Source organism: Roseobacter sp. N2S, assembly GCF_031454055.1.
Taxonomy (GTDB): domain Bacteria; phylum Pseudomonadota; class Alphaproteobacteria; order Rhodobacterales; family Rhodobacteraceae; genus Amylibacter.
This window is the reverse complement of record NZ_JAVDQB010000006.1, coordinates 1-57,090: the sequence shown is the minus strand read 5'-3', so window position 1 is coordinate 57,090 and position 57,090 is coordinate 1. Positions and strand designations below refer to the sequence as shown.

Below are 57,090 nucleotides of genomic sequence, written 5' to 3'. Positions count from 1 at the left end.
GGTTTAGCGGTGAAAACCGATCGGAATTCCCTTGGTTTTATACGGAAAACGGAAGTTCTGCATGAGTTATGCAGCTTAGGGTTGTGGGGTCACTTTCGATCCGCGTGCTGCTTAGAACTATGATTAAAATCAATTATATTACGATTTTGCCGTTTATTGGCCACTTTCTCAGCTTATATAGACGTAAGTCTAAGACTCATCTGGAGGGGGCTTTTGGCCACTAATTCTAAACAAGACGAAATTTTGGCGTTTAGAAAAATATTTGATGAAGCATTCCGCGTTAAGGGCTCTCAGCCGGGGCCTGATGACTGGTCGACGTGCTATTCTATCGTAGAAATACGCTGGACCAGCCTCGCACTCGCAGAACAATACCGCAAAGACGGGGACCGCCTGAAAGTGCAAAAGCTTGAGGAAAAGGCCGAAGAATGCCAGCAGGTGTTTTCCGATCTGGCGGTGTATCTTGCAGAAGAACGCCTGCAATAATCACCGCCAGAGGGCAAAAGAAATTAGGAGAATACGGTCTTAACGCGGGGCCATACGGATGGCGCCGTCCAGACGAATAACCTCACCATTCAACATTGGGTTCTCCACAATATGGGCGGCCAATGCGGCGAACTCTTTGGGATCGCCAAGACGGGAGGGGAAAGGCACCTGCGCGCCAAGACTGTCCTGTACTTCTTGCGGTAATCCTTCGAGCAGCGGTGTTCTAAACAGACCGGGCGCGATTGTTGCAACACGTACGCCTTTATCCGCCAAATCCCGCGCCATCGGCAAAGTCATCCCTACAATTCCGCCTTTGGATGCCGCGTATGCGACCTGACCCACCTGACCTTCATAGGCTGCAACCGATGCTGTGTTGATGATCACGCCACGTTCGCCGTCAGGCGCGCTTGGGTCTGCAGCCACCATGCCCGCCGCTGCATAAGATGCGCAATAAAATGATCCCAGCAAATTGACGCCGATCACTTTGGCAAACAATGCGGGATCGTGGGGCGCACCACGCGATACGGTTTTAGAGGCTGGCCCGATGCCCGCACAATTTACCAAAATGCTTTCCTGACCCTGCACAGCACGGGCTTTTTCAAAACCTTCGGCCACACTTTGTGCATCTGAAACATCAACTTGTTGCCAAGTCGCGCCGATTTTAGCCGCCGTCGCAACCGCTGCATCCGCGTTCATGTCAAAAAGACAGACCTTAGCACCGAGGCTGGCCAAATGGGTTGCAACTGCGGCCCCCAGTCCGGATGCCCCTCCGGTTACGATAGCTGATTTGTCTGAAAGGCTGGTCATTCTGCGTATCCTTGAATGTTGTCTTGAGCGTGTCTTTGTGGGAGATGTTACCGAACGAATACAGCCAGCGAAAGGGCAGGGTAAGATGGTTTCCAGAATAGTTAAGGTGAACGACGCTGCGTTGCATTGCCAAATCGAAGGGCCGTCAGATGCCCCCGCGCTGGTTTTTTCCAACTCGCTGGGTACGGATTTTCGGATTTGGGATGCAGTTGTGGCTGATCTGGCGCAAGACTACCGGATTTTGCGCTATGACAAACGGGGGCACGGCCTTTCGGACGATCCTGACAACGGGTGGTCCATGGGCGAATTGGTCGGCGATGTTGCGGTGTTGATGGATCACTTCGGTCTAAAGGGCGCGGCTGTTGTTGGCCTGTCGGTCGGGGGCCTGATTGCGCAGGGTCTGGCGGCGGAACGCCCCGATCTGGTGCGACTGATGGTTCTGGCGGATACGGCGGCGCGGATCGGAAACGAGGATTTGTGGAACGACCGGATCGCACAGGTGAAATCTGCGGGGATCGGGTCTATGGCGGATGCGATTCTGGAACGCTGGTTCGCGCCGGATTTTCACGCCGACGGCAATTTTGCCATGTGGCGCAATATGTTGGTGCGTACCAGCGATCAGGGCTACGCCCGTGTGTCCGCCGCAATTCGGGATACGGATCTGGTGACCAGCACCTCTGGTTTGACCCTGCCGACTTTGGCAGTTGTGGGGGATCGGGATGGTGCGACCCCGCCTGATTTGGTGCGCGAAACGGCTGAGCTGATTGCGGGATCGCAATTTGAAATCATTCGGGGGGCGGGGCATTTGCCCTGCGTGGAGAAACCGCAAGTTTTCACACGCCTTCTGCGCGATTTCCTTAAATCCCATCAACACGGCTGACGGCACCTGCGTTGAACGATCATTCATGGCCCTTTGCTTCAAAGCCCGAATAACTAAGGGGTTGGGGTAACAGGGGTGAGTACAGATTCCCAGTTTCGGGCAGGAAACGCGTTAAAACGGGAAAACGTCGCGCAAGAATGGGCGGGTGGCCTTGCGCCTTCGGGGAAACTCGGCTTGGGTGTGACGACTCATATTGCAGGTACTTTCAATGGCTTCCGAACCGTCGCAACCCAACTATGGCCGCCCTTGGGTGGGCATTTGCTGGATGCTTTTGACGGGGTTCCTGTTTGTCGGTGTCACCGGAATTGTGCGCTATGTTGGCTCGGATGTGCCAGCGCCTGAAGCCGCCTTTATTCGCTATGCTTTTGGCACGTTGTTTATCCTGCCTTTCATGGGAACAAAATGGACCCAAGTGTTAACGGGCGGGCTGTTCGGCGTGTTTGCCCTGCGTGGCTTGTGCCATGCAATGGGGGTGATCCTGTGGTTCTATGCCATGGCGCGAATTCCGATCGCCGAGGTGACGGCCATCGGTTACCTTGCGCCGATTTATATCGCCATTGGGGCGGCGGTTTTTCTGGGGGAAAAGCTGGCCGCACGGCGGATTGCGGCGATTATTGCGGCCTTTATCGGGGCGATGGTGATCCTGCGTCCCGGCATTCAGGAAATCAGCAACGGGCAATTGGCACAAGTCATGGCAGCCCCGCTGTTTGCGGTGTCTTATTTGGTGGCCAAACGGCTGACGGCGCGGGCGAATCCATCGCTTGTTGTTGGAATGCTTAGCATTTTTGTCACCATCGGGATTGCGCCCTTCGCCTATGCGGTCTGGATCACGCCGAGCCTGACAGAAATCATGTGGCTGGCAACGGTGGGTGTTTTAGCCACGACAGGGCATTTTACCATGACCAAAGCCATCCACGCAGCGCCTTTGGCGGTGACCCAACCGGTGACGTTTTTGCAGCTGATCTGGGCGACGATTTTAGGCCTTGTTATGTTTGGCGAGGCGGTGGATTTCTGGGTGCTTTTAGGCGGTGGCATCATCATCAGCGCGGTGAGCTTTATTTCCTATCGGGAATGGGTTTTGTCACGCCGCGAAAAGACGCCTGCGGCTTTGGCGATAAAATATTAACCATCTGACCGTCAGTTGCATGGTACTATGTCGGGGCCTCCGGCGGGGATATTTTCGGGAAAGAAGAAGGCTGGGCGGATTTTGCCGAATGCGATTGACGGCTTTCAAAGAGGCAGGCTAACGTCTGGCAAATAACCCCACTTAGGAGCCTATGATGAAGCGGATTGATAACCATTTGCCGACAGCAGATTTGCAGCGATTGGATGCGGCTCATCACATGCATCCTTTTACCAATGGGGCAGAGCTGAATGAAAAAGGCGCGCGTGTTATCACGCGGGCCAATGGCGTTATGTTGACAGACAGCGAAGGGGTGGAAATCCTTGATGCAATGGCCGGACTGTGGTGCGTGAATCTTGGTTACGGACGCAAGGAACTGGCGGATGTGGCGGCGGCGCAGATGTTGCAACTGCCGTTTTACAATACGTTTTTCCAAACCACTCACCCGCCTGTTGTGGCGCTGGCGGCCCGGATTGCCGAACTGGCACCAGGGGATTTGAACCACACGTTTTTTGCTGGTTCCGGGTCCGAAGCAAATGACACGAATATCCGTCTGGTACGCCAGTATTGGGCCTTGATGGGCAAGCCGGACAAAAAGGTGATTATCAGCCGCAAGAATGCCTATCACGGATCGTCCATGGGAAGTGGGTCATTGGGTGGTATGGCCGGGATGCACGCGCAGGGGGGCATGCCGATCCCTGACATCACCCATATTGACCAGCCTTATTGGTACAGCGAAGGCGGCGATATGGACCCTGCCGAATTTGGTCTGGAGCGGGCCCGCCAGTTGGAGGCCGAGATTGAACGTCTGGGCGAAGGCAATGTTGCGGCCTTTATCGCAGAACCTATTCAGGGGGCCGGTGCGGTGATCATTCCGCCAGAAACCTATTGGCCTGAAATCCAACGTATTTGCGACGAACATGAGATTCTGCTGATCGCGGATGAGGTTATTTGCGGCTTTGGGCGCACGGGCAACTGGTTTGGATCACAAACTTTGGGTATTCGCCCTGACATCATGACCATCGCCAAAGGTCTGTCGAGCGGCTATCAGCCCATCGGTGGTTCCGTGATTAGTGATCCGATTGCCGAAGTTATAAATTCTGACGAATTTGCCCACGGCTATACCTATTCGGGTCATCCCGTGGCCTGCGCCGTGGCGCTGGAAAACCTGCGTCTGTTGGACGAGGACGGGATTATCGATCATGCGCGCGATGTGGCAGGGCCGTATCTGGCGCAAAAATGGGCCGAGTTGGGCAATCATCCGCTGGTGGGCGAAGCGCGGATCATTGGTATGATGGCGGCCTTGGAACTGACACCGAACAAAGCCACACGGGCACCGTTCAAGGCGGATGCAGGCACGGTTGGTTTGCGCTGCCGCGAGCGGTGTTTTGCCAATGGGGTGATTATGCGTCACGTGCGCGATACGATGATCATCTCGCCGCCGCTGATCATGACCAAAGACGACATTGATATGTTGTTCGAGCGGGCTGTGAAGTCCTTGGACGAGACCCTTGCGGGTCTCAAGTCCGATGGTTTAATGGCGTAAAAGCCGGTTCAGGGAACCATTTTGTCGCGAAAAACATACGCGACAATCTGGCTCCGTGAAATGCCGTATTTGCTGTGCAGGGTGGCGTCATCCATGGATTGCATTTCGGCGATGATCTCAGAGCGGGATGCCGCTTTGGATACGTCCTCGAAAAATTGCACGATGGTTGAGGCCACGCTGTAAACTGCGGAAACGACAGTTGCGCCGAAGCTGTTTTTGTTTTCTGAAATATAAGCCATTTTGTAATCCTTCCGATCCGGTCTTGGGCCGATGCCCCATGCTTGACCCGTAAATGGGAGTCGGGCGGGTTTTGAACAAGCGCCAATCTGCGAAGGCCGCTATGTGTCTGGCGCATGGCTGTTACAAATCGTTGACTTTATTGATAAATATCTGTGATCTTGGGTGACTCGCCAAGGCCGTTGACCCAGGGTTAACAGGCTTGTTTTCCCCCTTTGCGGTGCGCTGACCCACAATATCGTTGAGCCTTGAGCGTGAATATTGCATGCATTCGCCTAAGGGAGTCGCCGATATGCTGGACGCAAAAATCGAAGCCATACTGGATACGCTAAGTGTTGCGGTGTTTGTCGTGGACAACAACCAGACCATTGTGTTTCGCAACGAATCCGCGGTCAGCCTGTTCGGGACGGGTATTCAGGGCCGGAAGCTGGCCCATTACGTGCCCAACAAACGGTGTATTCGCGCGGTTGAGGATACCATCGACGGGGGCGATCGCGCGCGCGTCGATGTGCGCCTGCAATTGGTGGTGCCAACAACATTTGCCATGACGGCTGTACGGGTCGATCCTGATGTGACGCGATCCGACGCGATGGTTGTTGTCAGTTTTGAAGACGTCAGCCACATTCAGGAAGCCGAACAAATGCGCAGCGATTTTGTGGCTAATGTCAGCCATGAACTGCGGTCTCCGCTGACGGCGCTCTACGGGTTCATTGAGACATTACAAGGGCCTGCAAGGGCGGATCAACAGGCTTCGGACAGGTTTTTATACCTTATGGAAAAAGAGGCCGCACGGATGGCGCGGTTGATTGACGATCTGTTGTCCCTGTCCAAATTGCAATCCGAAGAGAAATACGCCCCGACTACCACGGTAGACCTGCGCCCGATTCTAGAGCGGTTGAGCGCCTCGCTTGAACCGATTCTTGAGCGGGAGGAAACCAAGGTCACTTTGGAAATTCCCGAAGATTTGCCTAAAGTTGTCGGGGTTGCGGATGAGCTGACGCAGGTGTTTTCCAATCTGATCGAAAACGCCGCGAAATATTCGCGCAACGGAGCCAAAGTGACCGTTGTTGCTGGGGTGGACAGCAAAGAGCCCGATATGGTGCGTGTGTCTGTCAGCGATCAGGGCGAAGGCATTGCCCCCGAACACATCGCCCGCCTGACAGAGCGGTTTTACCGGATCGACAAAGGGCGTTCGCGCGATAAAGGGGGCACAGGGCTGGGGCTAGCAATTGTGAAACACATCCTGATGCGCCATCGCGGGCGCTTGCAGATCGACAGTGTTTTGGGCGAGGGCAGCCGATTTTCGGTTGTGGTGCCCCGCGCCCTTTAGCACCTGCCCTTTAAGGCGTGAATAATCCGTTAATCGCGCACCAAGGCAAACGGTTGTGTTTGACACAGGCGTGGGTTCTGCCGTCTGATGTATCCGAATACTGCGGTTTCGCGTTGATTTAAGGATATATTAAGATGCATTTCGTCTGGGGAAATCCAAGTCAAAAGACTGTTGAAAACGGCTATCTTGATTGGTTCGATCACGTCTATCAGCCGGGATCAGCGGGGGCCGAAGGCTATCGTATTTTGCTGGTGCGGATCAAACCATCGGGAAGCCCGGCGCGTATTTTAAACACGCTGGTCTGGTTACAAGGCAAAGTTGACGGGGCGGGGGCGCATTCAGATTTTCTGATGGATAATGTAGAGCGGGCCAGTTTGGACAGGCTGTTGGCCGACCCGCCCTCTGCAATGAACGCGCCTGATTTATTCTTGCATGTGAAAAAAACACTAACCGATTTTGCAGGGGTCTACGGGGATAAACTGATCCCGTTGCCCCATGGTGCCGGGCGTCCGGTCTTGCCCGTGGTGCCGCGCCCGGTGGCTAGCCCGCCGCCAACGCCGATTGTTGCGCTGATTGACGATGCAATCGGCTTTTTGAACGCGCGGTTTACCACTGGCGCACAGGAGCAGCGCCACACGCGGTTGCACGGTGTTTGGGTCCAGACCGAGGATCGACTGGTCGAAAACGGTGCGCATTTTTCTATGCAAAATGGTCGGCAGATCACAGCCGCGCAGATAAATGCCTTGCTGGCGCAGGGCGCGGCGCTGGACGAAGGCGCGCAATATACCGCGCTGAACAACGCATTGTATGACAAGCAGATCAGCCCCGTTTGGCATGGAATTACCGCAGGGGCGGGGTCGGAACTGGCCAGCACCCATGGCACGATGGTGGGGGATATTGCGTGCGGGGCCGACCCTGTTCAAGGCAACGATCCGCTGCGTGATTGTCCTATGCTGGCGGTGCAACTGCCGCCCCAAGCGGTCGAGGATACGTCGGGGTCAACGCTGCAACCCTATGTGGTGCGGGCTTTGCGCTGGATCATTTCGCAGGCGGATCAGATGCAAGTGGACGGGGTGCATCGCCCGCTCATCGTGAATATTTCGCTTGGGGTTTTGGCGGGGTCAAAAGATGGCACCAGCCTGATTGAACGCCAAGTGGCCGCCGAGGTGTTGCGTCGTGAAGCCCGCACCGCCAGTGCGATGCGGGTGGTTTTCGCCTTTGGCAATGACAATCTGACCCGACAGATCGGCTATACGGCGCTAGAGCCGGACACAGCCGAAACCGTCACATTGCGGGTGCAATCCGAAGACTACACCCCGAGTTTTGTGGAGTTGCGCGGCGCACGTCCTGAAGATTTGTTGCTCAAAATTGAAAGCCTGCGCTCTGCGCCTCTGCCCCTTGGGGCGATCCCGCTAGGCAGTTGCGTGTCTTTGGCCCATGGCAACGGTCCCGCTGTAGCGCGTGTCTATTCCATTGCTGGGGAACCGCTGGACGGGGGCGGTGCAACAGCGCCATTTTATCTGCTGGCTATCGCGCCAACAGCCACCTTTGAGGGGGGCAAACCCCTTGCCCCCAGCGGGGTGTGGCGGCTGCATCTCGGCACAAACGGGGAAGCGCAAACGGTGCGGATCGGCGTGCAGCGCGATGACCGCCCGTTGGGGTTTCAGGAACTGGCCCGGCAGTCCTATCTGGACGACCCTGCGCTGTGGCAGTGGAAACCACCACAAAAAACCCCTTATGCGCTGCCTGCGGATGGGCCTGTGACGGCGATTGGCACCCATTCCGCGTGGTTGTCAGCAGATATGCCTGCGCAGATTTATTCCGTTGGTGCGGCCTTAAGCGACACAGGATTTGCAGCACCCTACAGCGCCACAGGGGCACCCTATTTACGGCCCGAACCGACCGTTTCCGCCGTTGGAGATAGCAGTTGGACCCTGCGCGGTGTGCTGGCCAGCGGCACGCTAAGCGGGTCAAACACGGTAATGTCAGGGACGTCTGTTGCCGCGCCACAAATCACCCGACAATTGGCGGTTTTGTTCACAGGGGGGCCGGATATCGGCCCGTGGAATCCGCCGGAACTGAACGCGCAAAGGGAAATGGAAGGGCTGGCCGCGCTTGATTGGTCTTATGCGCCGACCTATCAGTTGGATCAACTCGGCCCGCTGAACGTGTCCCAACAAGCAGGGCTGCGCCCCCGTTTGGATGGCAGGCTTGCGCCTTAGCAGCGCAAGCCTGGATTTTTAACGCTGCTTACTGCTGCCACTCTTTTGCTGCGGCATCCCAAAGCTTTGACAGCAGGTTTTCACGCCCTGTTGTGGGCAGGGTGACCTCGGATTGTGTGATGGTGGGGCTGGCGCTGCCGGGCATGGTTTCCCCCAGTAAGGTCAGGTTGAAATCCCCCTCAAACGCGCCGCCGTTAAAGGCATAGCTTGACGTTTTTGGCGCCTGACGGCTGTAGTTGATAATGAACTCTGCAATGGCGATGCCAAGGGTTGCACCTGCCACACTGTCGGTCGGGAAATGTACCCCTGCCACCGTGCGGTTCAACGCAATGCGCGCGGACAGGCGATAGGCGGGCAGTTGGGCGTTTACCGCCTGCACCGGATTTTGAAAGTTTGGATCGCTTAGGCAAGCCATCAGCGTAGCAGTTGCAAAACTTTCGGTGGCGTGACCGCTGGGCCAGGTTGGATGCCCCGGCGTCGGGATCATCGGCTGGACTTCTTGCGCAAAGGCAATGGGGCGGGGGCAGTCAAACAGTTGCTTCAGCCGCATTTCGCAGACCTGACAGGTGCGGGTGATCAGGGCAATCAGTTCCAGTGTCCATTTATGGGTCTCGGGAGACATATAGCTTAGCGCGCCGAAATAAGGGGTCAGATCGCCCACTTGCGACAGGATTTCCGCCTGACGGTCAAACCGCAAGTCTGCCGTGGTGCGCAGGTAATACAGCTGCTCTTTGAACTGGTCGAGACTGGGGCGGGACAGTTCCACAATCGGGGTCAACCCTGCGCCGTCCCAAAAGCTGACGCCTGCTTCATTATGGGTGACCGTGGTATCCACCCGCAACAGCCCCATGATTTCCGCTAGAATTGCGGCGGATCGAGGGTAGGTGCCCATCTTTTTAAAGGTGCGCCACTGGCGGCCTGCTGAACTGCCGTTGCCGGTTTCGTAGGTTACGGGGCGTTTTGGATCGCCGTCCCAAAACCGCTGTGTGCCATCCCGTGTGGTGATCAAGCCGGTGCTTAGATAGGGCGAAGCACTTGATCCTTGGGGTCCCTGTGGGCCTTGCGGACCCTGTGGCCCCTGCGGTGTTTGTGGACCCTGCGGCCCCTGAGGGCCTTGGGGCCCCTGCGGTCCTTGCGGTGTATAAACTGACATCAAGAATTCTCCATGCTATAATAGTATGATTGAATGAACTGCCACGGATTAAGTCAAATGTTCGCTACGTTTGCGCAAGAATATTCACGTTTTTTTCACAAATACGCTTAAAGACCTGCTAACATACCACCGTAGGGTGAGAATGGGCTGTTGGGGCGTCATCCGAAAATAATTAAGATCGAAGATGGGCGTCGTGACACAGACGATAAAAATTCATACCATAGGGCCGCTACAGGTTACGGGGCCGAACGGGGAAAACCTTGCCCCGAATGGCGCTAAATCCTGCGCCCTGTTGGCGATTCTTGCGTTGACCGATGGCAAGTCGCGCCCGCGCCGTTTTCTGGAAGAAAAACTATGGAGCGGGCGTGCGCCCGAACAGGCGGGGCAAAGCCTGCGTCAGGAATTGACCCAAATCCGGCGGGCGTTTGGGGGTTATAAAGACTGTTTTGTTGTGGATCGGCTGTCAGTCAGCCTTAATCCTGAATGGGTCACGGTGGATTATGACACCGTTGAAATCCGGCCCACCGAAAGCCGCGATCTTCTGGAAGGTCTGGTCGTGCGCGATGCCGCCTTTGAAAGCTGGCTTGGTGAAGTGCGCGAGGCTTTTGAACGGCGCAAAACGGCCAATGCAGCCAAAGACAAGGGTCTGGTTTTGCGCACCCGCCCAGCACTGGCGGGCAGCGGCTCGCAAGGTATTCTGGGCGAGGTTCTGGCGGATCAAATTGGTCAGAATATTGCCGAACAAGTTCGGGCGTGGCGGCAGGTCAGTGTGCGGATGGCCGAAAACGATCAGGACGCCGCCGAGATCGAAATCGACGCCCATGTGGTAGAAGAGGGCGGCAAAAGCCTTGCCTTTATTCGCCTGATCCATCCCGAAACGGGTCGAGTTCTGTACACCCAAAAAGCCCAGGTGGACGCAGGCTCCATGCAGGTTGCAAGCGAGGATTTGCTGGCGGACATTACCGTTGAAGCGGCGGAAAAAACGCTCGATGCGCTGGCCAAAGTCTTTTCGTCAGAGCGTCCTGAACTGGCCTCGGCGGCAATGGCACGCCGCGCAGTCCGTGAAATGGAGAGCTTTGAAGGAAGCCGTCTGGATGTGGCCGAACGCCTGTTGCGCGGTGCCTATGACATTGATCGCAACGGGTTGTTTCTGGCCTGGCAAAGCCTGTTAAAAACCATCCAACTGACCGAATTACTTAGCACCGACGGGGATGCCGATCGCGCGCTTATTCAGGAATTGAACCGCAAAGCGATGGAACAGGACGGCGAAAATCCGTTGGTTCAGGCATTGGTCAGTCAGGTGCAAGTTTTGATGTTTGCCGATCTAGGCGCCGCCAATTCTGTGGCGCAGCAGCGGCTGAATCCCAATCTTTCCGGTGCGTTTTCAATGGTTTCACTGGCCAGCGCCAATATGTGGGATGGCGACAGCGAGGCGGCCTATGCGCTGACCAAAATGGCCACTTCGGTTGCGGGGCGGTCCAGTTTTCATCATTGGTGGGACACGTTCCATTGCATCAGTTGTATCGCATCGCGGCGCTTTGACGAGGCGATTAAATTCGGTGAATCCGCCACCAAAGCAGCGCCGAATTTCCGCCCGCCGTTGCGCCATCTTCTGGCGCTTTATGCCCATACGGGTCAGCATGAAAAAATGCATCTTGTGGCGGAACGGTTGAAACGGCTGGAGCCGGGATTTTCGCTGGATAAGTTTAAATCGGACGAGGCATACCCTGTGCGTACCCTGCGCCACGCCCGATTGTTGGATTTCCCCACAGACGGCTAAGCGAAGGCTCTTGCCTTTTAGCGCCGATTTGCAAATGCTGCCTTCAACCAATTGGAGGGCAGAACATGGCACTAGAAGACGCAGCAAAAGTGATCGACGAGGCCGTCACGCGCAAAGGCTATAAAGGCCACGGATTTGAGGCGACTTATGCGGGCGCGACCTCGTTTTTACGCCGCACCTATAGCAAAGATTTGACGGATGTAGATCTGGCTGTCACGGGGATTCCGTTTGATTGTGCGGTGACAAACCGCCCCGGAACCCGCCTTGGCCCCCGTGCCGTACGCGAGGCGTCTTGCCTGCAATCCCCCGACGCGCCTTACGGCTGGGACGTGGACCCGATGACGGAATTCAACGTGGCCGATTACGGCGATGTGGCTTTCGATCACGCCAAAACATGGGAATTTCCAAAGGCGCTACAGGACCATATCGCGGGTATTCTGGCCACAGACACCGCCTGCCTGTCCTTGGGGGGCGATCACTATGTGACCTATCCGATTCTAAAGGCACATGTGGAAAAACACGGGCCTGTGTCCTTGCTACAATTTGATGCGCATAGCGACACTTGGGTGGATGATGACCCCGAGCGGATCGACCATGGCACGATGTTTTACAAAGCGGTGAAAGACGGTCTTGTGATCCCCGAACGCTCGGTTCAGGTGGGAATTCGCACGACGAACGACGACACACTAGGCGTGCATATTATCGACGCGCCCGAAGTACACCGCATCGGGGCCGAGGCAACGGTGGCGCGGATCAAGTCGGTTCTGGGCGATCACAAAACCTATGTCACCTTTGATATCGACGCGCTTGACCCTGCTTTTGCACCGGGCACTGGCACGCCGGTTTGGGGGGGGCTGTCCAGCGCACAAGCGGCGGCAATTATCCGCGGTTTGGCGGGGGTTAATGTGATCGGGATGGATGTTGTCGAAGTCTCGCCACAATATGACGTAAGTGGCGCTACTGCGATTGCGGGGGCTCATGTAGCGGTGGAATTGATGTGCCTGTGGGCCCATCGCCAAAAGTTCGGAGCCAAAAATGTATAACCAACCCCTTGGCGGAAACCAGATGCCGCGCTTTGCGGGGCCAGGTACATTTATGCGTCTGCCCACGGCAGAAAACGCGGCAGGGCTGGACGTTGGATTTATCGGGATTCCGATGGATATCGGCACCAGTTGGCGATCTGGCACGCGGTTCGGGCCGAAACAAATCCGCGCCGAAAGCAATATGCTGCGCCCCTATAATATGTGGACCCGCGCCGCCCCTTTCGAAAGCCTGCAATGCGCCGATCTGGGCGATGTGCCGATCAATACCTTTGATCTGAAAGACTCGGTCCGGCGGATAACCGATTATTACGACACGGTTTTACAGCACGACGTGATCCCGATGACGCTAGGGGGCGATCACACACTGACCCTGCCGGTGTTGCGCGCGATTGCCAAAAAACACGGTCCCGTTGCGCTGGTGCATGTGGACGCCCATGCGGATATTAACGAACATATGTTTGGCGAGCAGATCGCCCACGGAACCCCGTTCCGCCGCGCCCATGAAGAGGGCTTGTTGCAGGACGATAAGGTGTTCCAGATCGGTCTGCGCGGCACGGGCTACGCCGCTGATGACTTTGATGAAGCACGCCGTTGGGGCTTTACCGTGGTGCAGGCCGAAGAAATCTGGCACAAATCCCTGACCCCGCTGGCCGCCCAGATCCGCGCCCAGATTGGCGGCACCCCCTGCTACATCACCTATGATATCGACAGCCTTGACCCCGCCTATGCGCCGGGCACGGGCACCCCTGAAATCTGCGGACTGACACCACCCCAAGCGGTGGAACTGATCCGTGGATTGCAAGGTTTGAACATCGTCGGCGCTGATCTGGTAGAGGTGTCACCCCCCTATGATCCCAGCGGAAACACAGCCCTTGTGGCAGCCAATCTGCTTTATGAAATGTTGTGCATTCTGCCCGGTGTGAAAACCGGATCCTGACAAGAACAAAGGAAAATTCTATGAAAGCAGCCGTCTGTCGCGAATTTGGCAAAGATCTCAGCATTGAGGAGATTACACTTTTGCCACCCGAAAAAGGGCAGGTGCAGGTGAAACTCGAAGCCTGCGCCATCTGCCATTCGGATATTTCCTATCTTGAGGGCGCATGGGGCGGGCATCTGCCAGCCGTTTATGGCCATGAAGCAGCAGGGCGAATTTCCGCTTTGGGTGAAGGTGTGGTCGGCTATGCCATTGGCGATGCGGTTCTGGTCACACTGATCAAATCCTGTGGAACCTGCCCGACCTGTTCTGACGGGCATCCGGTGAATTGCGAAACAGGCACAGACCGCGTGGCCCAATCCCCGATCCGGCTGGAAAACGGGGATGTGGCCGAACATGGTCTGGTCACAGGGGCCTTTGCCGAAGAGGTCGTCGTGGATCAAAGCCAGATCGTTGGCCTGCCTGATGACATTGCCATGGATGTGGCCAGCCTGTTGTCTTGTGGTGTGATCACGGGGCTTGGTGCTGTGGTGAACACTGCGGGCGTGCGCCCCGGTGCATCAGTGGTTGTGATCGGTGCGGGCGGCGTCGGCCTGAACGCCATTCAGGGCGCGCGGATCGCAGGGGCCAGCACAATCATTGCACTGGATCTTGAAGATGAGAAACTGCAAGGCGCATTGGAATTCGGCGCAACCCACGCGCTGAATGCTGGCGATGAAAAGCTGGTGAAACAAGTGCGTAACCTGACAGGCGGACGCGGCGCGGATTACGTCTTTATCACCGTTGGGGCCATTCAGGTGTTCGAAACCGCCCCCCGCTATCTTGCGGCGCGCGGACAGATGGTGATGGTTGGTATGCCGCCTTCAGGGGCGAAAGCCAGCTATGAACCCGTTGTCCTGTCGGCGCTTAGCCAGTCCATTACAGGATCGCTGATGGGGGGCACCGTCCTGAAACGGGATATTCCCTGGCTGATCGACTTATACCGCCAAGGCAGTCTGAAGCTGGATGAACTGATCACCAACCGTTACGGGCTGGACCAGATTAACGAGGCGATTGCCGATACAAAGGCGGGTAAATCGCGGCGGAATGTAATTATCTTCTAAAGTGCTCCGTACGGGGATATTTAGAAAACAAAAAAAAGCCGAGGTATTCCTGTTTCTTTTGAGCGGAAATACCTCGGGGGGCGGGGGCAGCGCCCCCGAGTTTACTTAGTGACCACCGATCCGGCCCAGTTGGATGTCATAATCCACTGACAGGCGGTAATCTGGGTCATCGTCTGTATCCACCATCAACTGGCCTGCTTTGGTCAGCAACTGATGGCAGTCACGGCTTAGGTGGCGCAGCATCAGGCGTTTACCGGCCTCATTGTATTTGGCGGCAACGGCCTCAATCGCTTGCAGGGCGGATTGATCGACGACACGAGAACCTGCAAAATCAAGGATCACGACTTCTGGGTCTTCTTCGGGGTGGAACAATTCCTGAAAGCGGGTGGCCGAGCCAAAGAACAGCGGTCCGGTAACGTCATAAACCCGTGCGCCCGGTTCGGATTTGCTTTCGTGGTGGGTGGCTGAAATCCGCGATGCGGCGTTCCAAGCATAGACCAATGCGGATACGATCACACCGACAACCACGGCAATTGCCAGATCCTCAAACACAGTCACAACGGTAACCAGCAGGATGACAAAAGCATCCGCCAGTGGCACGCGGGCCAGAATGCGCAGGGATTGCCATGCGAACGTGCCGATCACCACCATGAACATCACCCCCACAAGGGCGGCCAGCGGGATCAGTTCAATGATCGAAGACCCCACAAGGATAAAGGCCAGCAGGAACAGCGCTGCGGAAATACCAGACAACCGCCCGCGACCGCCAGAATTCACGTTGATCATGGACTGGCCAATCATCGCACAACCGCCCATGCCGCCAAAGAAACCTGTGACGGTATTGGCAGCCCCTTGGGCGATACATTCACGAGAAGCCCCGCCGCGTTGGTTGGTGATTTCCCCCACAAGGTTCAGGGTCAGCAGGCTTTCGATCAGGCCGATGGCGGCCAGAATGATGGCATAGGGCAGGATGATCCACAGGGTTTCCAGCGTGAAGGGGACTGACGGGATGGCAAAGGCAGGCAAGCCGCCCTCGACAGAGGCCAGATCGCCAACGCGCGGGACTGGAATGTCAAACAGGATCACAACCGTAGCGATGATGCCAATCGCTGCTAGGGGGGCTGGAAAGGCACGGGTCAGGCGCGGAGTGAGCCAGATAATCCCCATGGTCGCCCCCACAAGGATCAGCGTGATCCAAAGCGTACTGCCAGACATCCAGACTGAATTGCCAGCCCCGTCAGGCACGCGGAATTGTTCCATTTGTGCCAGAAAGATAACGATAGCCAGACCATTCACAAAGCCCAGCATCACAGGATGGGGGACCATGCGGATGAATTTCCCCAGACGGAATAACCCTGCTGCGATCTGGATCAGCCCCATCAACACCACAGTGGCAAACAGATATTGCACCCCGTGTTGTGCCACAAGCGACACCATCACAACGGCCAACGCGCCTGTTGCGCCGGAAATCATTCCGGGCCGTCCGCCAAAGGCGGCTGTGATCAGACCGACGATAAAGGCAGCATAAAGCCCGACCAGTGGTTCAACACCTGCCACAAAGGAAAAGGCCACAGCCTCGGGGACGAGGGCGAGTGCTACGGTCAGGCCCGATAGGATATCCGTACGGGATTGCGGTAAATTCAGGGTGCGGGTCTGCGAAAAATAGCTGTTTTCGCGAATGCGCGCGGCGAAATCGGAAATCGGTGTGTTTTTGGTCACTTTGGCTTTGTCCTGCTGTCGGTGTGTGGCGGAGGCTTAGGCGGTTCAGGGTCAAAGGGAAAGGGTGGTTTTGCCCAGACAGGCCCTATGCTACGGGAATAGGTCGAAATAAAGCGTAAACAGGCTGGAATCCCGTAACAACTCCGTCCACTGTGGCCCAAACACAAGGGGAGTCGCCACCGATGAAACTGGCAGATCTAGAGATATTTGTGGTGGGAAATCCGCCGCCAGGTTGGGGCGGGCGGTATTTCATCTTTGTGAAACTGACGACGGACACCGGAATTACCGGCTACGGAGAGGTCTATGCCGCCGCTGTCGGACCCGAGGCCATGCGGGTTGTGATTGAGGATGTTTTTGAACGCCATATGGCGGGCGAGAACCCCGAGAACGTCGAGAAAATGTTCCGCCGCGTTTACTCCAGCGGCTTTACCCAGCGCCCTGACCCCACACTGATCGGGGCGTTTTCAGGGATGGAAATGGCCTGTTGGGATATTCTGGGCAAGGCGCATGATCGCCCTGCTTATGCGCTGTTGGGGGGGGTGATGAACGAGCGGATCAGATCCTACACTTATCTGTATCCGATGGATCACCACGACCAGACAGAGTTTTGGTCCGACCCTGATGCGGCGGCTGAAACTGCGGTTGAAATGGTGCGCCTTGGTTTTACCGCGCTGAAATTTGATCCCGCTGGACCCTATACCATGCGCGGCGGGCATATGCCCTCTATGGCGGATATTTCCCAGTCGGTGGCCTTTTGCAAAGCGATCCGCGCGGCGGTTGGCGATAAGGCCGATCTGTTGTTTGGCACCCACGGGCAGTTCAGCACAGCAGGTGCGATCCGTCTGGGGCAGGCGCTGGAACCCTATCAGCCCTTATGGTTCGAAGAACCGATCCCGCCAGACAATGTGGAAGAAATGGCCAAAGTGGCCCGTGCTGTGCGGATTCCAGTGGCCACGGGTGAACGGCTGACCACCAAGGCGGAATTTGCGCCGGTTCTGCGGTCTGGCGCGGCGACTATTTTGCAACCCGCGTTGGGACGGTCTGGCGGTATTCTGGAAACCAAGAAAATCGCCGCCATGGCCGAGGTCTATAACGTGCAACTGTCGCCCCATCTGTACGCGGGGCCAGTGGAGTGGGCGGCGAATATCCAACTGGCGGCAAATATTCCAAACCTTTTGATGGCAGAGACCATTCAGACCGGCGGCGCGTTTCACATGGCGCTGATCAAACATTCGATCACATGGGAGGACGGTTATATCCTTGCCCCCACAGCCCCCGGTTTGGGGATCGAGTTCGACGAGGATCTGGCCCGTGCCAATCCCTGGACGGGGCAGGGCCTGCATCTGGAAATGCAGGAAGATCCCTGTCGGTATGATGCGCCCAACGGGTTTGCAGGCGGGGCAGCAGATTAAGCGGCTTGCCTGACGGGACGGCAGTTTTCTACTGTATTGTCCCCGCTGATTTCATGGCTTAGAACATCCTGAATTTATTCAGGATGTCGCCCCATGAGCCATCGCAGAGCCATTTATTTCATCCTGATCACGGTGGTGATCGACGCTATTGGCATTGGGTTGATTATGCCTGTTATGCCCTCTCTTTTGCTGGATCTGGGGGGCAGCTCGCTGGCCAATGCGGCGATTTGGGGCGGGATATTATCCACTGTTTTCGCCGCCATGCAGTTTTTGTTCGGGCCGCTGGTGGGCAATCTGTCGGATCGCTTTGGTCGGCGTAAAATTCTGCTGGTGTCGATGACTGTGATGGCCGTTGACTATGTGCTGATGGGGCTCGCCCATGCGCTGTGGCTGCTGTTTCTGGCCCGTGTTCTGGGCGGGATCACTGCGGCGAACCATTCTACGGCGGGGGCTGTCATTGCCGATGTGTCCAAACCCGAAGAAAAAGCTGCGAATTTCGGACTGATGGGCGCGGCCTTTGGAGTCGGGTTTATCCTTGGGCCGATGTTGGGCGGGCTAATGGCCGAATTTGGCCCCCGTGCGCCGTTTTATCTGGCAGCGGTCATGGCAGGGGCAAACGCGGTGTTTGGCTATTTTGTGCTGCCTGAAACCGTGACGGATCGCAACCGCCGCCCGTTTGACTGGCGCCGCGCTTTGCCCCACGGGGCGTTTCGTTCAGTGACCGCGATCCCTGGCCAAGGGCGGATGATGATCGTTCTGTTCTTTCAAGAAATCGCCTTTGTAGTCTACCCTGTGATCTGGGCGTTCTACACCATCGGCAAATTCGGCTGGGAGCCGTGGCTGGTGGGCGTGTCCTTGGGCGCTTTCGGGGTGATGATGGCGATCAGCCAAGGCGTTCTGATCCGCATCGCAATCCCGCGTCTTGGTGAATACGGCACCGCCATTCTGGGCTTGTCGATGGAGATGGTTGCCTTTGTGGCCATTGCCTTTGCCCCGAACACTTGGGTGATTTTTTCCTTGTTGCCAATCAGTGCCGTTGGCATGTTGGCGGGTCCCGCCATGCAAGGCATCATGAGCCGCGCGGTCAATGACGATGCGCAGGGCGAATTGCAAGGGGTGGTCAGCAGCGTGCGGGCGATGGCGTCTATCATTGCGCCTTTGGTGATGACGGGGCTGTTCAGCTGGTTCACCCGTGCAGGCGCTGATCTGTATTTCCCGGGCGCACCGTTCATTGCATCGGCCCTGTTGATCCTGATTGCGCTGTTGATCTTTCGCGGCTGGCGGCGGGATGTGTTCTAGATCAGCCTTCTTCCAGCCGGTCTGTGGCGGGCGCTGGTTTTGGCGACAGGGCGCTGATTGTGGAATAGGCCTCGGACGACAAAGGCAGCGTTAGGGCCGCGAGCGAGGGGCGCAGTTGTTCCACCGTGCGCGCCGAAATAATCGGGGCGGTCACGGCGGGGTTTGCGGCCACAAAGGCCACGGCAAGTGTGGCGGGGTCCACCCCCTGATCAGCAGCCATCTGGGCTAAAGCCCCTGCGGTTTCATGCATTTGCGCGGGCGCATAACGGGCGGCATAGCGGTCATCCGTGGACAGGCGGCCGGTCGCCTGTTCCGCGCGGTTGTATTTACCCGTCAACAGCCCGCCACCCAGCGGGGAATAGGGGGTGACGGCGATGCCTTCGGACAGGCACATGGGGAAAAGTTCCACCTCGGCCTGACGTTTCACAAGGCTGTACATCGGCTGTATCACGTCAATGCGGGTGCCCGATTGTGCGGCAACACCTTGGGCCTTCATCACCTGCCATGCGGCATAGTTTGACACACCGATCTGGCGGATTTTGCCCGCTTGCTGAAAGCTGGTCAGCGCGTCAAAGGTTTCTTGCAAGGGCACATCATCGTCAAAGCGGTGCATGAAATAGATGTCGATGTAATCTGTTTGCAAGCGGGTCAGGCTTTCATCCAGTTGCGCTGTCAGGTTTTCGCGGCTGGCCGAGCCGGTGTATCCACCCTTGCTGGTCAGGATCAGTTTTTCCCGTTCGGATTTGGCCAGTTCGCCCAGAATGGTTTCAGATGCGCCGTTGGTATAGACCCATGCGCTGTCAAAAAAGTTGATGCCCGCGGCGCGGCAGGCTTCAAACACCTGCTGGCTTTGGGACTCGGTTGATCCTGCGCCAAATTGCATGGTGCCAAAACAGAAAGGAGCGGCGGGTGTGCCATCGGCGGCGGTTATTTTTGTCATGGGATCAGACCTTTGGGCAAATGATTTTGCAGGACTGTAGGCGTGCCATGTGGGGATTGTAAATGAAAAGGCCCGCGCAAATGCACGGGCCTTTTGCAAAAAGTCTGATTTGGATCAGTTAGGAATTTCGGCTTCGATGCCTTCAACATAAAAGTCCATGCCAGCCAATGTGCCGTCATCCGCAGTTTCGCCCGCAGCCAACCATGCAGACCCGTCCTGTTTGTTGATCGGGCCTGTGAACGGGTGTACTTCGCCCGCTGCGATCTGATCCGCCAATGCTTGGGCAGATGCTTTTACGTCCGCAGGAATTTTGTCAGACATCTCGCCGATTTTAACCATGCCCTGCTTGATACCGTCCCATGTGTCGGTGCTTTCCCAAGTGCCGTCCAGCATGGCCTGTGTGCGGGCGATGTAGTAAGGCGACCAGTTGTCGATGATCGAGCTGACCCGTGGTTCTGGCGAAAACTGTGCCATGTCGGATGCTTGACCAAAACCGATGATGCCTTCGTGCTTTTTCATTTCAGACATCGGCGCAGTACTATCAGTGTGCTGCATGATCACATCCGCACCCTGTTCGATCAATGCATTGGCCGCGTCTGCTTCTTTGCCGGGATCAAACCATGTGAAGGCCCAGACAACTTTGAATTTCACTTCTGGGTTTACCGCTTTGGCCGCCAGATAAGCCGAGTTGATGCCGCGGATCACTTCGGGGATCGGGTAGGAAGCAATGTAACCGATGGTGTTGGTTTTGGTCATATGCCCTGCGATATGGCCGATAACCGCACGGCCTTCGTAGAAGCGCGCAGAATAGGTGGATACGTTTGCATCCCGTTTGAACCCTGTGGCGTGTTCGAATTTCACGTCCGGGAATTTTTTGGCCACGTTCATCACGTGATCCATATAGTTGAACGAGGTTGCGAAGATCAGTTTGTGACCTGACAGGGCCATTTGCGTCATCACACGCTCGGAATCTGCGGATTCCGGCACGCTTTCTACATAGGTGGTTTCTACTTTATCGCCGAACTGGGCTTCGATCGCCTTGCGGCCGATGTCATGTTCGTGGGTCCAGCCGAAATCCCCTGTTGGGCCAACATAGATAAAGCCGATTTTCAGCTTTTCTTCGGCCACTGCCGCGCCTGCCAGACCTGTGGCAACTGCTGCGCCAGCGAGCAGCGTTTTAATCAAATTCATGTGTCTCTCCGTGTTGTTGTGTCGCGCGAGCGGCGACGGTTCTGGTTTCGTTTTTATGTTGTCGCGTGGAACAATTTGCCCAGCGATGCGGGTGCATTCAGGCTGGCGCGCGCTTTGTCCGCACTCATTACCACCAGCACAATAATGGTAACCAGATACGGTGTCATCGACAAATATGCAGGTGAAATGGACAGGCCAGCCGCCTGTAGGTTCAGCTGCAAAACCGTGACGCCGCCAAACAGATAGGCCCCAAGGATAATGCGCAGGGGTTTCCAGCTTGCAAACACCACAATGGCCAGTGCAATCCAACCTGCGCCAGCGGTCATGCCTTCGGTCCATTGGGGGACACGCACCAGTGACAGATAGGCCCCGCCCAATCCTGCGCAGGCCCCGCCAAAGCCGATGGCCATCATGCGGATGCGGATCACCTTATACCCCAGCGCATGGGCTGCATCGTGGTTTTCCCCCACCGCGCGCAGCACCAAACCGCCACGGGTGCGCCGCAGGAAATACCAGACCGCAACCACCATACCCAAAGAGATATAGATCATCGGGTCGTGGTTGAACAAAATCCGCCCCACGACAGGCAGGTCGGACAAAACGGGGATGCTAATCTTAAAAAATTCTGGCGGATTGATACCCGAATAGCTGTGCCCCAGCAGGGCTGCCAGCCCAAGACCGAACATGGTCAGCCCAAGCCCCGTGGCCACTTGATTGGCCATCAGATATTGCGTCAGAACCGCAAAGATCATCGACACCGCAGCCCCGCAAAGCGCCCCGAACAGGAACCCCAGCCAAGGCGACCCAGTGGTCACCGCCGCGATAAAGCCGCAGACTGCACCGATAATCATCATGCCTTCGACGCCAAGGTTCAGCACACCGGATTTTTCCACCACCAGCTCGCCCAAAGCGGCCAACAGGATCGGGGTGGATGCGCCCATTAGGCTGACAATCAGCGTGACCAAAGAAATTGAGGATAGGTCCATCACAGAGCCTCCTTTGTGGATTTCCAGCGGATGCGAAAGTTCACCAGAATATCAACGCCCAGCAGGAAAAACAGCAACATGCCCTGAAACACCTGAATGGCCGCAGCAGGGATAGAAAGCTGGAATTGCGCCAGTTCGCCGCCGATATAGGTCAGCGCCATCAACAGACCCGCCAGCAGAATACCGATGGGATGCAAACGGCCCAGAAAGGCCACGATGATGGCGGTAAAGCCGTAGCCAAGCGGGAAGTTGGTAGACAGTTTGCCCGCAGGCCCCGTGACCTCAAACAAACCGGCCAGACCTGCCAGCGCGCCTGAAATACCCAGACACAGCGCGATGGTCACATTGGGGTTTACCCCCGCAAATTTCGACGCCCGTGCGGATTGCCCCGACACGCGGATTTGAAAGCCAAAGATGTGGCGGGTCAGGGCGATATAGCCCACAATCACAATAGCCATCATCACCAGAACCCCGAAATGCAGCCCTGTGTTTGACAGTAATTCGCTGTTAAAGGCGGATTGATACTCGCTGAAATTTCGACTGACCGGAAAGCCCATGCCGACGGGCGATTTCATCGGCCCTGTGACCATTGCAGCCAGAAATTGCGCGGCCACATAGACCAGCATCAAAGACACCAGAATTTCATTGGCATTAAAGCGGATTTTCAGGAAGGCAGGGATCATCGCCCATAAAAAGCCCCCCAAAGCGCCCATAAAGATGATCAGTGGGAACAGAAGAACACTGTCCAGCGGATAGAGCGCCAGCGCCGTGCCACCGCCCACAACCGCGCCCATGATGAACTGGCCTTCGGCCCCGATATTCCAGATATTGGCGCGAAACCCAAAGGACAGCCCAATGGCCATCAGGATCAGCGGGGCGGCTTTGACCAGCAGTTGCGGGCGGGTGTAGCTGGCAACCATATCGTTGAACAGCGGGTCCCAGAAGATAATTTTGATCGCCACAAACGGGTTGGTGCCAAGAATTGCAAACAGGATGCCCCCTGCAACCATCGTGGCAAACACCGCGATGATCGGCGTGAGCACCACCATCGGGCGCGAGGGTTCGGGCCGTGCTTCAAGCCGCAACATGATCGACCTCCGTTCCACCCATCAACAGGCCGATTTCTTCGATCGTGACGCCCGATGCGGATCGCACGCGAGACAGGCGACCTTCACTTAACACGGCAAATGTGTCGGAAATTTCCATCAATTCATCCAGATCCTGACTGATCACCAAGACGCCAGCCCCCTGTTCGGCCAGTTCCAGCAAAGCCTCGCGAATGAAGGCCGCAGCGGATGCATCAACCCCCCATGTGGGTTGGTTCACCACCAGCACATCGGGGCGTTGCATGATTTCCCGCCCGATGACAAATTTTTGCAAATTGCCCCCCGACAGGGATTTGGCCGCATGGCTGGGGCCGGGGGTGCGCACATCGAATTTTTCGATAATAGCGCGGGCGAAATTCTGTGTGGCCTGCCATTTGACAAAGCCTTTATTGGTTAACCGCTGGCGGGTATATCCCGTCAAAAGCGCGTTTTCCGTCAGAGACATATCAGGGGCCGCCGCATGGCCCAACCGTTCCTCGGGTGCGGCCAACAGGCCCTCAAGTCGGCGATAGTTGGGGCCACGGTGGCCGATATGTTCCCCCTTGAGGGTGACAAAATCCGATTGGACCTGTGCCTCGCCCGACAGGGCCAGCAGCAATTCGTCTTGGCCGTTGCCAGCCACACCTGCCACGCCCAGAACCTCACCCGCGTGCAGGGAAAAGCTGACATCGCGCAGGCTGGTGCCAAACGGGTCTTTAGAGGGCAGCATCAAATTGCGCACGTCCAGCAGTACAGGGCCGGGGTGATAAGGGCGCTTGGTCGGGGTTTTCAATTCCGTGCCCACCATCATTTCCGCCATAGTTTTTGGCGTTTCTTCGGCGGGGACGCAGGTGCCCACAACCTTGCCCAGCCGCAAAATAGTGGCGTTGTCGCAAATGCTGCGGATTTCTTCCAGCTTGTGGGAAATATACAGGATTGACGTCCCCTCATCGCGCAGTTTGCGCAGTGTTTTGAACAGGATATCAACCTCTTGCGGGGTCAGCACGGATGTGGGTTCATCCATCACCAACAGTTTGGGGTTCTGCAACAGGCAGCGCACGATTTCCACCCGCTGGCGTTCGCCCGCAGACAGATCCCCTACCATGCGGTCGGGATCAAGGGTCAGGCCGTAGCTGGCCGAAACGGTGCGGATTTCATCGCTTAACGCATCTGTTTCAGGGGCGTTATCCATACCAAGGGCGATGTTTTCCGCGACGCTTAACGCTTCGAACAAAGAAAAATGTTGGAACACCATGGCCACGCCAGCGGCACGGGCGGCGCTGGGTTCATGGGGGGCAAATGGTTGGCCGTGCAATCGCATTTCTCCGCTGTCAGGGCGCACCAGACCGTAGATCATTTTCACCAGCGTGGATTTCCCCGCGCCGTTTTCACCCAGCAAGGCGTGAACTTCGCCGGGGGCAATTTCAAAGCCCACGTGATCATTGGCAACCACACCGGGATAGGCTTTGGTCAGGCCGGAAAGCTGCAACAAAGGGGTCATGCTGTGGCCTTGTGTTGGGCGGAATTTACCGCGTTTATGGTTAATAGTTCGCTGGCCACGCCTATGGCAATGGCTTTGGGGGTCTTGCCCAGATCGCGCTGGCCTATCGGGCAGATGATGCCTGCGATTTGTGCAGACCCATGCCCCAATGCCGTCAATTTAGAAGTAAACCGCCTGCGTTTGGTTTTTGATCCGATCAGGCCCAGCGATTTATGGGGGTGGGACAGGATCGCGTGGCACAGGTCCAGATCGAGTGTGTGGGAATAAGTCAGCACCAGATGATGTGCGTCTTGGGGGGCATGTTTCACCGCATCTGCGGGGTTTTGCGCCACCAGCGGGTTGGCGTGGGTGGGTATGGTTTCAGGAAAGCGGTCGGGTGCTGTATCGATCCAAGTGATGTCAAAGGGCAGGTCTTGCAGCGTGTCCACGATGGCGCGCCCCACATGGCCCGCGCCGTAAAGCCACAAGGGTTGTTTCGGGGCTTCTAACGGTTCCATCAGCCAGCCTTGCTGCCAGATCAAAGCGGGCGTTGCACCGCTGTTGCGCTGGGATTTCAGCAAGCGGCGCAGCGCAAGCGGTTTGTCTTTGTCGCCGGTAATGCGGCGCGAATAATTCTCGCCTTCGTTCGGGAGATCGCTTGCGGTGAAGGGTTCCAGAACCAGCGTCACCGCCCCGCCGCAGCATTGCCCAAGTGCCGGGCCGAGAGGGACTTTCAGCGCGATGGGGCTGTCTATTTGTGTTGCGGTTTCAACCGCTTGCAGTTCTAAGGCGCCGCCACCGATGGTGCCGCTTTGTCCGCCGTTCCAGACCAGCATGGATGTGCCCGACTCCCGCGGGGTTGATCCTTGATGATCCGCAATCAACACGCGCACTACGCGGCCGTGGCGGGCAACCGCGTCGGCCAGTTCACGCAGGTTCAACCCCACGATTGCCCCCTTTGAGCCATAACGGCGCGCAACACTTCTTGGGCCGTGGCAGGCGCTTGCAAGTTTGGATAAATTGACCCGTCCCCGCAGGCCGCAACCGCATCTGACAGGGCCAGAAAGGCAGAAATACCCAACATCAAAGGCGGCTCGCCCACAGCTTTGGATTTATAGATGGTGTCTTTGGTGTTTTCGCCTTTTTCCCACAAAGACACGTTGAAAACCTCGGGCTGGTCAGAACAGGCAGGGATTTTATAGGTGCTGGGCGCATGGGTGCGCAGCGCGCCTTTGTCGTCCCAGACCAGTTCCTCTGTGGTCAGCCAGCCAGCGCCTTGGACATAACCGCCTTCGACCTGTCCCAGATCAATCGCAGGGTTCAGGGATTTGCCCACATCATGCAGGATATCGGTGCGCAGGATGCGGTTTTCCCCTGTCAGCGTGTCGATCACCACCTCGGTCACAGCGGCGCCATAAGCGAAATAGTAAAACGGCGTGCCTTTGCCTGCAAAACGATCCCATTGGATGTCTGGTGTGGCGTAAAATCCGGTCGAAGACAGCGAGATGCGGTTTTGATAGGCGGCGGAAATCACCTCGGTAAAGGGCAGGATTTGCGTGCCAATTGTGACAGCGCCATCGGTAAACGCAATCTGGTCCTTTGGTGTTTGCCAATGGTGCGCGGCGAACTCGGTCAGGCGTTCGATGATCGCATCACAGGCCGCTTTCACCGCCATGCCGTTCAGGTCAGACCCGCTAGAGGCAGCTGTGGCCGACGTATTTGGCACTTTGCCCGTGTCGGTTGCAGTGATCTTCACCGCTGACAAGGGTTGTCCGAACCGGCTGGCGGCCACTTGGGCGACTTTGGTGAACAAGCCTTGGCCCATTTCCGTGCCGCCGTGGTTCAGGTGGATGGACCCGTCCGAATAGACATGTACCAGCGCCCCCGCTTGGTTCAGGTGGGTCAGGGTGAAACTGATGCCGAATTTCACGGGCGTCATGGCCAGCCCCCGTTTCAGGCGGGGGTTTTCGTGGTTGAACCACTTCACCTCTTCACGACGTTTGGAATATTGCGCCTTTTCAAACAGCTCAATCGCGATTTGGTCGATCACACTATCGGTGACAGTCATGTGGTAGGGCGTGGTTTGTGCCGCCTTTTGCGCCATCGGAGCATAGAAATTGGCGGTGCGGATATAGCTGGCATCCACATCCAGACTATGGGCGATGTGGTCGATCACCCGTTCAATTCCCACAACTCCTTGGGGGCCACCAAAGCCGCGAAAGGCGGTGTTGGATACGGTGTTGGTTTTCAAACGGTGCGACACAATTCTTGCATTTGGCAGGTGATAGGCGTTATCCGCATGTAACATGGCGCGGTCGGCCACGGGCAGGGACAGATCCTGCGCCCAGCCACAGCGGCAGTATTGGGTAAATTCGATGCCCTCTATCTGGCCCGCGCCGTTAAAGCCCACGGTATAATCAATACGGAAATCGTGGCGTTTGCCGGTGATGACCATGTCGTCGTCACGGTCATAGCGCATTTTGGCAGGGCGTCCGGTTTTTGCCGCGACTATCGCCGTGGCACATGCCAGCGCATTGCCCTGGCTTTCCTTACCGCCGAACCCGCCGCCCATACGCCGTGTTTCCACGCGTACTGCATGATAGGGCAGGCCCAAGGCGGCAGAGACTTTGTGCTGGATTTCGCTGGGGTGCTGGGTTGAGGAATGCACCAGCATATCGCCGTTGTCTTGGGGCTGGCTAAGCGCGGCTTGGCCTTCCAAATAGAAATGTTCCTGCCCGCCGATTTCGATACTGCCACTGATTTGATGTTCCGCATCCGCAATTGCGGTATCGGGGTCACCTTTTAGAAACTGCAATGGCTCTTCGAATTTTGAACCGGCTTTGATGGCGTCGTCAAAACTTAGAATCGCGGGCTTTTTGGTGATCTTAATCGTTCCCAGCCGCGCGGCCTTGCGCGCCGCCAGATGGGACGTTGCGGCCACCAGAAACACCGGCTGTCCGATGAACTGCACGGTGTCGATTGCCAAAAGGGGTTCATCGTGGATGGACGGGGACACATCATTATCACCAGGCAGGTCGGCGGCGGTCAGAACGGCCACAACTCCGTCAGCCTTGCGCACGGCATCAAGGTCCATTGAGGTGATATCGCCGTGGGCCACGTCGCTAAGGCCAAAGGCCAGATGCAGGCAGTTGGCGGGGGTGGGGATGTCATCCACATAATGGGCAGCACCTGTGACATGCAGTTTGCCGGCGTCATGAGGGTTGGATTTTGACACGCTCATGGCCGCACCTCCAGAACCGAGGTCATCAGCCCGTTGGACTCGTCAAAATACCGTTGCAGCAGGTTTTTCGCCGTGGTGGCGCGGTAGTCAGCCGAGGCCCGCATATCGCTGATCGGTTGATAGTCGCTGGCGAATTTTTTCATGGCTTTGGTCACGGTGCCTTGGGTCCAGGGCTTGCCAATCAGTGCGTTTTCCACGGCGGTGGCGCGTTTCGGTGTGGCCGCCATACCGCCAAAGGCAATGCGGGCGGTGGCGACTTTATCCTTGGCGATGGTGATATTGAAACAGCCGCAAAGCGCGGAAATATCTTGGTCAAAGCGTTTGGAGATCTTGTAGCATTTCAACCCGCTGGGGTTGTTGGGGATGGTGATACCACAGATGAATTCGCCGGGTTTGCGATCCTGTTTGCCATAGGCGATAAAGAAATCCTCCATCGCGAGATCGCGGAAATCATCGCCGCAGCGCAGATGGACCCTTGCGCCAAGGGCGATCAAAGCAGGGGGGCCATCCCCGATGGGCGACCCGTTGGCCACATTGCCGCCGATGGTGGCAGCATTGCGCACTTGGGTTGATCCATATCGGCGGATCAGCTCGGCGAAACTGGGGTAACGGTTGGCCACGGCTGCGCGCAGTTTGGTCAGGGTCACGCCCGCGCCAATGGCGATGCCGCTATCGTTTTCCTCAACCCCTTGCAGGTCTGCGATCTGGCCGACAAAGGCCACAGGGGCAAGGTCGCGCAACTGTTTGTTGACCCAAAGCCCCACATCCGTGGCCCCGCCGATCAGCGTGGCATCAGGGTTTTCAGCATACCAGTCGGCCAGTTCGTCCGACGTGCGGGGCACAAAAGCCACGTCCGATTGCAGGCTCGTTTTAACCTGTGGCGCGGCTTTGGCATCCGCTTGAAGCCAATCCGGTTTAGGCGCAGATTGGGCGGCTTTGGCCGCGCGCACAATCGGCGCGTATCCGGTGCAGCGGCACAAGTTGCCCGCCAGCACGTCATTGTGGTTGGTGTCGCCCATCTGATGCGCCGCTGCCATCGACATGATGAACCCCGGCGTGCAAAATCCGCATTGCGAGCCGTGTAGATCAACCATGTTTTGTTGAACGGGGTGCATTTCCCCTGACGGACTGGCCAGACCTTCGACCGTGCGAATGGATTTGCCATGCAACTGGGGCATAAACAGGATGCAAGCGTTCAGCGCCTTTGCGCCCTCGCCATCTGTGACCATCACAGTGCAAGCGCCGCAATCGCCCTCGTTGCAGCCCTCTTTGGTGCCGGTCAGCCCGCGAACCTCGCGCAGGTAATCCAGCAGCGTGCCTGTTGGGCTTGCCTGATCCAGATGGACTGTTTCACCATTCAAAAGAAATTCGATTTTCATCCTGAAAACCCGCCACGTTCTTTGCATTTGGCCCTGCTGCCGACGCGTCCGATGTGGGATAAAACGCGGGGGCGACCTTTGAAGCTAGGAGAACAACTATCATTTAACATAGCAAGATTTTTCTGGTCCGAGTGTGGGATTCACTGATGGTTTATCGCATTTTTCTTCGGTAATTAAGTGATATTTCAGAGGTTTACGTTGGATTATACAGGAATCGTTGAAAGTATATCAGACTTTGGGCAAAGCTGCGGCAGATAAGGGGGCATACAAAAGATGCCTAAAATTCAGCCTGAAAATCAGCAAAATTGCAGCTAATTATCCGTTATATTACTGTGCGATACTCCAGCGCCGCCATTACGTCACTGTCCACCTTGCGATAGATGAATTCCAGATCGCGCTTTTTATAGTCGGTTTTGATTTTGTGGTATTTGTAGCGCCGTGCGTAGTCTTCAAACCGCAGATTATCCGAGGCTTTGATCGAGCGTCGGATATTCGTATAGCCGTTCGACGTGGTCGGAATATACTCGCTGACCTTGTCCAGTGTTTCATTGAAATCCGAAAGCAGGTCTTCGTAGCGGATGTGGATCACATTTTCGGCCGCACTCATCAAAGCCACATAAGCGCTCATTTTGCGGTTCCACAGCTCGATCGGGCTTTCCAAGGGCTTTTCGCCCAGATTATCCCGCTCTGACACGGGCCAAGGGGTGGTCAGGAACTGGTCAAAGCTGATGTCCTCTTCGTTCCACAACGGGTTTTCGGGGCGGTTGTGCAGTGAAGACAGGAAAAACACCGGATGTTTGGTGATCATCAAAAACAGGGTGTTTTGGGAATGAGGGGCTGCGCGGATCACATCAATCGGCGGGGCTGCGTGTTTCAGACCAAAATCGGAATAGAGAATCCGCTCGTGGTATTTGTCTTGCAGGCGGTTGTTTTCGGCAGGCCGCAGTTTGGGTTTATGCTGTTGCAAAACCAGCCGCAGCACCCGTTTGTCCACCCCGAAATCCCCGCGCAGAATATCCGTGGCAAAGTTCTTGTTTACCAGTTTTTCCAGATAGGTCGCGCCTGTGTTTCGTTCGCCATAAATTTTGGTGAAAAGACAGGTCATCCGGAGCCTTATTTTTACTTTTTTAGGTAAGCCATAGTGCAACGGCTTTCGCCCCTTGGCAAGCTGCGATAGGCTGGCGGGATGAGCACCTCACCCCGATTCATTCACCTTCGTCTGCATTCCGCCTATTCCCTTTTGGAAGGCGCAATTCAGGTTAAAAAACTGCCTGATATGTGTGTCGCAGCGGGTATGCCTGCTGTGGCTGTCACGGACAGTGGCAACCTGTTTGCAGCGCTGGAATTTTCCGAAACGGCGGCCAAGGCGGGCGTGCAACCGATCATCGGTTGTCAGATGGATCTGGCCTATGCCACTGCCGCGCAGATTGGTGGCAAAGTGCCTGCGCCCAAACCTGTGGTGCTGCTGGCGCAGAATGAAGCGGGCTATCTGAATCTGATGAAGCTGAACTCTTGCGCGTTTTTGGACAGCGCGGATCAGCTTCCCCATATTACTCTGGATGAATTAACCAAATACTCCGCAGGGCTGATTTGCCTGACAGGTGGTGCGCTTGGCCCTGTGGGGCAGTTGGTGCAGGACGGTCAGACAGATGCCGCCAAGGCGTTATTGATGCGGCTGGCGGATATGTTCGCAGACCGTTTGTATGTGGAATTGCAGCGTCATCCCGAGGATCAGGCCAAAGGCACCGCTGCCGAACTGGCGACAGAGCCGTTTTTCGTGCAAACCGCCTATGCGATGGATCTGCCTTTGGTGGCGACCAATGATGTGTTTTTCCCAAAAGCGTCGATGTATGATGCCCATGATGCGCTGATTTGTATTGGCGACGGGGCTTATGTGGACCAGCAAGAACCCCGCCGTCGCCTGACGCCCGAGCATTATTTCAAATCCCCCGAAGAAATGGTGAAGCTGTTTGCCGATGTGCCAGAGGCCGTTGAGAACACCATAGAAATCGCCAAACGCTGCGGATTTCGCGCCACCACACGCGACCCGATCCTGCCCAAATTCGCCGATGACGAAGTGGTCGAGTTGCGCCGCCAGTCCAATGCGGGGCTACAGGCGCGGCTTGCCGTGATCCCCCATGCGGTCAGTTTGGAAGACTACCAGAAACGGCTCGATTTTGAACTGGATATCATCGAGGGCATGGGCTTCCCCGGCTACTTTCTGATCGTTGCGGATTTCATCAAATGGGCCAAGGATCACAACATTCCCGTGGGGCCGGGGCGGGGGTCTGGTGCGGGCAGTCTGGTGGCCTATGCGCTGACCATTACCGACCTTGACCCGCTGCGCTATTCTTTGCTTTTTGAACGGTTCCTGAACCCCGAGCGGGTTTCCATGCCCGACTTTGATATCGACTTTTGCATGGATCGCCGCGAAGAAGTGATCCGCTATGTGCAGGAAAAATACGGCCGCGATAAGGTGGGTCAGATCATCACATTCGGTGCGCTTTTGTCCAAAGCTGCCGTGCGCGATATCGGGCGTGTCTTGCAAATGCCTTATGGTCAGGTGGACCGCCTGTCCAAGCTGATCCCCGTAGAGGGTGTGAAACCCGTCAGCATCGAAAAGGCGCTGGCCGATGAACCGCGCCTGCGTGAAGAGGCAAAGTCAGAAGAGGTCGTGGACCGCATGTTGACCTATGCCCAGCAGGTGGAGGGGCTGTTGCGCAACGCATCAACCCACGCGGCGGGTGTGGTGATCGGGGATCGCCCGCTGGACGAATTGGTTCCGCTCTATCAGGACCCGCGCTCTGATATGCCTGCGACCCAGTTCAACATGAAATGGGTGGAACAGGCGGGGCTGGTCAAGTTTGACTTTCTGGGCCTGAAAACCCTGACTGTGATCCAGAACGCAATGGATTTGATCACGGGGCAGGGGCGCCCCTTGCATATCGGGCCGGATGGCACGCAGCTTTATGATCCGCCCGAGGGTGCAGAGGGTGAAATCGGGGCGATCCCGCTGGATGATGAAAAGACCTATAAACTGTATGCAGCGGCGAAAACCGTGGCAGTGTTTCAGGTGGAATCCAGCGGCATGATGGATGCGCTGCGCCGTATGAAACCCGACTGTATCGAAGACATCATCGCGCTTGTGGCGCTGTATCGTCCGGGCCCGATGGAAAACATCCCCAAGTTCTGCGAGGTGAAGAACAATCTGTCCGAACGGGACAAGCTGCATCCCTCGATTGATCATATTCTGGACGAAACCCAAGGCATCATCGTCTATCAGGAACAGGTGATGCAGATCGCGCAGGAAATGGCGGGTTACAGTCTTGGGGGTGCGGATCTGCTGCGCCGTGCGATGGGTAAAAAAATTCAGGAAGCGATGGACGCAGAGCGGCCCAAGTTCCTTGAAGGCTCGGCCAAGAACGGTGTGGACAAGAAGAAGGCGATGGAGGTCTGGAACCTTCTGGATAAATTCGCCAACTATGGGTTCAACAAATCCCACGCGGCGGCATATGCGGTGGTGTCCTATCAGACCGGCTGGCTGAAGGCGAACCATCCGGTTGAATTCATGGCTGCGGTGATGAACTGCGATATCCATCTGACCGACAAGCTGGGTGTGTTCATCGAGGAAACCAAACGGCGGTTGAAAATTGACGTGGTGCCGCCCTGTGTGAACCAGTCACTGGCGACCTTTAGTGTGGCTGAGGGTAAAATCCACTATGCGCTGGGCGCGTTGAAAAACGTGGGCGGCGAGGCGATGAAGCTGATCGTGGATGCGCGACTGGCGGACGGGCCGTTTAACGATCTGTTTGATCTGGCGCGGCGGGTTGATCTGAAACGGGTTGGCAAGCGCCCGATGGAAATGCTGGCCCGTTCCGGCGCGTTTGATCAGTTGGACGCGAACCGGCGCAAATGTCTGGAAAGTGTCGATGCGCTGGTGGCTTACTCGGCCTCGACCCATGAACAGAAAAACAGCGCCCAAGGCGGCCTTTTTGGCGACAGCGGCGAAGACCTGCCCGCCCCGCGCCTGCCCATGCCCGAAGACTGGCTGCCCACCGAACGGCTGGCACAAGAACATCAGGCCATCGGCTTTTACCTGTCGGGCCATCCGCTTGATGATTATTTGGGGCCATTGAAACGCAAGAACGTGCTGACGCTGGCGGAACTGGAACAAAAGGCCCGTGGTGGTGCGGTTGCCGCGAAAATCGCGGGGGCGATTTCGGGCAAGCAGGAACGCAAATCCGCGCGGGGCAACCGTTTTGCTTTTGTGCAATGTTCCGACCCTACAGGGCTGTATGAAGTCACAGTGTTTTCTGACACGCTGGAAAAATTCCGCGATGCTTTGATGCCGGGGGAAAACGTGGTTTTGACGGTTGAGGCGACGATGGAGTCGGATCAGTTGAAACTGCTGTGCCGCAGCGTGATCGGGGTGGATTCTGCGGTGGCGGACGCGGCCTCTATGGGGCTGCGGGTCTATATCGGGGATGAAGGCGCGATCGGATCGGTTGCCACGCGGCTGGAAGAAGCCACAAAAGGCGGCAATCCGCGTAGCCGTGGGCCGGTGCATCTGGTGCTGATGCACCCTGATCTGCCGGGCGAGGTCGAGATTGCCTTGAAGCAGGAATATGTGCTGAACCCGCAAATCAAAGGCGCGTTGAAACACGTTCCCGGGGTGCAACTGGTCGAAGAGTTTTAGAACATGACCGCGCTGGACATCCTGACCTGTGATGCAACGGCCCGTGACGCAGGCGTGATGCTTTTGGCGCTGGAACAAAACAAAGGTGCAAGCGGCGATAAAGGTGGGTTGATTGCGCTGGACCCGTCTGGGCAAACCGTCTGGTGGCATGAATTTCCATTTGTAATCAGCAGTTGCCGACTATCTTTGCAACGCACTATTTTGGTGATGACCTCGGACGGGCGGGCGCTAGATATTGGACTGAACGGTCGGGTGTTGCGGCAATGGCAAGGGGGGGATGTTCCATCCCCAAATACCTTTGGCGCGATGCTTGCCACAGGCGCGCTGCACCACAGTGTTGAGGAAATCGCCCCTGATATTTACCTGTCACTGGCCACATCCGGGGAGGCTGATGATGGGGACACTGTGCTGGTGTTTGACCGCCACGGCAGCATTCATTGGCAATGGGATCTGGATGAAAAACTGGCAGCCCGCGCATCTGCCAGTTGCGTGATAATGGACCCCACAGATGGCGGAATTATTCTGTCGCTGGGGCCGCAAAATGCCATTGCTAAACTGTCCCGACGTGGCACGGTGGATTGGGTTTTAGGGGGTGTCGCTGATTTCTGTGCTGATAAGAAATTGACCCAGAGCGGTGACGCCTTTTTCGCGCCCTGTGATCTTAGCTTCGCGGCTAACGGCGATTTGCTGTTCTGTGCAAAGGGTGCTGCGCAAAGCTGGCGGATTGATGCGGCGAAAACCTGCGCCGTCCAAAGCTGGCAGCACGGTTTTCCTTCAGAAAGTCATCGTATCGGGGCCGTAGCAGAAACACCGCGCGGCAATCGCTTTCTGTCCCATGGGAACGGGGAAAAGCTGCAAGAACTTTCCCCCGATGGGATGGTGGTTTTTCAGGCCAGCCTGCCACAAAATGGCGGTTGGGTTTGCGCCGATGCGGTGTTTATGCCCGCTGACCCCGCGCGTTGGTTAACCTAGGCGGTTGATCTAGGCAGCTTTTTCAAACAAGGCTGGTAGATCGCCTTTGGCTTTGGCTTCGTCAATCGCGATTTTCAGATCGGTTTCCAGCAATTTTGGCAGGTCTTCGAAACTGTCGATCACAAAATACTGCGGTTGCACGATGTCGATACGGTAAGGCGTGCGCAGCATGGTCATCAGATCGGCAGGCGTATAGACCGCCTTGCCCGAGCAGGCAAAATCGGCCTCGGACGGGCTGCTGGCGATGCCTGCGCCATAGCCGCGCAAGCCATCAGCTGTGCGGATCATGCCGAATTCAATGGTGAACCAGAACAGGCGGAACAGGTGCCAGCGATAGCCTTTGCCCAAGTCCACCGCGATCTTGCCAAAAGCCTCGATAAAGTCGGTGTAGGCTTGATTGGTCAGCAGCGGGCAATGGCCGAACACCTCGTGGAACAGGTCGGGTTCTTCGATATAGTCCATGTCTTCGCGGCGGCGCAAAAATGTGGCGACGGGGAATTTGCGATCTGCCAGCAGGGCGTAGAATTGTGACGGCGGGATGATGGCTGGCACGCCGGATACGCCGAAATTGGTGAGGCTTGCCAAGCGTTTATCCACGTCGAGCAGTTGGGGAACGTCGTGATCGCCAAGGCCAAGCTGCGCGATGCCGTCCAGATATTCAGGGCAAATACGCCCGTCCAGAAAGGCGATCTGGCGGGTGAACAGTTCACCCCAGACGGCTTTTTCTTCGGCTGTGTAGTCGTAACGTCCAGCGGCATCGGGGAATTTTGAATCGTAAGCCATGGCGGTTTCTCCTTATTTAGAAGCAGTTTATGCCGCTGGGATGGAAGAACTTGCCTGAATTTGGGGTTTGATGTAAAGATTTGGGTAAATATTTCATCAAGGTGGCGATTTTGGAATTTTCTGATCAAGAAAAACGGATTTTACGGCTGATACAGTCCGATTCTAGTCGATCATTGGCACAGCTTGCCGAGGTCGTTGGTATGGCGCAAAGTACGTTGTGGCGCAAAATTCAAGAGTTTGAAGCGCTGGGGTTGATTGAGCGGCGGGTGACCTTGTTGAACCCGAAAAAGGCCGGACTGGGGTTATGTGTCTTGGCGCAAATCAGGTTGCAATCCCATACGCAGGATGCGGTGGACGGGTTTGTCGCCATGGTGCGCAGTCACCCCGAAATACTGGAGTGTCACAAGATTTCAGGGGCTGCGGATTATTTTATCAAAGTGCGGGTGGCGGATGTAGAGGCCTATGAGGATTTCATGAGCCACAATCTGTTGCGCAGTGATTTTGTAAAAACCGTGGTGTCGAATTTTGTGTTGAAAGAGATTAAACATGCCACTGAACTGCCGCTTTGACGGGGCGGAATTGGATATTTCAAAAACAAAAAAAGTGTCAGGCGTTGGGATTCTATCACGGGGGCGTGAGACTGGTAACATCAGCGCGACTTCCGTGGGGGAGCGCTTGTTTCGGGGCTATGTCAGTGGTTCCATGGGGCAACTGAGGAGTCTGTTGGATGAAGAGTGAAAAATTTACCTTTACGGGGCATTCTGGCGCGGAATTGGCCGCACGGCTGGATTTACCTGTGGGGCGACCCTTGGCGGCGGCTGTGTTTGCCCATTGTTTCACCTGTTCCGCGGATATTCCTGCCGCGCGGCGCTTGGCCCAGCGACTTGCGTCCATGGGCATTGCTGTGTTGCGGTTTGATTTCACCGGATTGGGCCATTCGGAGGGCGAGTTTTCCAATACGGATTTCAGTTCCAATGTAGCGGATTTGGTTCTGGCGTCGCAGGCCCTAGCAGATCGGGTGAGGGCACCAGGTCTGTTGATTGGTCATTCGCTGGGGGGCGCAGCTGTGTTGCGCGCTGCTGAGCAGATTCCCAGTGCCAAGGCGGTTGTGACCCTTGGGGCGCCGTTCGACCCCGCCCATGTGCTGCATAATTTTGGCAGCTCTTTGGATGAGATTACGGCGAATGGATCGGCTCAAGTCTCGCTTGGGGGGCGGGTCTTTACGATTAAAGACAGTTTTGTAAAAGATGTGTCCGCGACCAATATGAAAGCGGCGATTGGTGGGTTGAAACGGGCCTTGCTGGTGTTGCATGCGCCGCTGGATCAGATTGTTGGGATTGACAATGCCGCGCAGATTTTTGACGCGGCAAAGCATCCCAAAAGCTTTGTCACGCTCGATGATGCGGATCATCTGATCAGCGACGGCGCGGATGCGGAATATGCCGCCGAGGTGATTGCATCTTGGGCGGGGCGGTATCTGGGATTGGTCAAACCAGCCGCGCCAATTGGCGCGCCCGAAGGTGTTGTGCGCAGTGACGAGGCAGACCCGTCCGGCTTCTTGCAGGACATTAGTGCAGGCCCGAACCATCATGTTTTGGCGGATGAGCCAGAGGCTTACGGCGGCAGTAATCTGGGCATGTCGCCTTATAATTTTCTTTCTGCAGGGCTGGCGGCCTGCACGTCAATGACCATTCGCATGTATGCGCGGCGCAAGGGGTGGCTGCTTGACGATATCAGCGTGGCCGTGACCCATGACAAGATACATGCCAGCGCCTGTGCGACCTGTGAAACCACGCAAGGGAATGTGGATGAATTCCGCCGCGAGATTACCCTGATCGGCGATTTAAGCGCGGAACAGCGCGATAAGCTGATGGAAATTGCCAATAAATGCCCTGTGCACCGCACCATGGAAAACGAGATCCGCGTGACAACCGAACTGGTGTGATCACCAATGGGGCGGGGGCTGGTCGCCAAAACTGGCCGATCCGTCACCCTGCGCCTGATCCCGCGCCATATCCATCAGGGCGGTCACACGTTTTTCAAGCATGTCGATCCGTTTGGCCTGTGCGGCGACAATGTCGGACAGGTCCTCGGCCAGCCGCGATGTATGGGCGAGGCGTTCTTCTAACAGGGTGGTTGGGTCTGAATGGGTCATGGCTTTTCCTAACGGCCATTGGACGGGCGGACAATCAAAAAACGGATAGCATTAAGAGATGAAGCAGAGCGGCAGTCGTGCTAGGCTTGGGGCAGGTATTAAGTAAGGGAGTGTGTTATGAAACGTATTATTATCCTCTTTGCCCTGATATTTGGTTTGCAGGTCAGTCCTGCGCAGTCGGCCCCGCCGTTTGGGGCGTTCCAATCCGTTGAGGACATGGAACGCCAGATCGGCGATAAGATCATGGCGCTGGATTTTGCAGGGGCGTTGACGGCGATAGACCCTGCAGGGCGCAGCCTGTCTGCCGAACAAAAAGACCGCTTTGTCACCAGCTTGACCAGCTTTTACAAACAGCCGCTGACCCATCAGGCGCTGATGAAAGAGGAAGTGCTTGGCGGTGGCTTTCGCCGCGCGATTTACGTGTATTGGAGCGATAGCCTGCCGGTCTATTTCTACGTGGTCAGCCATTCCCGCGAGGATGGGGTTTGGCTGTTGCAGTATAATATCGACACGACGTTTTCAAAAATAATCGGCCAATTCTGACAAAGCGGGCGGGACATGCCGCCATTTGCTTGTCCATTCGGGGAAATTCCGTTACGGGGTGAGCCGAAATTAGGATCAATCCGATGGCCAAAGACAAGAAAAAGAAAATCCTCCGCCCCAAGGCTTTGCCGCCCAAAGGGTTTCGTGACTATTTCGGTGCCGAAGTAGATGAACGCAACGCCATGCTGCGCCAGATCACCGAGGTTTATCATCGCTACGGGTTTGATCCGCTGGAATCATCAGCCGTGGAAACGGTTGAGGCTTTGGGTAAGTTCCTGCCTGATGTGGATCGCCCCAATGAAGGTGTGTTTGCATGGCAGGACGAAGACGATTCCTGGATGGCGCTGCGCTATGATCTGACTGCCCCTTTGGCGCGGGTTTATGCCCAGCACCGCAATGATTTGCCGTCGCCCTATCGCCGCTTTGCAATGGGTCCGGTCTGGCGCAATGAAAAGGCCGGGCCAGGGCGGTATCGTCAGTTTTATCAATGTGATGCGGATACGGTTGGCAGTGCAAGCATGGCCGCCGACGCCGAGATTTGCGCCATGTTGTCTGACACATTGGAAGCCGTCGGCATTCCGCGTGGCGACTACATTGTTCGGGTGAACAACCGTAAGGTTCTGAATGGTGTGTTGGAGGTTGCGGGCCTGTCTGGTGACGATAAAGAAGCCGAGCGTGGCATCGTTCTGCGCGCCATTGATAAGCTGGATCGTTTGGGGTTGGACGGCGTGCGGGCGCTGTTAGGCGAAGGGCGCAAGGATGCGTCTGGTGACTTTACCGAAGGCGCGGGCCTGTCGGATGAGCAGGCTGATGTTGTCATGGGGTTTATGGACGCCAAGCGCGACACGGGTGCTGCGACCTGTGCGCGGTTGTCAGAGCTGGTTCAAGGTTCGGAAATCGGCGCAACAGGTGTGGCGGAGTTGCAGGAAATCACCAGTTTGTTGGCGGCCCAAGGCTATGGCCCTGACCGGATTGATATCGACCCTTCGGTTGTGCGCGGTCTCGGCTATTACACAGGCCCAGTCTATGAGGCCGAGCTGACCTTTGAAATCCTCGATGAAAAGGGCCGTAAGCGGCAGTTTGGTTCTGTTGCGGGGGGCGGGCGCTATGATGATCTGGTGAAACGCTTTACGGGGCAGGAAGTGCCTGCAACGGGTGTGTCTATTGGTGTGGATCGTCTGCTTGCGGCGCTGCGGGAAAAGGGGCGTTTGGAAAACAAGGCCAAAGGGCCGGTGGTTGTGACTGTGATGGATCGGGATCGTTTGGGCGATTATCAGGCCATGGTTGCTGAATTGCGCACTGCGGGTATTCGCGCAGAGGTGTATCTGGGCAACCCCAAGAACTTTGGCAACCAGTTGAAATATGCCGATAAACGCGAAAGCCCTGTGGCGGTGATTGAAGGTGGCGATGAAAAGGATCGCGGCGTGGTGCAGATCAAAGATCTGGCGCTGGGCGCGCGATTGGCCGCTGAGATTGAGACCGCCGAGGAATGGAAAGCCCAGCCTGCACAGAAAGAAATCGCACGGGCTGATCTGGTGGCAGAAGTACGCGCCATGATCGCACGGGCGGGTGCGTGATGAAAAACGACAGGCGCGCGCGCATTAAAGAGGTCGCCGACCGATTGGCGGCGGCGTTTGTGTCTTCAGGGGCGCTGCCGGTGGAAACCGACAGCCTGTTGCCTGCGGATGTGCTGCTGGATCTTTACGGCGAGGATATTCGCGCGCGGGCCTTTGTGACCCATGATCCGTTGCACGGCGAACAGATGCTGCGGCCCGATTTTACCGTGCCTATCGTGCAGCGCCACATGGCCGAGGGCGCGGAACCCGCGCGCTATACCTATAACGGCAATGTCTGGCGCAAACAGACGGGAGGGCGTGCGTCGGAATATACGCAAGTGGGCTACGAGCTGTTTGACCGCACTGATCCCGCAGGGGCCGACGCCGAGGTGTTTGCCATGTTTGCAGGCATGTTGGCGGCTTATCCACTAAAGGTGATGACGGGGGATATGGGGATTTTGCTGGCGGCTGTGGACGGGTTGACCACTACAGATCGCAGGCGTGCAGCCCTGCGCCGTCATGTCTGGCGCCCCACGCGGTTTGTGCGCTTGCTGGAACGGTTCGGTGGCATGACGCCGCCCCCTGAAACCCGCGTGGCGCTGTTGGCCGATGTGGCTGCACGCGGCGCGGATGCGGTTCTGGCGGATGCTGGGGCGCAGCAGGGTATGCGATCTGCAGAAGAAGTTCTGGCGCGGATTGCCGTGTTGCAAGAAGACAGCGCCGCAGCCCCGATTTCGGCTGAGGAAGTAGAGATGCTGGAGCAGGTTCTGGCCCTTAAAGCCATGTCGTCGGATGCTTTGGTGCAGTTGCGCCAGATGGCGGCAGATTTCCCTGCTTTGGTCGCACCTGCGGATGCGATGGAAGACCGGTTAAAGGCCATGGCCGCACGCCGCGTTGATGTGGATAATCTGCCGTTTGAAGTGTCCTTCGGGCGCACATCCATGGAATATTATGACGGGTTTGTTTTTGGCTTCAGTGCTGAAAACTGTCCCGATCTGCCCGTTGTGGCCAGCGGCGGGCGCTATGACGCGCTAACCCGCGTTTTGGGGCAGGGCCGATCCATCGCGGCGGTGGGCGGCGTAATCCGCCCCGAAGCATTGGTCGCCGTTCAAGAGGGTAATTTATGAGCCTGAAACTGGGTATCCCGTCCAAAGGACGCTTGCAGGATAAGACAATCGACTGGTTTGCCGAACACGGCATCACCGTGCAGCGCACCGGGTCTGACCGCGAATATGCGGGGCAGGTTTTGGGCGTGGACAATGTGGAACTGGTGCTGTTGTCGGCAGGGGAAATCCCTAAAGAACTGGCTGCCGGACGCATCCATCTGGGTGTGACAGGCACCGATCTGGTGCGCGAAAAAATGGGGCGCTGGTCTGATATTGTAACCGAGGTAGAGCCCTTGGGCTTTGGCCGCGCCGATTTGGTGCTGGCGGTGCCCGATTGCTGGGTGGATGTGACGACGGTCGATGATCTGGATGCGGCCGCCACACAGTTTCGCGCCGATCACGGCTTTCGCCTGCGGATCGCCACCAAATACCACGCGCTGGTGCGCAGCTACCTCAGCAAACAGGGCGTGGCGGATTATCAGCTGGTGGACAGTCAGGGGGCTACTGAGGGCACGGTTAAAAACCTGACGGCGGAAATGATTGCCGACATCACGTCGACAGGGGATACGCTGCACGCCAACGGGCTGCGGATTCTGTCAGACGGGCTGATTTTGCAATCAGAGGCCACGATGTACGCCAGCAAAACCGCCGATTGGGACACTGAAAAACAGGTTGTTTGGCAGGCTCTTGCCGCCCTGTGCAACTGGACAGAAAAACCGTTCGTCTGATGCTTAATCTGCGGCTGTGTCCTTAACGCAACCCGATATCGGCCAAAGCCAGCGCCAGTTCTTTGGGCAGCGCGTCATCCGATACTCGGGATTCGGGCAGATCTGCGGGCGCGTCTTCGGGCTTTAGATAACGCCAGCCCTGAAACGGGCGGCGCGTGGCGCTGGTGGTGCGGATCAGTTTCGGGGCCATCACAATGGCACAGCGGCGAATGCCGTCAACGCCTGTAACCTCGTCCAGACGCACGATTTTCTGGCGGGCTTGAATCGCCCCCTTGATCACCCAGTATAGCGATCCGCCATCCAGCAAAGCGGCCTCTTGTTTGGGCCACATACGGGTCACATGGCTGGACAGATAGTCTGCCCCGCCAGCATCCTGACGCTGTTGTATCCAGCCGAGCAGGTCTTCAAAGCTTTCTGCGCCGACGCAGAGCTTTATCAAGTTGATGTGTGTTTTTGACATGGCACCGCTAGATATAGTATTCTATGTTCAACAACACTACAGCGATTCCTAACGGGGCGAAAGATCAGTTTCTTCCCAGAATCGTTTGACGCCTCTGGATCGAGCATTTAGTTACGAGGTCCATTCTCTGCCGCTGCATCACTGCCACCGAACACAAGGTTTACCAATATGACCTCTTTTTCTGCTCCGATTGCCGAGCAAATCTGGGATATGAAATATCGTTTTAAGGATGCCGCTGGCAAACCTGTAGACGAAACAGTCGAAGACAGCTGGCGCCGTGTGGCGCGGTCTTTGGCAGAGGTCGAGAACACACCCGAAGTTTGGGAAGCGAAGTTTTATGATGCGCTGGAAGGATTCAAATTTCTGCCTGCGGGCCGCATTCTGGCAGGGGCAGGTACCAAACGGTCTGTGACCCTGTTCAACTGCTTTGTTATGGGCACCGTGCCTGACAGCATGGGCGGTATTTTCGACATGTTGAAAGAGGCTGCGTTAACCATGCAGCAGGGTGGTGGGATCGGTTATGATTTCTCGACCATCCGTCCCAAAGGGGCTGTGGTCAAAGGCGTTGCTGCCGATGCATCTGGTCCGTTGTCTTTTATGGATGTCTGGGATGCCATGTGCCGCACGATCATGTCTGCGGGCTCGCGCCGCGGTGCGATGATGGCGACAATGCGCTGCGATCACCCCGACGTAGAAGATTTTATCGTTGCCAAACAAGACAGTGCGCGGTTGCGTATGTTCAACTTGTCCGTGCTGATCACCGACCCTTTCATGGAGGCTGTAAAGGCCGATGGCCCTTGGGAACTGAAATGGGGCGATAAGGTTTATAAAACCGTTGAGGCGCGGGATCTGTGGAACCGGATCATGAAATCCACCTATGATTACGCCGAACCCGGTGTGATTTTCATCGACCGGATTAACCAGAAAAACAACCTGAACTACTGTGAAACCATCGCGGCGACCAACCCCTGCGGCGAACAGCCTTTGCCGCCTTATGGTGCCTGTTTGCTGGGGTCGATCAATTTGGCGACTTTGGTCAAAGATGCCTTTGAAGACGGAGCAGAAATGGATGAAGATGCGTTGAACGATCTGGTCGCAACCGCTGTTCGCATGATGGACAATGTGGTCGACGCCAGCCGTTTTCCGTTGCAAGAACAAAAGGTCGAAGCCTTGGCCAAGCGCCGTATCGGTTTGGGCGTAACAGGTTTGGCGGATGCGTTGTTAATGGTCGGCGAACGCTACGGTTCCGTCGAAGGCGCGGCTGTAACGGAACGTTGGATGGGTCTGATTGCCCGTGCGGCCTATCGTGCGTCTGCCCGTCTGGCCGAAGAAAAAGGCGCGTTTCCATTGTATGACGCGAAAAAATTCCTCGACAATGACAGCATGCTGTCGATGGACGAAGAAACCCGCGAATTGGTGGCGGAACACGGCATTCGCAATGCGCTGCTGACCAGTGTGGCCCCGACTGGCACCATCAGCCTGTATGCCGGCAATGTGTCCAGCGGTATCGAACCGGTCTTTGCTTATTCCTACACCCGCAAAGTGTTGCAAAACGACGGCTCCCGTTCCGAAGAAGAAGTTGTGGATTACGCGGTGGATTTGTGGCGGCAAAAATTCGGTGACACACCTTTGCCCGATTATTTTGTAAACGCGCAAACGCTGGCCCCGCTCGATCACGTGCGTATGCAGGCAGCGGCACAAAAATGGATCGACAGCTCCATTTCCAAGACCATCAACTGCCCCGAAGATATTTCATTCGAGGATTTCAAAGAGGTCTATATGGCCGCGTGGGATCAGGGGTGTAAGGGCTGCACAACCTATCGCCCCAATGATGTGACAGGTTCGGTTCTGTCGGTCTCCGAGGAATCCGAGACCGTGCCGGAAATCGACACAGGCGCGGATGTTGTCTATATCGCAGAACCCCTTGATCGCCCCGAGGCATTGGACGGCCACACCTATAAAATGAAATGGCCTGAATCCGAGCACGCCATTTATATCACCATCAACGACATCATCCAGAACGGTCAACGGCGCCCGTTTGAAGTGTTCATCAATTCCAAAAACATGGAACATTATGCCTGGACTTTGGCCCTGACACGGATGATTTCAGCTGTGTTCCGGCGCGGTGGCGATGTGTCCTTTGTGGTCGAGGAATTGAAGGCTGTGTTTGATCCACGCGGCGGGGCTTGGGTGCGGGGACGTTACATTCCCTCAATGCTGGCCGCCATCGGCAGCGTGATCGAAGAACACATGGTCCGCATCAACTTTATCGACGGCGAAGGCCAGCACCTGAAAACCGACCCCCACGCCGAGATCATCCAGATGAAATCCCCAGCACGCGGCAAAAGCTGCCCAAGCTGTGGCGGCATGGGTCTGCAAATGGTCGAAGGCTGCATGACCTGTCTGGATTGCGGTCATTCCAAATGCGGGTAACAGGTTGAGCGGGTTCGTGTCTGTCGATGCGGGCATAGTTATGCCAAAACCCCCGATTTTGTTTGCCACGAAACGGGGCAAGTTTTGCCATAGGTGCCTAACGTACTGAATTAAAATAGTTTTGGCCGAATGGATGATTTGGCCAAAAACAGACCTAAAAAAGCGTGAATTGGCGGGGCAAGAGGCAGTGGGCATCGAGTAGATGGCCGTGTCAGTGTACCGTATACAGCAGTGACTGGGGTAAATGGCTGCAAGTTTTGTAGCGTAAATGCCTCATATACTCTGACCGCTGCCTTCTCACCAGATTTCCAGATCTTGCGCGGGCCCTCTTGTGAGGCCGCGAAGATCCGGAAACTCCGGTGAGGCCGAACCAAAACAAACATCAAAAATAGCCAGACCGATAGACAATGCTGCTGCTACAGCGTGACTGGCCAGCATGCCTTTTGAAAGGAGGGAATGGGCTTCTTGAGCTGCCGCTTGGCGCAGCATTGTTCGGGATGAAACCGATGACTTTCTACAGAACCTTCTATACCAAACAACCTTGCCCCAAGCTCGGACACGTCCGCCGGTTTCTCCGCGATCATGGGACCGCTTTGGCTTTGGCCGCTCGCAGGCTTGGTGGTCCAGCCGCCAGTGGCCGCGTGTTCCTCCTGTGTGAAGCTGTACGCCACACGAGGTACCTGACACGGGCCCAAAGTAGCCAGCTTGTAGACTTCCACCGGTTGCTGAAGCTGGAGCATGTCAGCGATCCGGATCGTATTGAGTGTGGCCTCTTTGCTGAGATAAATCCCGCCTCAGGTTTTGTTGATGAGTGCTGCGTGCTGTCCGAGAAATTGGGCTCGTTACTTCGGAAAATCGCTGAAAACGATCCGGCGGAGGACAGCGTTACCCCAGCCTCCCAGAAAATCTCGCAAGCTGCGTGATCCCCCAGGGCCGGCCCGTGCAGGGTCGGCTGTCTTGAAGGGGCGGCCATCCCGGGCGCCCCAATGAACGACAATTAACTCAAGGGGTATCACGACGATGCACGTGCTTTACAACAAACAAAACATGGATGATCTGGCAGCCGAGGCCGTAGGCTTGGGAAGGCAGGTCGCCGAGAGAGCCAAAGCGCTTCATCTGGGCGACACAGCAAAGGATGTGGCGCTCGTGTCGCGCTGCTTTGCGCGCCTGAAGGATCGCCAACCGTTCGATGAAGCTGATGAAGGAGGCTTTGATGCCGTTATGGAGATTTTGGAGCGCAGTATTGCTTCGGAGTTCCTGGGCAGTGAAGAGCGGTTTGAAGAGACTGGTTATGATGATTTTGGCCCACGCGGCGAAACGCGTGAAACACCAGTCTATTCCAACCGCGGCAATGAACTCATCGAGCTGCAATATCTGTTCCAGGATTTTCTCAACAGTCGCGACGGTGTACTCGACCACGTTGCTGCGCACCGCTTGACCTGAGCCCCAAGTCTCCTCCAGCCTTGCGCGGAGTCCTTGGGGTTAAATCTTTGGCGTTAGGCCGCCATCTTGTCCATTGTCTTTCTCTGCAAAAATTTCATCGGTGTCAGGTTGCCCAATGCTGAATGTGGTCTGCGCCAGTTGTAATCCTCCTGCCATTCTTCAAGTGTTTTGCGGGCATCGCGCAATGTTCCAAACAGCGTTTCGTTGAGGCATTCGTCTCGAAGCTTGCCGTTGAAGCTTTCAATGAAGCCGTTCTGCTGGGGCTTTCCAGGCGCGATATAATGCCAATCGATGCCGGTTTCCTGAACCCATTTGAGGATCGCCATACTGGTGAACTCAGTGCCGTTGTCTGAAACTATTGTCTTCGGCATGCCTCGTTCTGCGATGATCTGATTCAGTTCGCGTGCAACGCGGTGACCAGACAGCGATGTATCAGCCACCAGCACCAAGTTCTCACGACTGAAGTCATCAACGACTGCAAGAATGCGGAAGCGGCGACCGTCCGTCAACGCATCTGATACGAAATCCAAGCTCCAGCGTTGGTTCGGGCCGTCTGGCAGCACCATGGGCTTTCTTGTGCCCAAAGCGCGCTTCCTGCCGCCTCTGCGGCGGGCCTGAAACTTCTCTTCGAGGTAAATGCGCCTCACCTTCTTGTGCCCTCTCATCGTTTGCAAGCAAACGACTGCCGGGTGACAGTTCACTTCAAAGCCCTCCCGCGCAATCATCACGTGGACACGACGACAACCAAACCGTCGCCGTTCCCTCGAAACCCGCTTGATGGCATCCCTTAGCTCGGCATCATCACTCCGCCGCGACAGATACCGCACCGAAGACCGATCAACCTGAAGCACTTCACACGCCCGCCGCTGACTGACCGGATGAGCGTCCATCAGATGCGCCACCGCTTTCCGCTTTCCAACGGGCGTCACCATTTTTTTGAATTGATGTCTCGCAACATTGCGTTGTCCAACATCTGTTCTGCCAACAGCTTCTTCAGCTTGCCGTTCTCGTCTTCCAACGCTCGCAACCGCTTCGCGTCAGACGGCTCCATGCCGCCATACTTCGATTTGTATTTATAGAACGTCGCCGAACTGATCCCCCTCTCGGGCTTTTGCTTGCAAAACCCTACCGGGCAGCGCATGCCGCCGACACACATCAGCGGTCTTCTCGCCAGCTTCCTGCTCCTTGATCATCGCAATGATCTGTTCGTCCGTAAATCGTGCCTTCATTTGTCCGTCCTTTTGTTGGGCGGACTCTACACAAATCTGGAGGAGTTTTAGGGGCACCCGAGCACCGATGGCGATCCCGCAGGGGCCAAACCAACGGTGGTCGCTCGACTTTGTGTCCGACAGCCTGTCCTGCGGTCTCCGGTTCCGCATTCTGAACGTGATCGACGACTTTAGCCGCGAATGTTTGGCTGCCGTGGTCGACACATCGCTCTCAGGCGACCGTGTGGGCCGTGAGCTGGACCGCATTGCTGAGATGCGCGGCTACCCCTGCATGGTGGTCAGCGATAACGGCACAGAGCTGACTTCGAATGCGATCCTGAAATGGCAGGAAGACTGAAAGGTTGACTGGCACTACATCGCGCCGGGGAAGCCCAAGCAAAATGGGTTTGTGGAAAGCTTCAACGGGAGGATGCGGGATGAATGTCTAAACGAGCACCTGCTCGACAACCTGCGCCATGCCCGCCAGTTGATCGCTGCGTGGCGTACCGACTTAAACCACCACCGCCCACACACATGCCTCGCTGGCCTGACGCCAGTCGAATATGCTAACAGGTCAGAAGAGGACCAAAACCTGAACAGGGCTAACCTAAATTAGCGGACTCAATGGGGAGCAGGTCATGGTCCTTGCAGCGCATCCACTGACCAGAGGTTGCGCATCTGGTCGACGCGACCGCGAAGGTTGGCTCCGCGGGCCTCATAATCGAGACCCATAAGAGGGTATTCCACCGGACGGTCTCCCGACGCGATGCCAAGGATAAATCGCCCGCCCGATAGATGGTGCAGGCTGGCCGACATCTTGGCCAGCAAGATCGAATCCCGTAGTGGCAAGACGATACCCGCAGTGCCAAGCGCTATGCGCCGTGTGCGGCCGGCAAGAAAGCCGAGATAGGGAAACGGGTCGAAAACCTGTCCAGCGTCCCCGAAGCTTGGATCGTGAACCGGCACGTCCCGCAACCAGACCGCATCGAAGCCAAGGCCCTCGGCCAGCTCCACGCCCCTGGCGGGGTTTGAGGTGTCTGGCACACCAAAAGGGCGACCCTTGATACGGGCGCGGCGTTGGCCGGCTTCAGACCAGTGGCAATTCAATGCCAAAAGTCATGCGGTCTTTGTAAATCAGATTTAGGGCAGACATAATACGAACCTCCTGTTCATTGGTCTGCCCCGCTGCACGTTAGATACGGCGGGGCAAATGAAGTTATTCAGCAGCAACAGCTTGGGGTGTTGTTGTATTCAAGCGACCAGACAGGCGCACCAGAATGATCCCGACAACCACCACACCAGCGGCGATGTAAGGCGCAGCGGCAAGGCCGATGCTTTCCACCACAAGTCCACCAGCCCATGCGCCGCCGGCAATGCCGAGGTTGAACGCACCGATGTTCAAACCGGACGCCACATCAACCGCGCCGGGCGAGACTTCGCGTGCGATTTGCACGACGTAAGACTGCAGCGGTGGCACGTTGGCGAAGGCAAAACCGCCCCAGAAGGCCGCAACCGCGATGGCTGCAATCGGGCTGGTGAGGAGCGCGCCGAGAGCGACCAGTGATATCGCGAGACCAGCAAAGATCACCGTCAGGGACGCGACTGCACCGATACGGTCAGCCAGTTTTCCGCCGGCGATGTTACCTACGGCGACAGATGCACCATAGAGCAATAGCACCAGACTAACCGCGCCCGCAGACAGGCCCGTGACTTCGTTCAACATCGGCGCAAGGAAGGTAAAGGCGATGAAGTTGCCGCCATAGCCGACAGCCGTGATTAGATAGACCAGCAGAAGGCGCGGCGAAGTCAGCACCTGAAGTTGGGCTTTGATCCCCGCTGATGCGGTCTTGGTCAGATTGGCGGGCAACAAGATGGCAGAAGCGATGAAGCCGATAACACCCAGCGCGACAACGCCAAGAAAAGTTGACTGCCAGCCGAAGTTTTGGCCGATGAATGTCCCCAAGGGAACACCCGTTACAAGCGCGACAGTCAAACCAAGGAACACCAGCGCAATGGCCGAGCTTTCTTTTTCGGGTTCCACAAGATCGGTCGCGATGGTCGAGGCGATTGCAAAGAACACGCCGTGAGCGAGACCGGTGATAAAGCGCGCAGCGACAAGGCTGCCGTAATCCGGGGCAAAGGCGGCATAAGCATTGCCGAGCGTGAACAGCGCCAGCAAGAGCAGTAACAGTGTCTTGCGCGGCACACGGTCAGCCATGGCGGTTAGCACGGGCGCACCGATGGTCACGCCAAGCGCATAAAGGCTAACCAACAGGCCAGCGGAGGGGATAGAAACGCCAAGATCGGCGGCAATGGTGGGTAGCAGTCCGACGATAACGAACTCGGTCGTTCCGACGGCGAAAGCGCTGATGGTCAGCGCCCAAAGAGCAAGTGGCATCGGTTTTCTCCAATAAATTTGATGTCGACGCCGTATATGCCAGCCGCTATCTATTGCGAGAACAGACAAGTTTGGAATGGATCATTGCAGAAACTGCACGAATTGTTACGCATGGGGGATTTGGCCTCCTTTGTCAGTATCGTCGATGATGGGGGCTTTGCTGAATCTGCACGGCGCAGAGGGGTGTCTGCCTCTACGCTCAGCCGATCAGTCACGCGGCTGGAAGACCAATTGAAGGTCACGCTGTTGCGGCGCACGACGCGATCTATCGAGATCACCCCCGAAGGGGCCGCCGTTCTGGCTGAAGCGCGCGAGATTTTGGACCGCAGCGAAGCCCTGCAAGAGATCGCTACCAGCGGACAGGCCCCCGCCGGGCCACTGCGTGTAAACGCACCGGTTCCTTATGTCCTGCATGTCCTCGCCCCGCGTCTGGCTGAGTTCCACGCAAAGTATCCGGACATCCAGCTGTCGATCGACATGACAGACTCGCTGGTGGATCTGATCGGCAGTCACGCGGATGTTGCCATCCGGCTGGGCCAGCTGCCTGATAGCGACATGTTGCACCGGCCCTTGGGGCGCACGGCTTGGAAATTGGTGGCTGCGCCGAGATATCTTGATCGCAAAGGCTGGCCAAAAACACCGGCCGACCTCGCACAGCTGGAGCAAGTTCGGTTCGCGGCACCAGATCATATCAACACATTGCGCTTTGATGGTCAGTCCAACCCTGTGACGGTGCCCACCGCCCTGACCGCGGGTAATGGAGAGGCTGTGCGCCAGATGGTATTAGGCGGACTGGGAATCGCGCGGTTTTCCAATTTCATGATCGCAGACGATATCCAAGCCGGGCGTTTGATTGAGCTGTTTCCTGGTCAACTCGAAGCCGCACCTTTGAATATCTCAGCGCTCTACCTTACCCGCGTTTCAGGATTGCGCCGTCTGGGCGTCTTTCTTGATTGGCTGGGGAACATTAGTGGCGGCTAAGTTCTGCAAGGACCCTTGCAGCATGCATAACGATTCCGAGCAAGGCGTGGCGTCAAAAGGTTACTTTTAATCAGTCTTAAATCGACATATTTTCAGATGTCCGCTTCTTGGAAGCTGCACCGCAGCGGCGAGACCTCTTGCTAACAGTTGGTGAGGTCCGTCCCTCACGAACGGCCCAAAAGCTCAGATTTTAATAACTTCCGAAGTTGCCAAGGCATCTTCAATCTTGACGCCAAGATACCTAAGCGCGGCTGGGGATTCGAGCGATCACCTTGATTTCAAAGTCAAACCCAGCGAGCCAGTTCACACCTACGGCTGTCCAGTTCGGGTAAGGCTTTTCAGGAAAAGCGCGATCCTTCGCCAGCATGATGTCACCGAACTGTGCCTCGGGATCCGTATGAAAACTTGTAACATCGATTATATCGCTGAGGGAGCAGCCAGCGGCGTGCAATACATCGATCAAATTGTCGAAGGCGCGCTGAACTTGTGTCGCGAAATCGGGCTCCGGTGTTCCATCTTCACGGCTTCCCACCTGGCCCGAAACGAACAACAAGTCGCCAGAGCGGATGGCCGCAGAATATCGGTTGGTGTCATACAGGTCTTGGCGGCCTGACGGGAATACGGGGTCTGGTTTGGTCATTGGGTGTCCTTTGGGCTGAGAAATCTGCGACGCGCAGGGCGGCATTCGCACAGGTATTGCGGGTTAGGAGTGTAAGGCACGGCGATGTTCGGTCTTGGCCAGTAAGACAAGGGCAGCGGTCAGCAGCAGGCTTGCATTGAACGGGTGCAGCGCCAGCAAGGTCGCGCTGCCCGTGGCCAGCGCAATCTGCAATCCGTAGAGCGCCAGAGCGCCCAAAGCCCACCATGCGAACCCGCGCAGATAGCCAATGGCGCAGGCCATAATGGCCATAACGACGATCGGCACACCGGCCAAGCCGCCGACCATGCCGTGGATGGACCACGGCAAGTCGGCGAAGAGCGACTGTCCGGCGAGAAAGAACTGACCCGCGAGGGCGATGGGAAGCAATCGGGCCGACCATGCAAACAGGGCGGGCGTGCCTTGGTCGAGAGCGGCGAAGGTATCGTGTATGCCTGCGGTCATGGCTCAGACCTCTGCCGTCTGGGCAACCCGTGGGGTCGCGATGAACGCTTGAAGTGCACGAGTGTAGCTTTGGGCCGCGGCTGCCAATGCGGCCTCATCGAGCTTGTCCGCTGAAAACGTCAGATGTGGCGCATGCCATGGCAGGCCACAGCGATGCGCCATCGCTTTCAACGGGGTGAAAATTTCATCAACCGAATAATGATTTTGCCCTGACCGCGTATAGGCTTCGGCCACGTTGCCAAGCGTCGCGGCCACCATCAACGGCGTCCCCGCAAGGTGCGCGCCCTCGTCTTGTGGAAAGACATAGTACATCCGCGTCAGCACGGCGTCTTGCCAAGCCTTCAAAATGGACGGCGTCGCATACCATTGCACAGGGAATTGTAGCACAATGCGGTCGGCCCCAAGCAGCAGTTGGGCATCAGCTGCGGCATCCGTGAACATATCGATGTGCCCATCGGGATAGCGTGCCTGCACATCGATAGCAGTCACGCATTCAATGCCTTGCGCCGCACGAAACAAAGCCGCATTGGCGACGGATTTTTCGATATCGCGGTGGAACATAAGTAGCAGTATCTTGGTCATCCTCGCAGTCCTTTTGCATGCGTTTGACCAAGAGGTAGACCCGCAAGACAAATAACTCCAACTGATATAAAATATAGTCTATTATTGATTTCATGAATTTAAGATCAATCGACTTGAACCTGCTGGTGGTGCTGGATGCGCTTTTGGACGAGGCCCATGTGAGCCGCGCGGCGCATCGGTTGAACCTCTCTCAACCCGCCGTATCGAATGCGCTGCAAAGGTGCCGTGATCTGTTTGACGACCCGTTGCTTGAGCGCGGACGCGGCACAATGCGGCGGACCGCGCGGGCAGACGCGCTGCGGGGGCCACTTAAATCCGTTCTGGGCGAACTGAATGACCTCATTGATCCGCCGGAAACGCCTTTGCACAGCTTGCGCCAAACCGTGCGGCTTACCATGGCAGACGATCCGACATTTCTGATCGCGGGACCGCTTTTGACCGCATTACAATCCACCGCCCCGGGGGTGACCCCCATTTTCCAACCTTGGAACGGCAGCACGGCAGCGGCGTGTGATTTGCTGAGTGGCGCAACAGACATCGCCGTTTCGGTCTTTGCACAACAGATTGAGGGCATCGAACAGATCACATTGTTTGACGAAACATATGTTGTTGCGATGCGGCGCGATCATCCTGCCGCACAGGCGTTTGATCTGGATGCGTGGCTGGCGTTCCCGCATGTCCTGATGTCGGGAACAGGAGCCGCGCAATCCCCTTTAGATGCTCAGCTTGCGGCGATAGGACGGTCGCGCCGCGTTGGTGCGGTTGTTCCGTCCTTCCAACTTGTCCCGTCGTTGTTGGCGCACACAGATCATATCGCGATGTTGCCCAAACACGGGTTTGATCAAAACGCGCATCCGCTTTTGAGCAGCTTTGATCCGCCGATTGAGGTCAGCGGCTTCCCCCTGCATCTGGCCAGCCACACGCGCCAATCGAACAATCGCGGGGTCCAGCATGTGATTGCCACGATCAGAGAGATTTTTCTCGTTTGAAATCAAGGTTCGTCTGAATGTCCCCAGATGTCCTTTCTTTCCCGCCACGAACCCAAACAGCGGCACATATTTGGTCAAAATCTTGTTGCTACAAGCTGTTTCTATCCGTTAGAGAACATTGGCGCACAGCTTCTACCCGATTGCCTGCGTCGCGCAGGGAAGCGACAGATCGATGCTTTTTACTGGCTGCAAACAAATATGTAGATAAGATGGGCTGCCCTAAGGCAGCCCATGAATCCGACTTACCACTTACCATTCACTCGCGCGAAAACCTTGAAGGTGGGTGGCGCTGTTTCAGTTGGTCCGTCGCCCTATGGCTATAATATTGGTTTGATGTTCAAAAATCGAGATGTAATCGTAAAAATTTAAGTTAATGCCTATGATAAGCGGTCGTACATTGCGGTTGCAACCGAGGTCCGATGTACGGGACTTTACTGCCGTTTGCCGCAGCGCAGAATTCTATCAGGTTTTCGATCCAGCTCGATACAAGGGCGGAAACCGGACCTTCGCTGCGCTTTGCACCGATGTCAGCAATGCAGGACAAAGGGTGCATTCGCCGCACACCCACCGATGGCGGTTATCTGTGACTTATCCTTGAACTTTTTGAGTTAAAGCGGTGCTCCAGCTTGCGCCAAGAACCATGTTACAACGGTATCAATTGCAGCGTTCTGTTTTGATTTACGCATAGCGAGCAGGTAGAAATCCTGTTTGCCAGACAGGGTTTCTGGCGTGATTTGTATCAGCCGTTTGGCTGCAAGGTCAGTTGCCACAAGAAAGCGGCTTACAAGAGCCGCTCCCTGACCAAACAGCGCGGCGTCCACAGCCAACGACGTTTGGCTAAGGCGCAGCCCATGACCTCGACTATCTTCGAAATTGTGCAATTTGAGGAATTCGGGCCAAAGATCATGGGTGTCGTGTAGCTTGGGCATAGACGATATTGTTACTGCATCAAGAGGTAAGGCGCGCCCGCCGATAAGGCTTGGCGCAGCCACAGCAACAACCTCTTGGCGAAACAAAAGGTGAGCGTCCAAGGAGGCACCAAAGGGAGGCTTGCCTTGCCGCACAGCAAGGTCAATCCCGTCACTGTGGAAGCTTGATACCTTTTCAGTGGCCAGAATACGCAGATCGACTTCAGGATGCTTGGCCGAAAATTCCGGCAGGTTGGGGATCAGCCATTTTGCAGCGAATGTGGGTGTCACGCTGACAAGGACTTTGCCCGGCTCAGGCTTTAGGTGATCGGTGGCATTGCGTAGCGCTTCAAATGCGGCAGCGACAGTCACGTGATAACTTCGTCCTGGCGACGTGAACGCCAGCCCCTTGGGCAGTCTTTCGAACAACTGCACACCAAGCTGCGACTCAAGTTGGCGCACGTGTTGGGCAACGGCACCTTGAGTGACGCCCAGTTCATCCGCTGCGGCACGGAAATTCAGAAACCGGCCAGCCACGTCAAATGCGCGCAATCCATTGAGGGGAGGAAGTTGAGTCATATGACAGTAGTATTCCTATAACCAATAAACATCAATTCTCCATCGAGACGATGGCACTCTTATTGTATCAATCAGGTAAATCAAAAATGGAGAGAAAAATGTCAGTAGAAAAAGTTGCACTCATCACCGCAGGCGGAAGTGGAATGGGCGCTGATGCCGCACGCCAGTTGGCCGCAGATGGATTTAAGGTCGGGGTCTTATCATCATCGGGCAAGGGCGAGGCACTTGGCGTGGAATTGGGTGGCTTTGGCGTCACAGGTTCCAACACCAATCCCGACGACCTCTCCGCACTGGTTCAAGGCGCCGTAGAGCGCTGGGGCCGTGTGGACGCCTTAGTCAATTCCGCAGGCCACGGCCCCAAGGGACCGGTGCTGGAAATCTCGGATGATGATTGGCACACAGGTATGGAAGTGTACCTGATGAACGTCATTCGCCCAACGCGGTTGGTCACACCAATCATGCAGGCGCAGGGTGGCGGGACGATCATCAACATTTCCACCTTTGCGGCTTTTGAGCCTGATCCGCTATTCCCGACCTCGGGCGTATTCCGGGCGGGGCTGGCTGCTTTCACCAAGCTTTATTCTGATAAATATGCCGCCGACAATATTCGCATGAACAATGTTCTACCGGGTTTTATCGACAGCCTTCCAGAGACCAAAGATCGCAAGGCGCGCATTCCGATGGGGCGCTATGGACGGGCACAAGAAGTTTCCTCAATGATTTCACTACTGGCGTCCGAAAACGGAGGCTATATGACTGGTCAAAACATACGTATTGACGGGGGATTGACCCGTGCCGTCTGACGTTATTGTCGAAAGACCGCAGTTTGATCGCATCGTTTTTGCGGTCAAATGGGGCGCGTCGATCATTCAGATCATGGGATACACTGCCACGGGGGTTGGATGGACGCCGTGGAATCTCTACTTATTTTTGATTGGCGTGTTGGGGTGGTTTGCAGTCGGCGCGATGTGGAACGACAAGGCGTTGATGCTGGTTCATCTGGTCGCACTCGGCGCAATGATTGCCGGCATGGCGAGTGGGTCAACGTCGTGAAGCGGGCATTCGTGCAAGATGCAGCATCGGTCAATCTGGGCTCGTGGACTAAGCCGCTCGCGCGGCAGTGGCGCTTGTGGCGGTCGTTCTACTTCCTGATTTGACGTTGCTTTCGTGTTTCAGGGTTCTTGGCTGATGATTGGGACCTTCTCGATCGTCAAACAGGAGGTTCCCATGACACAGGAGAAAGTAAGCCCGCTTCGTGAGCGGATGATGGAAGACATGCGCATTCGCGGGATGCAGGAGACGTCGCAAAAGAGCCATATCCGGGCCTTAAAGGATTTCACGACGTTCCTTGGTCGTTCACCTGATACTGCAGAGCCGGATGATCTGCGCGCCTATCAGTTGCACATGGCGGATACGAACGTCACACAATCAACATTCAATGCGCGCATCGTGGCGCTCAGGTTCTTTTTCTCGATGACGTGCGATCGCGACGGGATGAAGAAGTACATGCAGTTTCGCACTGAGCCGCGCAAATTGCCCTTCGTCCTTAGCGTTGAGGAGGTCTCGGCCTTGCTGGTCTCAGCACCCGGACCCGGCCTCAAATATCGCGCGGCATTGAGCATTGGCTATGGGGGTGGCTTGCGCGCGTACCAAACGATCCTAATGGGCCCCAGATGATACTTCTGGCGCAGATACAGAACTTTCTCAACGATCTCGGGCGGCTTTTGATTGGCCGGGTTCTTTGGAATTGACTTGGCATTCTTCAAACCCGCTTCGCCATGCTTTTGATAGGCATCGCGCCATCTATAAAAGCTGGATCTCCCAATCCCAAAAATACCGGCACGCCTTACGGGCGTTGCCAATCTTCTCGGCGTGCTGGATCACTCTAAGCTTGCGTTGAATGTCGCGTTTTCCGTCGTCATGAATACTTCCTCCATCCCAAATTAGGGAATTTACAGGAAGTGTCCCGAGAGTCTGTACATATCTACATTTCGCGTCCGTGAATAGCCCCTAGTATTGTAGACGCTTTCTTCCCTAATTTTGAGGCAAGGAGGCCGTTATGGGGAAGCCAAATTTCAGTGAAGATTTCAAGCGT

52 protein-coding genes and 5 pseudogenes are annotated in these 57,090 nt (G+C 56.2%); 30 read left to right on the top strand and 27 right to left on the bottom strand.

Translation table 11 applies throughout. The annotated features are described in order from the left end of the window. Positions 1–213 precede the first annotated feature (213 nt). Positions 214–483 (top strand): hypothetical protein, encoded by a 270-nt coding sequence (locus tag GGE09_RS14590; RefSeq protein ID WP_309746888.1) that lies wholly within the window; start codon positions 214–216, stop codon positions 481–483. Between the two features lie 39 nt (positions 484–522). On the opposite strand, the gene GGE09_RS14585 is transcribed toward GGE09_RS14590, so the two are convergent. After that, positions 523–1,290, bottom strand: coding sequence for an SDR family NAD(P)-dependent oxidoreductase (locus GGE09_RS14585; protein WP_309746887.1), 768 nt, complete (start codon positions 1,288–1,290; stop codon positions 523–525). Positions 1,291–1,375: 85 nt separating this feature from the next. Between GGE09_RS14585 and pcaD the strand changes: the two genes are divergently transcribed. From pcaD to GGE09_RS14570, 3 genes are all read left to right on the top strand, one after another. After that, entirely contained in the window at positions 1,376–2,170 is a 795-nt protein-coding gene (gene pcaD / locus GGE09_RS14580; RefSeq protein ID WP_309746886.1) for a 3-oxoadipate enol-lactonase, read from the top strand. Positions 2,171–2,378: 208 nt separating this feature from the next. Further along, a complete protein-coding gene (locus GGE09_RS14575) occupies positions 2,379–3,296 on the top strand; it encodes a DMT family transporter (RefSeq protein ID WP_309746885.1) in 918 nt (305 codons plus the stop codon). Between the two features lie 154 nt (positions 3,297–3,450). Then, a complete protein-coding gene (locus GGE09_RS14570) occupies positions 3,451–4,839 on the top strand; it encodes an aspartate aminotransferase family protein (protein WP_309746884.1) in 1,389 nt (462 codons plus the stop codon). 8 nt (positions 4,840–4,847) lie between these two features. Here GGE09_RS14570 and GGE09_RS14565 read toward each other — a convergent pair whose 3' ends face one another. Continuing rightward, positions 4,848–5,078, bottom strand: coding sequence for a hypothetical protein (locus tag GGE09_RS14565; RefSeq protein WP_309746883.1), 231 nt, complete (start codon positions 5,076–5,078; stop codon positions 4,848–4,850). A gap of 290 nt (positions 5,079–5,368) precedes the next feature. On the opposite strand from GGE09_RS14565, the gene GGE09_RS14560 reads away from it, so the two are divergent. Both GGE09_RS14560 and GGE09_RS14555 read left to right on the top strand, forming a co-directional pair. Continuing rightward, a complete protein-coding gene (locus GGE09_RS14560) occupies positions 5,369–6,406 on the top strand; it encodes an ATP-binding protein (protein ID WP_309746882.1) in 1,038 nt (345 codons plus the stop codon). Positions 6,407–6,540: 134 nt separating this feature from the next. Next, positions 6,541–8,628 (top strand): S8 family serine peptidase, encoded by a 2,088-nt coding sequence (locus tag GGE09_RS14555; RefSeq protein WP_309746881.1) that lies wholly within the window; start codon positions 6,541–6,543, stop codon positions 8,626–8,628. Between the two features lie 28 nt (positions 8,629–8,656). On the opposite strand, the gene GGE09_RS14550 is transcribed toward GGE09_RS14555, so the two are convergent. Beyond that, a complete protein-coding gene (locus tag GGE09_RS14550) occupies positions 8,657–9,781 on the bottom strand; it encodes a phosphatase PAP2 family protein (RefSeq protein ID WP_309746880.1) in 1,125 nt (374 codons plus the stop codon). A 193-nt stretch (positions 9,782–9,974) separates the two neighbouring features. Between GGE09_RS14550 and GGE09_RS14545 the strand changes: the two genes are divergently transcribed. From GGE09_RS14545 to GGE09_RS14530, 4 genes are all read left to right on the top strand, one after another. Then, positions 9,975–11,561, top strand: a complete 1,587-nt coding sequence (locus GGE09_RS14545; protein WP_309746879.1) for a transcriptional regulator — start codon at positions 9,975–9,977, stop codon at positions 11,559–11,561. A 65-nt stretch (positions 11,562–11,626) separates the two neighbouring features. Then, positions 11,627–12,604 carry an agmatinase gene (gene speB, locus GGE09_RS14540; RefSeq protein ID WP_309746878.1) on the top strand — a complete coding sequence of 326 codons (978 nt, stop codon included), beginning with the start codon at positions 11,627–11,629 and terminating at the stop codon, positions 12,602–12,604. Then, complete coding sequence (gene speB / locus GGE09_RS14535) at positions 12,597–13,541, top strand: agmatinase (RefSeq protein WP_309746877.1); 945 nt, start codon at positions 12,597–12,599, stop codon at positions 13,539–13,541. Before speB (GGE09_RS14540) ends, speB (GGE09_RS14535) begins: the two co-directional genes overlap by 8 nt. A gap of 20 nt (positions 13,542–13,561) precedes the next feature. Beyond that, entirely contained in the window at positions 13,562–14,641 is a 1,080-nt protein-coding gene (locus GGE09_RS14530) for a Zn-dependent alcohol dehydrogenase (protein WP_309746876.1), read from the top strand. A gap of 105 nt (positions 14,642–14,746) precedes the next feature. Here GGE09_RS14530 and GGE09_RS14525 read toward each other — a convergent pair whose 3' ends face one another. Then, on the bottom strand, positions 14,747–16,321 hold the full coding sequence (locus GGE09_RS14525; protein WP_309747107.1) for a SulP family inorganic anion transporter: 1,575 nt from the start codon (positions 16,319–16,321) through the stop codon (positions 14,747–14,749). Positions 16,322–16,542: 221 nt separating this feature from the next. Between GGE09_RS14525 and GGE09_RS14520 the strand changes: the two genes are divergently transcribed. Together GGE09_RS14520 and GGE09_RS14515 are read left to right on the top strand one after the other, a co-directional pair. Next, positions 16,543–17,772, top strand: a complete 1,230-nt coding sequence (locus tag GGE09_RS14520; RefSeq protein ID WP_309746875.1) for a mandelate racemase/muconate lactonizing enzyme family protein — start codon at positions 16,543–16,545, stop codon at positions 17,770–17,772. A 93-nt stretch (positions 17,773–17,865) separates the two neighbouring features. After that, positions 17,866–19,071 (top strand): TCR/Tet family MFS transporter, encoded by a 1,206-nt coding sequence (locus GGE09_RS14515; protein WP_309746874.1) that lies wholly within the window; start codon positions 17,866–17,868, stop codon positions 19,069–19,071. Position 19,072: 1 nt separating this feature from the next. On the opposite strand, the gene GGE09_RS14510 is transcribed toward GGE09_RS14515, so the two are convergent. The 9 genes from GGE09_RS14510 to GGE09_RS14470 all read right to left on the bottom strand — a co-directional run bounded on the left by GGE09_RS14510 (position 19,073) and on the right by GGE09_RS14470 (position 30,478). Beyond that, entirely contained in the window at positions 19,073–20,011 is a 939-nt protein-coding gene (locus GGE09_RS14510; RefSeq protein WP_309746873.1) for an aldo/keto reductase, read from the bottom strand. Positions 20,012–20,125: 114 nt separating this feature from the next. After that, positions 20,126–21,202, bottom strand: a complete 1,077-nt coding sequence (locus tag GGE09_RS14505; protein ID WP_309746872.1) for a BMP family ABC transporter substrate-binding protein — start codon at positions 21,200–21,202, stop codon at positions 20,126–20,128. Positions 21,203–21,255: 53 nt separating this feature from the next. Beyond that, positions 21,256–22,188, bottom strand: a complete 933-nt coding sequence (locus GGE09_RS14500) for an ABC transporter permease (protein WP_309746871.1) — start codon at positions 22,186–22,188, stop codon at positions 21,256–21,258. Next, positions 22,188–23,276, bottom strand: a complete 1,089-nt coding sequence (locus tag GGE09_RS14495) for an ABC transporter permease (RefSeq protein ID WP_309746870.1) — start codon at positions 23,274–23,276, stop codon at positions 22,188–22,190. Before GGE09_RS14495 ends, GGE09_RS14500 begins: the two co-directional genes overlap by 1 nt. Then, complete coding sequence (locus GGE09_RS14490) at positions 23,263–24,774, bottom strand: ABC transporter ATP-binding protein (RefSeq protein WP_309746869.1); 1,512 nt, start codon at positions 24,772–24,774, stop codon at positions 23,263–23,265. The genes GGE09_RS14495 and GGE09_RS14490 overlap by 14 nt, the downstream gene beginning before the upstream one ends. Continuing rightward, entirely contained in the window at positions 24,771–25,700 is a 930-nt protein-coding gene (gene xdhC / locus GGE09_RS14485; RefSeq protein ID WP_309746868.1) for a xanthine dehydrogenase accessory protein XdhC, read from the bottom strand. The genes GGE09_RS14490 and xdhC overlap by 4 nt, the downstream gene beginning before the upstream one ends. Continuing rightward, positions 25,691–27,994: a xanthine dehydrogenase molybdopterin binding subunit gene (xdhB, locus tag GGE09_RS14480; RefSeq protein ID WP_309746867.1), complete on the bottom strand. Its 2,304-nt coding sequence runs from the start codon at positions 27,992–27,994 to the stop codon at positions 25,691–25,693. Before xdhB ends, xdhC begins: the two co-directional genes overlap by 10 nt. Continuing rightward, on the bottom strand, positions 27,991–29,373 hold the full coding sequence (gene xdhA / locus GGE09_RS14475; protein WP_309746866.1) for a xanthine dehydrogenase small subunit: 1,383 nt from the start codon (positions 29,371–29,373) through the stop codon (positions 27,991–27,993). The genes xdhB and xdhA overlap by 4 nt, the downstream gene beginning before the upstream one ends. 322 nt (positions 29,374–29,695) lie before the next feature. Next, positions 29,696–30,478, bottom strand: a complete 783-nt coding sequence (locus GGE09_RS14470) for a hypothetical protein (RefSeq protein WP_309746865.1) — start codon at positions 30,476–30,478, stop codon at positions 29,696–29,698. An 81-nt stretch (positions 30,479–30,559) separates the two neighbouring features. Between GGE09_RS14470 and dnaE the strand changes: the two genes are divergently transcribed. Further along, on the top strand, positions 30,560–34,069 hold the full coding sequence (gene dnaE, locus GGE09_RS14465; protein ID WP_309746864.1) for a DNA polymerase III subunit alpha: 3,510 nt from the start codon (positions 30,560–30,562) through the stop codon (positions 34,067–34,069). A 3-nt stretch (positions 34,070–34,072) separates the two neighbouring features. After that, positions 34,073–35,041 carry an aryl-sulfate sulfotransferase gene (locus GGE09_RS14460; RefSeq protein WP_309746863.1) on the top strand — a complete coding sequence of 323 codons (969 nt, stop codon included), beginning with the start codon at positions 34,073–34,075 and terminating at the stop codon, positions 35,039–35,041. Positions 35,042–35,050: 9 nt separating this feature from the next. Here GGE09_RS14460 and GGE09_RS14455 read toward each other — a convergent pair whose 3' ends face one another. Continuing rightward, positions 35,051–35,824 carry a phenylalanine 4-monooxygenase gene (locus tag GGE09_RS14455; RefSeq protein WP_309746862.1) on the bottom strand — a complete coding sequence of 258 codons (774 nt, stop codon included), beginning with the start codon at positions 35,822–35,824 and terminating at the stop codon, positions 35,051–35,053. 110 nt (positions 35,825–35,934) lie between these two features. On the opposite strand from GGE09_RS14455, the gene GGE09_RS14450 reads away from it, so the two are divergent. From GGE09_RS14450 to GGE09_RS14440, 3 genes are read left to right on the top strand one after another with little or no spacing between them, the layout of a single operon-like run. Further along, entirely contained in the window at positions 35,935–36,393 is a 459-nt protein-coding gene (locus GGE09_RS14450; RefSeq protein ID WP_309746861.1) for an Lrp/AsnC family transcriptional regulator, read from the top strand. Further along, complete coding sequence (locus GGE09_RS14445) at positions 36,371–36,562, top strand: hypothetical protein (RefSeq protein ID WP_309746860.1); 192 nt, start codon at positions 36,371–36,373, stop codon at positions 36,560–36,562. Before GGE09_RS14450 ends, GGE09_RS14445 begins: the two co-directional genes overlap by 23 nt. After that, positions 36,552–37,769, top strand: a complete 1,218-nt coding sequence (locus tag GGE09_RS14440) for a bifunctional alpha/beta hydrolase/OsmC family protein (protein ID WP_309746859.1) — start codon at positions 36,552–36,554, stop codon at positions 37,767–37,769. Before GGE09_RS14445 ends, GGE09_RS14440 begins: the two co-directional genes overlap by 11 nt. Here GGE09_RS14440 and GGE09_RS14435 read toward each other — a convergent pair whose 3' ends face one another. Beyond that, entirely contained in the window at positions 37,770–37,979 is a 210-nt protein-coding gene (locus tag GGE09_RS14435; RefSeq protein WP_309746858.1) for a SlyX family protein, read from the bottom strand. It lies immediately after the preceding gene. Between the two features lie 117 nt (positions 37,980–38,096). Between GGE09_RS14435 and GGE09_RS14430 the strand changes: the two genes are divergently transcribed. The 4 genes from GGE09_RS14430 to hisG all read left to right on the top strand — a co-directional run bounded on the left by GGE09_RS14430 (position 38,097) and on the right by hisG (position 41,912). Beyond that, positions 38,097–38,522, top strand: a complete 426-nt coding sequence (locus GGE09_RS14430; RefSeq protein ID WP_309746857.1) for a hypothetical protein — start codon at positions 38,097–38,099, stop codon at positions 38,520–38,522. A gap of 83 nt (positions 38,523–38,605) precedes the next feature. After that, positions 38,606–40,099 (top strand): histidine--tRNA ligase, encoded by a 1,494-nt coding sequence (gene hisS / locus GGE09_RS14425; protein ID WP_309746856.1) that lies wholly within the window; start codon positions 38,606–38,608, stop codon positions 40,097–40,099. Continuing rightward, entirely contained in the window at positions 40,099–41,205 is a 1,107-nt protein-coding gene (locus GGE09_RS14420) for an ATP phosphoribosyltransferase regulatory subunit (protein ID WP_309746855.1), read from the top strand. Before hisS ends, GGE09_RS14420 begins: the two co-directional genes overlap by 1 nt. Then, on the top strand, positions 41,202–41,912 hold the full coding sequence (hisG, locus tag GGE09_RS14415; protein ID WP_309746854.1) for an ATP phosphoribosyltransferase: 711 nt from the start codon (positions 41,202–41,204) through the stop codon (positions 41,910–41,912). Before GGE09_RS14420 ends, hisG begins: the two co-directional genes overlap by 4 nt. Positions 41,913–41,934: 22 nt before the next feature. Here hisG and GGE09_RS14410 read toward each other — a convergent pair whose 3' ends face one another. Continuing rightward, on the bottom strand, positions 41,935–42,372 hold the full coding sequence (locus tag GGE09_RS14410; protein ID WP_309746853.1) for a DUF1489 domain-containing protein: 438 nt from the start codon (positions 42,370–42,372) through the stop codon (positions 41,935–41,937). A gap of 168 nt (positions 42,373–42,540) precedes the next feature. On the opposite strand from GGE09_RS14410, the gene GGE09_RS14405 reads away from it, so the two are divergent. The 3 genes from GGE09_RS14405 (at position 42,541) to GGE09_RS14395 (ending at position 46,248) form a co-directional block, all read left to right on the top strand. Beyond that, positions 42,541–44,805, top strand: a complete 2,265-nt coding sequence (locus GGE09_RS14405) for an adenosylcobalamin-dependent ribonucleoside-diphosphate reductase (RefSeq protein WP_309746852.1) — start codon at positions 42,541–42,543, stop codon at positions 44,803–44,805. A gap of 407 nt (positions 44,806–45,212) precedes the next feature. Continuing rightward, positions 45,213–45,728, top strand: a complete 516-nt coding sequence (locus GGE09_RS14400; protein ID WP_309746851.1) for a hypothetical protein — start codon at positions 45,213–45,215, stop codon at positions 45,726–45,728. A 97-nt stretch (positions 45,729–45,825) separates the two neighbouring features. Beyond that, complete coding sequence (locus tag GGE09_RS14395) at positions 45,826–46,248, top strand: hypothetical protein (protein ID WP_309746850.1); 423 nt, start codon at positions 45,826–45,828, stop codon at positions 46,246–46,248. A 53-nt stretch (positions 46,249–46,301) separates the two neighbouring features. On the opposite strand, the pseudogene GGE09_RS14390 reads toward GGE09_RS14395, so the two are convergent. The 3 genes and pseudogenes from GGE09_RS14390 to GGE09_RS23435 form a co-directional block, all read right to left on the bottom strand. Beyond that, positions 46,302–47,210: pseudogene (locus GGE09_RS14390) on the bottom strand (IS3 family transposase); the annotation flags it as partial. Continuing rightward, complete coding sequence (locus tag GGE09_RS23440) at positions 47,174–47,299, bottom strand: hypothetical protein (protein ID WP_405048557.1); 126 nt, start codon at positions 47,297–47,299, stop codon at positions 47,174–47,176. The gene GGE09_RS23440 and the pseudogene GGE09_RS14390, both read right to left, overlap by 37 nt. A 22-nt stretch (positions 47,300–47,321) precedes the next feature. Next, complete coding sequence (locus GGE09_RS23435; protein ID WP_405048556.1) at positions 47,322–47,477, bottom strand: transposase; 156 nt, start codon at positions 47,475–47,477, stop codon at positions 47,322–47,324. A gap of 52 nt (positions 47,478–47,529) precedes the next feature. Here GGE09_RS23435 and GGE09_RS14385 point away from each other — a divergent pair. Then, positions 47,530–48,072 (top strand): annotated as a pseudogene (locus tag GGE09_RS14385) (integrase core domain-containing protein); the annotation flags it as partial. A gap of 20 nt (positions 48,073–48,092) precedes the next feature. Here the strand turns inward: GGE09_RS14385 and GGE09_RS14380 are convergent. Together GGE09_RS14380 and GGE09_RS14375 are read right to left on the bottom strand one after the other, a co-directional pair. Then, on the bottom strand, positions 48,093–48,569 hold the full coding sequence (locus GGE09_RS14380; protein WP_309746849.1) for an LLM class flavin-dependent oxidoreductase: 477 nt from the start codon (positions 48,567–48,569) through the stop codon (positions 48,093–48,095). 103 nt (positions 48,570–48,672) lie between these two features. After that, positions 48,673–49,854 carry an MFS transporter gene (locus GGE09_RS14375; RefSeq protein ID WP_309746848.1) on the bottom strand — a complete coding sequence of 394 codons (1,182 nt, stop codon included), beginning with the start codon at positions 49,852–49,854 and terminating at the stop codon, positions 48,673–48,675. Positions 49,855–49,938: 84 nt separating this feature from the next. Here GGE09_RS14375 and GGE09_RS14370 point away from each other — a divergent pair, with 84 nt between their 5' ends. Continuing rightward, positions 49,939–50,835 (top strand): LysR family transcriptional regulator, encoded by an 897-nt coding sequence (locus tag GGE09_RS14370; RefSeq protein ID WP_309746847.1) that lies wholly within the window; start codon positions 49,939–49,941, stop codon positions 50,833–50,835. A 241-nt stretch (positions 50,836–51,076) separates the two neighbouring features. Here GGE09_RS14370 and GGE09_RS14365 read toward each other — a convergent pair whose 3' ends face one another. The 3 genes from GGE09_RS14365 to GGE09_RS14355 all read right to left on the bottom strand — a co-directional run bounded on the left by GGE09_RS14365 (position 51,077) and on the right by GGE09_RS14355 (position 52,519). Then, complete coding sequence (locus GGE09_RS14365; protein WP_309746846.1) at positions 51,077–51,475, bottom strand: RidA family protein; 399 nt, start codon at positions 51,473–51,475, stop codon at positions 51,077–51,079. Positions 51,476–51,538: 63 nt separating this feature from the next. Next, the gene (locus tag GGE09_RS14360; RefSeq protein WP_309746845.1) at positions 51,539–51,937 is read right to left on the bottom strand and encodes a DUF6220 domain-containing protein; all 399 of its coding nucleotides are present in this window, start codon (positions 51,935–51,937) and stop codon (positions 51,539–51,541) included. 3 nt (positions 51,938–51,940) lie between these two features. Continuing rightward, positions 51,941–52,519 carry an NAD(P)H-dependent oxidoreductase gene (locus GGE09_RS14355; RefSeq protein ID WP_309746844.1) on the bottom strand — a complete coding sequence of 193 codons (579 nt, stop codon included), beginning with the start codon at positions 52,517–52,519 and terminating at the stop codon, positions 51,941–51,943. A gap of 92 nt (positions 52,520–52,611) precedes the next feature. On the opposite strand from GGE09_RS14355, the gene GGE09_RS14350 reads away from it, so the two are divergent. After that, entirely contained in the window at positions 52,612–53,508 is an 897-nt protein-coding gene (locus GGE09_RS14350; RefSeq protein WP_309746843.1) for a LysR substrate-binding domain-containing protein, read from the top strand. Between the two features lie 608 nt (positions 53,509–54,116). Here the strand turns inward: GGE09_RS14350 and GGE09_RS14345 are convergent. Next, positions 54,117–54,995 (bottom strand): LysR substrate-binding domain-containing protein, encoded by an 879-nt coding sequence (locus GGE09_RS14345; RefSeq protein ID WP_309746842.1) that lies wholly within the window; start codon positions 54,993–54,995, stop codon positions 54,117–54,119. Positions 54,996–55,093: 98 nt separating this feature from the next. Here GGE09_RS14345 and GGE09_RS14340 point away from each other — a divergent pair, with 98 nt between their 5' ends. The 3 genes and pseudogenes from GGE09_RS14340 to GGE09_RS14330 all read left to right on the top strand — a co-directional run. After that, a complete protein-coding gene (locus GGE09_RS14340) occupies positions 55,094–55,798 on the top strand; it encodes an SDR family oxidoreductase (RefSeq protein WP_309746841.1) in 705 nt (234 codons plus the stop codon). Beyond that, positions 55,788–56,048: a DUF6552 family protein gene (locus GGE09_RS14335; RefSeq protein WP_309746840.1), complete on the top strand. Its 261-nt coding sequence runs from the start codon at positions 55,788–55,790 to the stop codon at positions 56,046–56,048. The genes GGE09_RS14340 and GGE09_RS14335 overlap by 11 nt, the downstream gene beginning before the upstream one ends. A gap of 174 nt (positions 56,049–56,222) precedes the next feature. Then, positions 56,223–56,642 (top strand): annotated as a pseudogene (locus GGE09_RS14330) (tyrosine-type recombinase/integrase); the annotation flags it as partial. A gap of 60 nt (positions 56,643–56,702) precedes the next feature. On the opposite strand, the pseudogene GGE09_RS14325 reads toward GGE09_RS14330, so the two are convergent. After that, positions 56,703–56,798, bottom strand: a pseudogene (locus GGE09_RS14325) (IS481 family transposase); the annotation flags it as partial. Next, a pseudogene (locus tag GGE09_RS14320) lies at positions 56,774–56,857 on the bottom strand (hypothetical protein); the annotation flags it as partial. The pseudogenes GGE09_RS14325 and GGE09_RS14320, both read right to left, overlap by 25 nt. Between the last annotated feature and the right edge of the window lie 233 nt (positions 56,858–57,090).

Coding starts and splice junctions, on each gene's coding strand:
- GGE09_RS14585 (WP_309746887.1), bottom strand. CDS start 1,290: ATGACCAGCCTTTCAGACAAATCAGCTATCGTAACCGGAGGGGCATCC.
- pcaD (WP_309746886.1), top strand. CDS start 1,376: ATGGTTTCCAGAATAGTTAAGGTGAACGACGCTGCGTTGCATTGCCAA.
- GGE09_RS14575 (WP_309746885.1), top strand. CDS start 2,379: ATGGCTTCCGAACCGTCGCAACCCAACTATGGCCGCCCTTGGGTGGGC.
- GGE09_RS14570 (WP_309746884.1), top strand. CDS start 3,451: ATGAAGCGGATTGATAACCATTTGCCGACAGCAGATTTGCAGCGATTG.
- GGE09_RS14565 (WP_309746883.1), bottom strand. CDS start 5,078: ATGGCTTATATTTCAGAAAACAAAAACAGCTTCGGCGCAACTGTCGTT.
- GGE09_RS14560 (WP_309746882.1), top strand. CDS start 5,369: ATGCTGGACGCAAAAATCGAAGCCATACTGGATACGCTAAGTGTTGCG.
- GGE09_RS14555 (WP_309746881.1), top strand. CDS start 6,541: ATGCATTTCGTCTGGGGAAATCCAAGTCAAAAGACTGTTGAAAACGGC.
- GGE09_RS14550 (WP_309746880.1), bottom strand. CDS start 9,781: ATGTCAGTTTATACACCGCAAGGACCGCAGGGGCCCCAAGGCCCTCAG.
- speB (WP_309746878.1), top strand. CDS start 11,627: ATGGCACTAGAAGACGCAGCAAAAGTGATCGACGAGGCCGTCACGCGC.
- speB (WP_309746877.1), top strand. CDS start 12,597: ATGTATAACCAACCCCTTGGCGGAAACCAGATGCCGCGCTTTGCGGGG.
- GGE09_RS14530 (WP_309746876.1), top strand. CDS start 13,562: ATGAAAGCAGCCGTCTGTCGCGAATTTGGCAAAGATCTCAGCATTGAG.
- GGE09_RS14520 (WP_309746875.1), top strand. CDS start 16,543: ATGAAACTGGCAGATCTAGAGATATTTGTGGTGGGAAATCCGCCGCCA.
- GGE09_RS14515 (WP_309746874.1), top strand. CDS start 17,866: ATGAGCCATCGCAGAGCCATTTATTTCATCCTGATCACGGTGGTGATC.
- GGE09_RS14510 (WP_309746873.1), bottom strand. CDS start 20,011: ATGACAAAAATAACCGCCGCCGATGGCACACCCGCCGCTCCTTTCTGT.
- GGE09_RS14505 (WP_309746872.1), bottom strand. CDS start 21,202: ATGAATTTGATTAAAACGCTGCTCGCTGGCGCAGCAGTTGCCACAGGT.
- GGE09_RS14500 (WP_309746871.1), bottom strand. CDS start 22,188: ATGGACCTATCCTCAATTTCTTTGGTCACGCTGATTGTCAGCCTAATG.
- GGE09_RS14495 (WP_309746870.1), bottom strand. CDS start 23,276: ATGTTGCGGCTTGAAGCACGGCCCGAACCCTCGCGCCCGATGGTGGTG.
- GGE09_RS14490 (WP_309746869.1), bottom strand. CDS start 24,774: ATGACCCCTTTGTTGCAGCTTTCCGGCCTGACCAAAGCCTATCCCGGT.
- xdhB (WP_309746867.1), bottom strand. CDS start 27,994: ATGAGCGTGTCAAAATCCAACCCTCATGACGCCGGCAAACTGCATGTC.
- xdhA (WP_309746866.1), bottom strand. CDS start 29,373: ATGAAAATCGAATTTCTTTTGAATGGTGAAACAGTCCATCTGGATCAG.
- GGE09_RS14470 (WP_309746865.1), bottom strand. CDS start 30,478: ATGACCTGTCTTTTCACCAAAATTTATGGCGAACGAAACACAGGCGCG.
- dnaE (WP_309746864.1), top strand. CDS start 30,560: ATGAGCACCTCACCCCGATTCATTCACCTTCGTCTGCATTCCGCCTAT.
- GGE09_RS14460 (WP_309746863.1), top strand. CDS start 34,073: ATGACCGCGCTGGACATCCTGACCTGTGATGCAACGGCCCGTGACGCA.
- GGE09_RS14455 (WP_309746862.1), bottom strand. CDS start 35,824: ATGGCTTACGATTCAAAATTCCCCGATGCCGCTGGACGTTACGACTAC.
- GGE09_RS14445 (WP_309746860.1), top strand. CDS start 36,371: ATGCCACTGAACTGCCGCTTTGACGGGGCGGAATTGGATATTTCAAAA.
- GGE09_RS14440 (WP_309746859.1), top strand. CDS start 36,552: ATGAAGAGTGAAAAATTTACCTTTACGGGGCATTCTGGCGCGGAATTG.
- GGE09_RS14435 (WP_309746858.1), bottom strand. CDS start 37,979: ATGACCCATTCAGACCCAACCACCCTGTTAGAAGAACGCCTCGCCCAT.
- GGE09_RS14430 (WP_309746857.1), top strand. CDS start 38,097: ATGAAACGTATTATTATCCTCTTTGCCCTGATATTTGGTTTGCAGGTC.
- hisS (WP_309746856.1), top strand. CDS start 38,606: ATGGCCAAAGACAAGAAAAAGAAAATCCTCCGCCCCAAGGCTTTGCCG.
- GGE09_RS14420 (WP_309746855.1), top strand. CDS start 40,099: ATGAAAAACGACAGGCGCGCGCGCATTAAAGAGGTCGCCGACCGATTG.
- hisG (WP_309746854.1), top strand. CDS start 41,202: ATGAGCCTGAAACTGGGTATCCCGTCCAAAGGACGCTTGCAGGATAAG.
- GGE09_RS14410 (WP_309746853.1), bottom strand. CDS start 42,372: ATGTCAAAAACACACATCAACTTGATAAAGCTCTGCGTCGGCGCAGAA.
- GGE09_RS14405 (WP_309746852.1), top strand. CDS start 42,541: ATGACCTCTTTTTCTGCTCCGATTGCCGAGCAAATCTGGGATATGAAA.
- GGE09_RS14400 (WP_309746851.1), top strand. CDS start 45,213: ATGCTGCTGCTACAGCGTGACTGGCCAGCATGCCTTTTGAAAGGAGGG.
- GGE09_RS14395 (WP_309746850.1), top strand. CDS start 45,826: ATGCACGTGCTTTACAACAAACAAAACATGGATGATCTGGCAGCCGAG.
- GGE09_RS23440 (WP_405048557.1), bottom strand. CDS start 47,299: ATGGAGCCGTCTGACGCGAAGCGGTTGCGAGCGTTGGAAGACGAGAAC.
- GGE09_RS23435 (WP_405048556.1), bottom strand. CDS start 47,477: ATGAAGGCACGATTTACGGACGAACAGATCATTGCGATGATCAAGGAG.
- GGE09_RS14375 (WP_309746848.1), bottom strand. CDS start 49,854: ATGCCACTTGCTCTTTGGGCGCTGACCATCAGCGCTTTCGCCGTCGGA.
- GGE09_RS14365 (WP_309746846.1), bottom strand. CDS start 51,475: ATGACCAAACCAGACCCCGTATTCCCGTCAGGCCGCCAAGACCTGTAT.
- GGE09_RS14360 (WP_309746845.1), bottom strand. CDS start 51,937: ATGACCGCAGGCATACACGATACCTTCGCCGCTCTCGACCAAGGCACG.
- GGE09_RS14355 (WP_309746844.1), bottom strand. CDS start 52,519: ATGACCAAGATACTGCTACTTATGTTCCACCGCGATATCGAAAAATCC.
- GGE09_RS14350 (WP_309746843.1), top strand. CDS start 52,612: ATGAATTTAAGATCAATCGACTTGAACCTGCTGGTGGTGCTGGATGCG.
- GGE09_RS14345 (WP_309746842.1), bottom strand. CDS start 54,995: ATGACTCAACTTCCTCCCCTCAATGGATTGCGCGCATTTGACGTGGCT.
- GGE09_RS14340 (WP_309746841.1), top strand. CDS start 55,094: ATGTCAGTAGAAAAAGTTGCACTCATCACCGCAGGCGGAAGTGGAATG.